Origin of the sequence: Shewanella sp. 10N.286.52.E4 (assembly GCF_041468785.1) — a bacterium.
In the GTDB taxonomy this organism is placed as follows: domain Bacteria; phylum Pseudomonadota; class Gammaproteobacteria; order Enterobacterales; family Shewanellaceae; genus Shewanella; species Shewanella electrodiphila.
The window spans coordinates 22,757-80,427 of the sequence record NZ_JBFRJJ010000028.1; the positions used below are offsets into that span (position 1 = coordinate 22,757).

General features: G+C 39.9%; 49 protein-coding genes (1 of these 49 cut by a window edge). 19 read left to right on the forward strand and 30 right to left on the reverse strand.

Annotated elements, in window-relative coordinates:
- Positions 1-82: 82 nt before the first annotated feature.
- From AB4153_RS16210 to AB4153_RS16235, 6 genes are all read right to left on the reverse strand, one after another.
- The gene (locus tag AB4153_RS16210) at positions 83-1,810 is read right to left on the reverse strand and encodes a M1 family metallopeptidase (RefSeq protein WP_371998190.1); all 1,728 of its coding nucleotides are present in this window, start codon (positions 1,808-1,810) and stop codon (positions 83-85) included.
- A gap of 223 nt (positions 1,811-2,033) precedes the next feature.
- Positions 2,034-3,005: a PstS family phosphate ABC transporter substrate-binding protein gene (locus AB4153_RS16215; protein ID WP_102529075.1), complete on the reverse strand. Its 972-nt coding sequence runs from the start codon at positions 3,003-3,005 to the stop codon at positions 2,034-2,036.
- 256 nt (positions 3,006-3,261) lie between these two features.
- Positions 3,262-4,206 (reverse strand): hypothetical protein, encoded by a 945-nt coding sequence (locus tag AB4153_RS16220; protein ID WP_229369199.1) that lies wholly within the window; start codon positions 4,204-4,206, stop codon positions 3,262-3,264.
- 352 nt (positions 4,207-4,558) lie between these two features.
- Positions 4,559-5,851 carry a phosphate regulon sensor histidine kinase PhoR gene (gene phoR, locus AB4153_RS16225; RefSeq protein WP_371998141.1) on the reverse strand — a complete coding sequence of 431 codons (1,293 nt, stop codon included), beginning with the start codon at positions 5,849-5,851 and terminating at the stop codon, positions 4,559-4,561.
- Positions 5,852-6,070: 219 nt separating this feature from the next.
- Entirely contained in the window at positions 6,071-6,760 is a 690-nt protein-coding gene (phoB, locus tag AB4153_RS16230) for a phosphate regulon transcriptional regulator PhoB (protein WP_102529072.1), read from the reverse strand.
- Between the two features lie 234 nt (positions 6,761-6,994).
- Positions 6,995-7,954, reverse strand: a complete 960-nt coding sequence (locus tag AB4153_RS16235) for a porin (RefSeq protein ID WP_371998142.1) — start codon at positions 7,952-7,954, stop codon at positions 6,995-6,997.
- Positions 7,955-8,299: 345 nt separating this feature from the next.
- Between AB4153_RS16235 and rdgC the strand changes: the two genes are divergently transcribed.
- Positions 8,300-9,211: a recombination-associated protein RdgC gene (rdgC, locus tag AB4153_RS16240; RefSeq protein ID WP_102529070.1), complete on the forward strand. Its 912-nt coding sequence runs from the start codon at positions 8,300-8,302 to the stop codon at positions 9,209-9,211.
- Positions 9,212-9,298: 87 nt separating this feature from the next.
- On the opposite strand, the gene AB4153_RS16245 is transcribed toward rdgC, so the two are convergent.
- Positions 9,299-11,104, reverse strand: coding sequence for a M61 family metallopeptidase (locus tag AB4153_RS16245; RefSeq protein ID WP_371998143.1), 1,806 nt, complete (start codon positions 11,102-11,104; stop codon positions 9,299-9,301).
- 185 nt (positions 11,105-11,289) lie between these two features.
- Between AB4153_RS16245 and AB4153_RS16250 the strand changes: the two genes are divergently transcribed.
- From AB4153_RS16250 to AB4153_RS16270, 5 genes are all read left to right on the forward strand, one after another.
- Positions 11,290-13,449, forward strand: a complete 2,160-nt coding sequence (locus AB4153_RS16250; protein WP_371998144.1) for a hypothetical protein — start codon at positions 11,290-11,292, stop codon at positions 13,447-13,449.
- Between the two features lie 168 nt (positions 13,450-13,617).
- On the forward strand, positions 13,618-15,174 hold the full coding sequence (locus AB4153_RS16255; protein WP_102529067.1) for a GGDEF domain-containing protein: 1,557 nt from the start codon (positions 13,618-13,620) through the stop codon (positions 15,172-15,174).
- A gap of 35 nt (positions 15,175-15,209) precedes the next feature.
- A complete protein-coding gene (gene ppnN, locus AB4153_RS16260) occupies positions 15,210-16,574 on the forward strand; it encodes a nucleotide 5'-monophosphate nucleosidase PpnN (RefSeq protein WP_371998145.1) in 1,365 nt (454 codons plus the stop codon).
- Between the two features lie 175 nt (positions 16,575-16,749).
- On the forward strand, positions 16,750-17,526 hold the full coding sequence (xni, locus tag AB4153_RS16265) for a flap endonuclease Xni (protein WP_102529065.1): 777 nt from the start codon (positions 16,750-16,752) through the stop codon (positions 17,524-17,526).
- 3 nt (positions 17,527-17,529) lie between these two features.
- A complete protein-coding gene (locus tag AB4153_RS16270) occupies positions 17,530-17,994 on the forward strand; it encodes a DUF3192 domain-containing protein (protein ID WP_371998146.1) in 465 nt (154 codons plus the stop codon).
- 160 nt (positions 17,995-18,154) lie between these two features.
- On the opposite strand, the gene AB4153_RS16275 is transcribed toward AB4153_RS16270, so the two are convergent.
- Positions 18,155-20,911, reverse strand: a complete 2,757-nt coding sequence (locus AB4153_RS16275; protein WP_371998147.1) for a prolyl oligopeptidase family serine peptidase — start codon at positions 20,909-20,911, stop codon at positions 18,155-18,157.
- Between the two features lie 496 nt (positions 20,912-21,407).
- Here AB4153_RS16275 and AB4153_RS16280 point away from each other — a divergent pair, with 496 nt between their 5' ends.
- Positions 21,408-22,418, forward strand: coding sequence for an isocitrate dehydrogenase (locus AB4153_RS16280; protein WP_102529062.1), 1,011 nt, complete (start codon positions 21,408-21,410; stop codon positions 22,416-22,418).
- Positions 22,419-22,529: 111 nt separating this feature from the next.
- Here the strand turns inward: AB4153_RS16280 and rlmM are convergent, their stop codons facing one another.
- The 4 genes from rlmM to AB4153_RS16300 all read right to left on the reverse strand — a co-directional run bounded on the left by rlmM (position 22,530) and on the right by AB4153_RS16300 (position 25,978).
- Complete coding sequence (gene rlmM / locus AB4153_RS16285; protein ID WP_102529061.1) at positions 22,530-23,624, reverse strand: 23S rRNA (cytidine(2498)-2'-O)-methyltransferase RlmM; 1,095 nt, start codon at positions 23,622-23,624, stop codon at positions 22,530-22,532.
- Between the two features lie 224 nt (positions 23,625-23,848).
- A complete protein-coding gene (locus tag AB4153_RS16290) occupies positions 23,849-24,229 on the reverse strand; it encodes a DUF423 domain-containing protein (protein ID WP_102529060.1) in 381 nt (126 codons plus the stop codon).
- Between the two features lie 38 nt (positions 24,230-24,267).
- Positions 24,268-25,002, reverse strand: coding sequence for an alpha/beta family hydrolase (locus AB4153_RS16295; RefSeq protein WP_371998148.1), 735 nt, complete (start codon positions 25,000-25,002; stop codon positions 24,268-24,270).
- 64 nt (positions 25,003-25,066) lie between these two features.
- Positions 25,067-25,978 carry a transcriptional regulator GcvA gene (locus AB4153_RS16300; RefSeq protein WP_102529058.1) on the reverse strand — a complete coding sequence of 304 codons (912 nt, stop codon included), beginning with the start codon at positions 25,976-25,978 and terminating at the stop codon, positions 25,067-25,069.
- A gap of 181 nt (positions 25,979-26,159) precedes the next feature.
- Here AB4153_RS16300 and AB4153_RS16305 point away from each other — a divergent pair, with 181 nt between their 5' ends.
- Positions 26,160-26,396 carry a hypothetical protein gene (locus AB4153_RS16305; protein ID WP_102529057.1) on the forward strand — a complete coding sequence of 79 codons (237 nt, stop codon included), beginning with the start codon at positions 26,160-26,162 and terminating at the stop codon, positions 26,394-26,396.
- Between the two features lie 285 nt (positions 26,397-26,681).
- Here the strand turns inward: AB4153_RS16305 and thiI are convergent, their stop codons facing one another.
- The 3 genes from thiI to pomA all read right to left on the reverse strand — a co-directional run bounded on the left by thiI (position 26,682) and on the right by pomA (position 30,225).
- A complete protein-coding gene (gene thiI / locus AB4153_RS16310; RefSeq protein WP_229369211.1) occupies positions 26,682-28,136 on the reverse strand; it encodes a tRNA uracil 4-sulfurtransferase ThiI in 1,455 nt (484 codons plus the stop codon).
- Between the two features lie 382 nt (positions 28,137-28,518).
- Entirely contained in the window at positions 28,519-29,454 is a 936-nt protein-coding gene (locus tag AB4153_RS16315; RefSeq protein WP_303516985.1) for a flagellar motor protein MotB, read from the reverse strand.
- A gap of 3 nt (positions 29,455-29,457) precedes the next feature.
- Positions 29,458-30,225, reverse strand: a complete 768-nt coding sequence (gene pomA, locus AB4153_RS16320) for a flagellar motor protein PomA (protein ID WP_102529054.1) — start codon at positions 30,223-30,225, stop codon at positions 29,458-29,460.
- Positions 30,226-30,641: 416 nt separating this feature from the next.
- Here pomA and xseB point away from each other — a divergent pair, with 416 nt between their 5' ends.
- Genes xseB through dxs form a run of 3 tightly spaced genes read left to right on the forward strand, consistent with a single transcriptional unit; the run spans position 30,642 to position 33,673 of the window.
- Positions 30,642-30,878, forward strand: a complete 237-nt coding sequence (gene xseB / locus AB4153_RS16325; RefSeq protein ID WP_102529053.1) for an exodeoxyribonuclease VII small subunit — start codon at positions 30,642-30,644, stop codon at positions 30,876-30,878.
- Positions 30,879-31,760, forward strand: coding sequence for a (2E,6E)-farnesyl diphosphate synthase (ispA, locus tag AB4153_RS16330; protein WP_303516983.1), 882 nt, complete (start codon positions 30,879-30,881; stop codon positions 31,758-31,760).
- Positions 31,761-31,780: 20 nt separating this feature from the next.
- The gene (gene dxs, locus AB4153_RS16335) at positions 31,781-33,673 is read left to right on the forward strand and encodes a 1-deoxy-D-xylulose-5-phosphate synthase (protein ID WP_102529051.1); all 1,893 of its coding nucleotides are present in this window, start codon (positions 31,781-31,783) and stop codon (positions 33,671-33,673) included.
- 243 nt (positions 33,674-33,916) lie between these two features.
- Here the strand turns inward: dxs and grpE are convergent, their stop codons facing one another.
- Entirely contained in the window at positions 33,917-34,534 is a 618-nt protein-coding gene (grpE, locus tag AB4153_RS16340) for a nucleotide exchange factor GrpE (protein WP_303516981.1), read from the reverse strand.
- A 98-nt stretch (positions 34,535-34,632) separates the two neighbouring features.
- Here grpE and nadK point away from each other — a divergent pair, with 98 nt between their 5' ends.
- Entirely contained in the window at positions 34,633-35,511 is an 879-nt protein-coding gene (nadK, locus tag AB4153_RS16345) for an NAD(+) kinase (protein WP_102529049.1), read from the forward strand.
- A 149-nt stretch (positions 35,512-35,660) separates the two neighbouring features.
- On the opposite strand, the gene AB4153_RS16350 is transcribed toward nadK, so the two are convergent.
- Together AB4153_RS16350 and AB4153_RS16355 are read right to left on the reverse strand one after the other, a co-directional pair.
- Positions 35,661-36,773 (reverse strand): CobW family GTP-binding protein, encoded by a 1,113-nt coding sequence (locus AB4153_RS16350; RefSeq protein WP_248955077.1) that lies wholly within the window; start codon positions 36,771-36,773, stop codon positions 35,661-35,663.
- 50 nt (positions 36,774-36,823) lie between these two features.
- Positions 36,824-38,107 carry a DEAD/DEAH box helicase gene (locus tag AB4153_RS16355; protein ID WP_371998149.1) on the reverse strand — a complete coding sequence of 428 codons (1,284 nt, stop codon included), beginning with the start codon at positions 38,105-38,107 and terminating at the stop codon, positions 36,824-36,826.
- A gap of 265 nt (positions 38,108-38,372) precedes the next feature.
- Here AB4153_RS16355 and AB4153_RS16360 point away from each other — a divergent pair, with 265 nt between their 5' ends.
- From AB4153_RS16360 to AB4153_RS16375, 4 genes are all read left to right on the forward strand, one after another.
- Positions 38,373-38,990 (forward strand): peptidylprolyl isomerase, encoded by a 618-nt coding sequence (locus AB4153_RS16360; protein WP_102529046.1) that lies wholly within the window; start codon positions 38,373-38,375, stop codon positions 38,988-38,990.
- Positions 38,991-39,266: 276 nt separating this feature from the next.
- Positions 39,267-40,415: an L-threonine dehydrogenase gene (yiaY, locus tag AB4153_RS16365; protein WP_102529045.1), complete on the forward strand. Its 1,149-nt coding sequence runs from the start codon at positions 39,267-39,269 to the stop codon at positions 40,413-40,415.
- A 550-nt stretch (positions 40,416-40,965) separates the two neighbouring features.
- A complete protein-coding gene (locus tag AB4153_RS16370; RefSeq protein WP_102529044.1) occupies positions 40,966-41,334 on the forward strand; it encodes a cytoplasmic protein in 369 nt (122 codons plus the stop codon).
- A gap of 523 nt (positions 41,335-41,857) precedes the next feature.
- A complete protein-coding gene (locus tag AB4153_RS16375; protein WP_102529043.1) occupies positions 41,858-43,159 on the forward strand; it encodes an NAD(P)/FAD-dependent oxidoreductase in 1,302 nt (433 codons plus the stop codon).
- Positions 43,160-43,275: 116 nt separating this feature from the next.
- Here the strand turns inward: AB4153_RS16375 and AB4153_RS16380 are convergent, their stop codons facing one another.
- From AB4153_RS16380 to AB4153_RS16395, 4 genes are all read right to left on the reverse strand, one after another.
- Complete coding sequence (locus AB4153_RS16380) at positions 43,276-43,644, reverse strand: hotdog domain-containing protein (RefSeq protein WP_102529042.1); 369 nt, start codon at positions 43,642-43,644, stop codon at positions 43,276-43,278.
- 224 nt (positions 43,645-43,868) lie between these two features.
- Positions 43,869-44,894 carry a low-specificity L-threonine aldolase gene (gene ltaE, locus AB4153_RS16385; protein WP_371998150.1) on the reverse strand — a complete coding sequence of 342 codons (1,026 nt, stop codon included), beginning with the start codon at positions 44,892-44,894 and terminating at the stop codon, positions 43,869-43,871.
- Between the two features lie 150 nt (positions 44,895-45,044).
- Positions 45,045-45,869, reverse strand: coding sequence for a mechanosensitive ion channel family protein (locus AB4153_RS16390; RefSeq protein WP_102529040.1), 825 nt, complete (start codon positions 45,867-45,869; stop codon positions 45,045-45,047).
- Positions 45,870-45,891: 22 nt separating this feature from the next.
- Positions 45,892-46,425 carry an OmpA family protein gene (locus tag AB4153_RS16395; protein WP_371998151.1) on the reverse strand — a complete coding sequence of 178 codons (534 nt, stop codon included), beginning with the start codon at positions 46,423-46,425 and terminating at the stop codon, positions 45,892-45,894.
- Positions 46,426-47,034: 609 nt separating this feature from the next.
- On the opposite strand from AB4153_RS16395, the gene AB4153_RS16400 reads away from it, so the two are divergent.
- On the forward strand, positions 47,035-48,543 hold the full coding sequence (locus AB4153_RS16400) for a peptide MFS transporter (protein WP_371998152.1): 1,509 nt from the start codon (positions 47,035-47,037) through the stop codon (positions 48,541-48,543).
- Between the two features lie 166 nt (positions 48,544-48,709).
- Here AB4153_RS16400 and AB4153_RS16405 read toward each other — a convergent pair whose 3' ends face one another.
- Both AB4153_RS16405 and AB4153_RS16410 read right to left on the reverse strand, forming a co-directional pair.
- Positions 48,710-49,855, reverse strand: coding sequence for a response regulator (locus AB4153_RS16405; protein WP_102529037.1), 1,146 nt, complete (start codon positions 49,853-49,855; stop codon positions 48,710-48,712).
- 51 nt (positions 49,856-49,906) lie between these two features.
- Complete coding sequence (locus tag AB4153_RS16410) at positions 49,907-50,686, reverse strand: VacJ family lipoprotein (protein WP_102529036.1); 780 nt, start codon at positions 50,684-50,686, stop codon at positions 49,907-49,909.
- A 329-nt stretch (positions 50,687-51,015) separates the two neighbouring features.
- On the opposite strand from AB4153_RS16410, the gene AB4153_RS16415 reads away from it, so the two are divergent.
- Entirely contained in the window at positions 51,016-53,100 is a 2,085-nt protein-coding gene (locus tag AB4153_RS16415; protein WP_371998153.1) for a hypothetical protein, read from the forward strand.
- A gap of 26 nt (positions 53,101-53,126) precedes the next feature.
- A complete protein-coding gene (locus AB4153_RS16420) occupies positions 53,127-53,426 on the forward strand; it encodes an EscU/YscU/HrcU family type III secretion system export apparatus switch protein (protein ID WP_102529034.1) in 300 nt (99 codons plus the stop codon).
- Between the two features lie 30 nt (positions 53,427-53,456).
- On the opposite strand, the gene AB4153_RS16425 is transcribed toward AB4153_RS16420, so the two are convergent.
- The 6 genes from AB4153_RS16425 to AB4153_RS16450 form a co-directional block, all read right to left on the reverse strand.
- The gene (locus AB4153_RS16425; protein WP_229369224.1) at positions 53,457-53,855 is read right to left on the reverse strand and encodes a DUF2802 domain-containing protein; all 399 of its coding nucleotides are present in this window, start codon (positions 53,853-53,855) and stop codon (positions 53,457-53,459) included.
- A 107-nt stretch (positions 53,856-53,962) separates the two neighbouring features.
- Positions 53,963-54,457, reverse strand: coding sequence for a chemotaxis protein CheW (locus AB4153_RS16430; RefSeq protein WP_102529032.1), 495 nt, complete (start codon positions 54,455-54,457; stop codon positions 53,963-53,965).
- 8 nt (positions 54,458-54,465) lie between these two features.
- Positions 54,466-55,539 (reverse strand): chemotaxis protein CheW, encoded by a 1,074-nt coding sequence (locus AB4153_RS16435; protein ID WP_371998154.1) that lies wholly within the window; start codon positions 55,537-55,539, stop codon positions 54,466-54,468.
- On the reverse strand, positions 55,523-56,314 hold the full coding sequence (locus AB4153_RS16440) for a ParA family protein (RefSeq protein ID WP_102529030.1): 792 nt from the start codon (positions 56,312-56,314) through the stop codon (positions 55,523-55,525). The genes AB4153_RS16435 and AB4153_RS16440 overlap by 17 nt, the downstream gene beginning before the upstream one ends.
- 30 nt (positions 56,315-56,344) lie before the next feature.
- Positions 56,345-56,809 (reverse strand): membrane anchored protein in chemotaxis locus, encoded by a 465-nt coding sequence (locus AB4153_RS16445; RefSeq protein ID WP_241906459.1) that lies wholly within the window; start codon positions 56,807-56,809, stop codon positions 56,345-56,347.
- Positions 56,802-57,671 carry the 3' portion of a chemotaxis response regulator protein-glutamate methylesterase gene (locus tag AB4153_RS16450; protein WP_303516973.1) on the reverse strand. The gene runs 309 nt beyond the window's last position, so the window shows 870 of its 1,179 coding nt (coding positions 310-1,179); its start codon lies beyond the right edge, outside the window; its stop codon occupies positions 56,802-56,804. Before AB4153_RS16450 ends, AB4153_RS16445 begins: the two co-directional genes overlap by 8 nt.

Genomic DNA, 57,671 nt, shown 5'->3' on the forward strand with positions numbered 1-57,671 from the left:
TGGGTTGCCATTTTTTTTGCCTCAAGGTTTTCGATTAAAAATCTAAAAAAACCAATAAAGTACATATAATCAGTAATGATACTTATGTGTTTTTAAACATCGCATCTAACTGCACTTGCAATGAAGGGTGGTAACCCTCTCTCGCTTTCTGATATATCTCTATGGCTTGGGTTTGATAACCTGCAATGAGCATTTCGCTATAAAGCGGCTTTACAAATTTAGCTCGGCCAATATGGGCTAAAAACAACCCAACTTTGGGCATTACAATTTCATAGTGGTTTCTGATAGCGACTCTAAACCAATCACAAGCAAGTTCTGCATTTTGACTATCTGTAAAACTAAATGTCATATCCAGATCTTTTAATTGCACTTGAGTTAACTGAAAAGGTAACTGAGTGATAAAAAATTGCCAATGATGCACTCGCCAAGCTTCAACTTGCAATTTGGCTGCATTGACCCCTTCAGTGAACTGCTTTAACGCTAACTTCACCTTATCCAAACTGGTAGATGTAGGCGCTATAAACCATTCAGGTAAACCCTCACCATAAACCCAGGTCATCAATTCCGATTCGGAAATCACATCCACATGATCCACCAGCAAGGTTTGTTTGGCATAGTCGATAAAGGTTTCTGTGGTAATGGCTTCGAATTTAAAATGCTGAACATACTGATAAAGAAATTTATCAAAAGCCTCTCGTCCTAATCGTGCCTCTAACTCATGTACAAACATCGACGCTTTATCATAGGTGAAACGATTGAAAGCATCGTTGGCATCCTGATGTTGAACATTGGCAGGTAGTGTTTGTGACGTCATTGGCAATGACTGCATTTCTTCTTGTAAGCGGCCATACTCAATAACCCACTCCAAGTCAGCTTGTTCTTTGCCGTAAATGTTCTCCACTAAGCGATTAGTAAAATAAGTCGTAAAGCCTTCGTTAAGCCATAAATCTCGCCAGGTCGCATTACTCACCAAGTTGCCTGTCCAAGAATGCGCTAACTCGTGCGCCACTGTAGACACTAAACTTTTATCACCCGCGATCAATGTGGGTGTGATAAAGGCCAATCTTGGATTTTCCATCCCGCCAAATGGAAAGCTTGGCGGCAGTACTATCATGTCGTAACGCCCCCATGGATACGGACCGAGTAATGACTCGGCAGCTACAATCATTGATTCGGTGTCTTCAAATTCTATAAGGGCTTTTTCGAGCATGGCAGGCTCTGTGTAAATTGCGCAGCGCTCGCTTACCTCACCATAGGCGAGATCGCCCACAGCTAATGCTAATAAATGCGTCGGTATCGGCTTTTCCATCTCAAAAGTGAATAAGCCATCTGCTGGCATTTCGGCAGAGTTAGCCGCGCTCATCACAGCTCTTAAGCCGTTATTAACTTGAATTGAAGCGCTAAAAGTAATTCTAGCCTTAGGGCTATCTTGCAGCGGGATCCAACTACGTGCATTGACTGGCTGTGATTGGCTGAATAAATAAGGAGACTGTTTTCCTAGGGTTTGTACTGGCGTTAGCCACTGTAACCCCTGTGCATCCTTTGAAGTGCAATAATGAAGCACGACTTGTGTTATTTCACCGCCCACTTCAATGACAATTCTCTCACCTTGCAGTGCACTAACATGTTGCTGAGTGAATTCAAGTTGATTCCCATGAATATCTGATACTTCATCAATACTAATATCCCGTCCATCGAGTACCAATTGTGTCGAATCCGAAAGGCGTTTAAATAACAATTTGACTGAGCCTTGAAGCTGCTGCTTGTCAAAATCCACATTTAACGCCAACACCATATGATGCACTTTCATGTCATCTGTATTAGCAACCGAGTGGTAATCATTATTAAAATCAAATTGTTCAGCCACATCACATCCTTATCTATATTATTCTGCAGCTATGTTAACTCAATACCATCAATTCATCGAGGTTATCAGTGCTTCACATTAAATAAGGGAGGTTATGATTCGATTAATTTCAGACACAAAAAAGCCTCATGAATGAGGCTTTTTTGTGTCGAGGTAAATTAAGCTATTACAGCTTGATACCCGCTTTTTCTAGGTCTTTAGCAACAACACTACGTGGTAGTGGTACATAACCGTCTTTTTCTACGATTTGTTGACCTTGTTTAGATAACACGTAACGGATGAACTCGCGATCCATTGGTGATAAATCTTTGTTAGGGTGCTTGTTGATGTAAACGTATAGGTAACGTGATAATGGGTAAGTACCACTTGCAGCGTTAGCAGCAGTTGCATCAATGTATTTAGTGCCTTTCTTAGAAATAGCTACAGCTTTAACACCAGCAGTCTTATAACCAATACCAGAATAACCGATAGCGTTAAGACCTTGAGAAACTGATTGAACTACAGATGCAGAACCTGGTTGCTCATTTACGTTTGCTTTGAAGTCACCTTTACACAGTGCTTTCTTTTTGAAGTAACCGTATGTACCAGACACTGAGTTACGACCGTATAATTGGATATCTTTCTTAGACCAGTTACCATCAAGACCAACATCACCCCAACGATTTACATCATTTCCGCCACATTTTTTAGTAGAAGAAAAGATTGAGTCGATTTGGTCAATGCTTAACCCTTCAATTGGGTTATCTTTATGTACAAATACTGCGAGTGCATCAATTGCAACACGAATAGCAGTTGGTTTGTAGCCGTAATGCTTTTCAAAAGCTTCAACTTCGTTAGGCTTCATTTGACGACTCATTGGGCCGAATTGTGAAGTACCTTCAGTCAAAGCTGGTGGCGCAGTAGAAGAACCTGCAGCTTGAATTTGGATATTTACGTTAGGGTAAATGTGTTTGAAGTCTTCAGCCCATAACGTCATCATGTTTGCTAACGTGTCTGAACCAACTGATGACAAGTTACCTGAAACACCACTTGTCTTTTCATATACAGGTAATGTTTTATCAATTGCTGCCATCGATGTTGCTGAAAAAACACCAGCTGCTGCAAAGGCGATAGTGCCAACTAGCTGTTTAAGTTTCATTGTAATGCTCCGGTATTATAAGCGTTGTTATTTAAGACACGCTCAGTATCAATTGCTTCGATGACAAGTCTATGACTAATATATGACAGTTATATGACAATCAACATTTGAAACATTTACGCCACAATCTTTCCAGAATACTTAACCAACTAAAAAGCCTCACAAAAACAATAAATTAAACCGTAAAAAATAACTAAGGCAATAAAAACGCATACATTACCAATAACTTAATTATGACAAAAACTGTTCAATTCGATTAAAAACGACGCCCAACACCAATAATCAAATGCTGCCAATTTAAAAAACCGTATTCTGTATATAGGTTCCATTCGTTCCTTGGACCAAAATCATAATTAATACTCACGGACATATTCTTGGTCTCTTTCTTAGCAAGATCAATATCAAATTTGACCTCTTCCATCAGCGGGGCTAAATCAGTGCCTACAAAAGAATAGTCTCCAGTCACATTCTGATTCACACTTTGATGGCTAAATCCTAAAAACCAAGCAAGCTTATCACTGCCGATATCATATCGCTGACCGACTCTTATCGAGGCAAGCTTGGTTTTAATCACGCTATCCGTTGTATCAGTATTCGCATTCACTATGGCACCCACTGCCATGACTATTACCGGGGTATCGCCGATAATAGGATCTATCTGCCCAGCTAGCACAGTTCCAATACCGTAATTTTTAGCGGTATACTCAATTGGGATAGGCAATACAATGCCATTACACGCATCATCACAAGGTAAGCCTTCAACATTATCCAGCTTTGCTCTAATGTCTTTACGCCCTTCGGTGTAGCCCAGTAACGCATAAACATTCCAAAAAGGTAATATCCAAGCATCAATTTTTAACTGCACACTTCTGTCGCTTCCTGTAATACTGACATCTTCAGCAGGCACTACATAATCATTAGGCCCACGAAAACCTAACAGGCCTCCATCCACTTGAACTTGAAAATCATTATCAGCAACATAATCTGCATCGATATTGTTATAAAACAAGCTCACACCAATTGGCAAAGGTAAGTCATGCCCTCTCTTAGTTGCTTCATCTGCCAATAAAGGTAAACCGCTCCAATGGGCTGGTTTAGTTAGCTGGTTAACAGCAGCCTGCACATCAGGCTCTGCCGCATGACTTGAGAGGCTGTAAGTGAGGAAAAAGCACAGGGGTAAACTTAATAGGCTTTTAGTCATGGAACATCTTGTCTTTGATATGTTATTTAAGTCGTTAATCATAGTTCTGAAATTGTATTTAGGGGAAAGTACACAAGATTTAATTCAATGAATTAGTGCCTGATAAGCATTAGAACTCAAAGAAAAGTGTTAAATTAAACAATATGAGCTCTGATACATATTGTAAAACACATGCAGAAATTGAATACACTCATTCTGGTCATCAAAGTTAAAGCTTGTTAACTCCATCACAGCATTAAGGGGTTGAAAGGCGGGTATATTTCATTATAAAAAATGCCTGTCTATGTTGAAATAAACAGGCACTTAACAATACGAATATTAAATACAAAGGTAAATTAAACGATAACTAACTTCACTTTACCACCAAGTGAATAGGGATAATAAAGCTAAAACAACTCCCCTTATCAGGTTCACTGGTAATAGTTAGTTCACTGTAGTGATGATTCAACGCATGTTTTACAATAGCTAAGCCTAATCCGCTACCACCGGTTTTACTCGAGCGAGCATTATCAACCCGATAAAAGCGCTCTGTTAATCGATTAATATGTTGCGGCGCAATACCTAAACCTGTATCGGTCACACTGAATCTTGCGCCAGTAGGTACCAATTCCCATCTAACGCTTATCTTACCGCCAGGCTCTGTGTATCGAATAGCATTAGAGATTAAGTTTGTGCAAGCACTGCGTAATTGCACTTCGTTTCCGTGACAATCTAGATTATCTTCGGCAAAAAAAGTTAACTCATACTGATCTAATGCTAATGCAGACGCTTCGTCTTTTAATATATCGAGCATGGCTGTCATATTAATTGTTTGCTCTAAATCGATATCAGCACCATCTTCAATGCGCGATAAAGCTAAAAGCTGCTCGACCATTGATTGCATTCGCCTTGTTTGCTGCTGCATTAGATTTAAAGGCTTGTGATTCATGCTGTCAGGCTCTTCCATACTTTGCATGATTTCTAAATAGCCCTGTATTACTGTGAGCGGCGTTTTGAGCTCATGGGATACATTGGCAACAAACTCTTTACGCATCCCTTCTAACTGATTGATTCGAGTAATGTCACGGGCAATGAGAAGCAGTTGGCGATCACCATAGCTCATTAAGCGAACTTCTAATAAACGCTGGTCAGATATCGGTGAAGCTAACTCTAATGGCTCTTTAAACTCACCCTTTTTAAGGTACTCAGAAAAGTCAGGGTGCCTGATAAGATTATCTATTCGTTGGCCATTATCTTGAGGCCATACAAAGCCTAATATTAGTTGTGCAAGCTTATTACACCATAAGATATTATGTTCAGAGTCTAATACAACTGCAGCATCGGGCAGTGCTTCTGCGCCTTGCCTGAAACGACTCAGTAATGAAGCCAACTGGCCTACTCTGCGGCGATTTTTACCCTGCAAACGATAGATACCATTAAAGATACCTTCCCAAGAACCAGTGCCTTGAGGCGGGGTTAATTTACGGTCTTTCCATAACCAAAAATTAAGTCGGCTAATTTGACGGTAATGCCATCCTAATAAGGCAACACAACCTATGATAATAGCGAGGGTGATTTGATCAATGATGATGCCAACAAGGGCAAAAGCGAACAGTATTCCAACGAGGCGTAATAGCAATCTGGAACCTGAATAAGATCGAAACATAGGCAGCCTAAAAAATTAATGTAAATAAACCTTTAGCAGGTTATTACCTAATTATTGGTAGGAAATAATGGCTCACAAGATAGCTTAAAATGATATCACTGACTATAGCCTTTTGTTAAAAAAATGCCGAATAATTGTGAATTTAAAGCAACACCCATCGTGGGTCTAAATTCAAACGCATATTACTCGGCGGTTTTCTTAGCGCGGCGATGTCTGTGATTACATTCTCGTCGAGAAGCGGTATCCAGCACCACGTACAGTCTGAATCAACTTATCATGGCCTGAGTCTTCAACCGCTTTGCGTAAGCGACGAATATGCACATCAACGGTTCTATCTTCTACATACACGTTAGTACCCCAAACGTTATCTAGTAACTGTTCGCGACTATAGACTCGCTCAGGGTGAGTCATAAAAAAGTGTAATAATCTAAATTCTGTCGGCCCCATATCAAGCACTGACTCGCCCACTGAGACACGATGGCTGACAGGGTCAAGTAACAAACCCTGAACATCAATAGTCTCTTCTAGACGCGTAGGTGCACTACGACGTAAGACAGCTTTAATACGAGCAACAAGTTCTTTAGGAGAAAAAGGTTTGGTAATGTAATCATCAGCCCCGACTTCTAAACCCTTCACCTTATCTTCTTCTTCACCACGTGCTGTGAGCATGATAATAGGGATTTGGCGAGTAAACTCATCTTGCTTTAAACGCTTAGCTAATTGTATACCGCTTCCACCTGGAAACATCCAATCCAATAGGATTAAATCCGGGTAAGGCTCCTGCAGTAGATCGATGGCAGAATCGAAATCTTCGGCCGCCGATGTGGTAAAACCGTGTTGTTCCATAACAAAGGTCAGCATCTCACGGATGGCTGATTCATCTTCTACAATTAAAATCTTCGCTGTCATAATATTTTCTGTGATTAATTTGCCGCATGAGTATTATTGGTCAGTTTTATTACAGAAATATGATCTCAGTGCCAATAACGGCTACAAAATCATATTATTGTCATAAATCTATCATTCTTTACATTAATAGCTTAATGATTCTTGCTTAAAACGCTTAACTCATCAAAAAATAAAGGAGACTCACGCCTCCTTCAATTATTCGCTATCTAAGTTAACCTTTGATGAAACGATTAATTAGAACTTGTGTTCGATACCCACAGCGAAGTAACTTTCGTCGATTGAGATATCCATATCATTACCATCTAAATCTTCAACTGTACCCATTGAAGTACGGTCAGTGTAGAAAGCAAATAATTTAGTTGGCTTACCTAATGCGTAATCAGCACCAATAGACCATGAATCACCTTTGTCTTCCATGTCTTGGTATTGTGCTTTTAACGTCACTTGTTGAATTTTGTATGCTGCACTTAGTAAGTAACCATCGATGCTGTTTCCACTATCAACTGCTTCTTCTTGCTGGTACATACCACCTAGTACAAAACCAGCAATTTTACCTTGAACAGTACCACGAACGATGTCGTAGCCTGCTACTTCAGAATCATAAGCAAGAGCTGCGTAAACAGGGCTTTTCTTAAGGCCTGAGTCACCGTACATAGCTGCGATGCTGAAACCATCTTTTTCTTCTTGCTTGCTATCGCCTTCTGCTGCGTAAGTTACACCAACTTGGAAGTCACCAAACTTTGGCGTTAAGTAAGTTGCTGTTTGTGCTAAACGGTTCTCACCTTTAAAAAGACTTTTTAAGTCACCTGAGTAGTCGTTAAATAAGTCTACTTTACCTTGTGACTTCTTAAGCATTGTGTCGTTACGACCCACAGCAAAAGAACCAAAGTTGCCTTTTAAACCAACGAACTGGTTACGAGCAGTGAAGTTATCAGAGCTTGAGTTACCAGTATCAACTTGGTACTCGATTGTGTAAAACGCTTCTAAAGAGTCGCTTAATTCAAATCCGCCTTTAACACCGAAACGAGACGCATTACTTTGAATTTCTGTAACTGAACCATCACCTTCATCGTTAGATTGAACAGTAACATTTAACTTACCATATACTTCAAGTGGTTCTGCAGCGTGAGCAGTTGAAAGCGTAGCAGTAGCAATAGCTGAAGCAACTAGAGTTTTATAAAAAGCGTTCATCATTTCATCCTTTAGACATTATTTGTTGGTGTTTCACACCTAATTTTTGCTGCTATTTGGTTGGAACTAACAGGTTACTGTTAACCAATAGCTTGGGAACGAGGCGAATTCTGCACGCCTTTTGTTGCAGAAATATTTCAATCCGTGAATTTTATTTAGCTCTCGCTAAATTAACTACCAAAAAGAACAAATAAGATGTTGATAATAAATGTAATTAACCTAAAAAGCACAAATATGACAGTTTAATGAATTCTGTTTTAGCGACAATCAACACTGATGAACCTGATGGTTTACCCCAGCCCCGTGATACCGTAAACTGCATTTTTAATTTTTGATGAGCGCCTTTTTATGTGGTTTAAAAATCTCACCCTTTATCGTTTCAATAAGCCTTTCACTACCGATACCGAGGCACTCGAAACAGCGTTAGAAGACTTCACCTTCTCACCATGCTCAAGCCAAGATATTAGTAAGTTTGGTTTTTCAAATGCGTTAGGAAAAAAAGGCCAAGCCTTAGTTCATACTGCAGAAAACCGTCATTTGATTTGTGTGACTAAAGAAGAAAAGATTCTGCCTGGTCAAGTCATCAAAGAAGCCATCGATGAAAAAGTGGCGATGATTGAAGATCAAGAAAGTCGCAAAGTGACCAAGAAAGAAAAAGATGCGATGAAAGAAGAGATAACCATGACGCTACTGCCACGAGCATTTTCTCGCCGTAGTCAAACTCATGCGCTTATCATGCCTGAACTTGAAATGATCTTAGTCGACAGCTCTAGTGCAGCAAAAGCAGAAGAATTATTAGCATTATTACGTAAAGCATTAGGCAGTTTGCCAGTGGTGCCTTTGCACTTTACTACACCGATTGAAACCACGCTGACTGAGTGGCTTAGAAATGGCGCTTCTCCGCAGCCATTTGAAATGCAAGATGAAGCTGAGCTTAAGTCTGATTCTGATGAAGGTGGCATTGTACGCTTTAAGCAACAAGTACTTCAGGAAGATGAGGTTCTTGCTCACTTAGCGACAGGTAAACAAGTTCATAAATTAGCACTTCACTTTGGCCAATCAATCGCTTTTTTAATGCAATCAGATGCAAGCGTGAAACGCTTAAAATTCTCTGAAGAATTTAGAGCTGCAACTGATGATGTTGGCACTGAAGATCCATTAGCGAAACTCGATGCTGATTTTGCGTTAATGGGCGGCGAGCTTGTTGCCTTTATTAACTCGCTTAAACAAGCACTTGGTCCAATCGAAGAAAATATTTAATCGATTTAATTAAAAAGCCCCAATAACTTTCGGTTATCGGGGCTTTTTATTACCACTTAACAAATGCTTATAAACTAAGTTAGAAAATTAGTTAATAAACTTTCCTGCTTCATCAAATGGCCAATCAATCCCAAGCCACGCTTTTAAGAAGGCCTTTTGTTTAGCACTTGGCGTTTCAACACCTTGGATCGTTAAGTCACCTTTAGGCTGCTTTGCTAACGTGAGTGGCACTTTAATGAGTTGGTCGTTTTTAAACAATGACACTGTAATTTTGTCACCAGGTGTAAAATCCTCTAGGCGTTTTTTAAATCCTGCCGCTGTCACTTTAAGACCGTTAATAGCAACAATTTCATCACCAGCTGCTATGCCAGCAGTCCAAGCTGGGCTGTTACGACTGACATGGGCTAGTGTTAAGTCTTTATGACCCCCGCTTAACCTTAAACCGCTATAAATTGTCGACTCATCTTTCTTCCCATAAGTTATCACTAAGCCCGCTTGCGCTAGCAGTGAATCAAAATCTAAGCTAAAAGGTGAGGTAATATGCTGCTGCCACCAAGATTGATAATCTTTTCCTGATAAGCTTTTTAAAATCCCTTTTACATCATCAACGTTATAGCCTTTCGGTAACTTAAAATCACGATATAACTGACGATGAACATCGCGATAAGAATGTGCTAACTCAGTATCTTTTAATAAATTAAAATCTAATGATAAAGAGGCCAAATAACCTTCTGAGTAGATATTCACCCCGTGGTTTATCGCGTAATCCCCACCTGTATTGGTCCACTCATTTAAACTGGCTTCTGAAACAGATTGAATTTCACGACCTGGTTTATGCATATTGTTATTCACCCGTTTTGCTAAGTCAGCAAAAAATTCTTTCGGGGTAATCACATCAGCACGAAGCAACAATTGATTTTGGAAATAACTGGTAGACCCTTCAGCCATCCAAAGTAACTGCGTCATACTGGCTTGTTGATAATCGTAAGGAACCAAACCCTGTGGACGGTATGCTTTAACATTCCAAGTGTGAATGAACTCATGTGATGCTGTACTGATAAAACGAAGGTAATCTTTGCGCTCTCTGAAATTAAAGCGTGGCAGCTGAATAATGGTAGAATTTAAATGCTCTGTAGCACCGCGTGCACCGCTCGTAGCATGTACCATATAAACATAACGCTCAAATGGATAGTCATCCCAAATGACACTTGCTGTACTACTGATTTTTGTTAAATCTTTGACCACTTGTTCAGCGTCGTAATTACCCTCTCCCCAAAATACTAGCTCATAATCTCTGCCATCGGCTTCAAAGGCATAGTGAGTATTAATTCCAGTTTCAATCGGTGAATCGATTAATACATCATAGTTATCCGCAACAAATGAATGCGATTTCCGTCCTTGTTCCATACCCGAATGGCTCTGCCAGCCCTTAGGTACCTTCATTGAAACCTTGACTTCATCGCCCCTAAATTCAGGACTATACATAAACACGCCACTGGCGTCTAAATAAGCATGGGAGTTGTCAATATGGCGCACACGAGTGCCTAAATCATTAGCATAAAGTTGGTAAGATACGTTAACTTCAGTGGGTTGCGTCAGATTAATCTGCCATTCGCCTGTAGCACTTCTTTGCCAGGTTAACGGTTTTCCTTTGCTGTCTGTCGCTTCAAAGAGTCGTATTCCATCAGCTAGTGGCAGTACCGCATACTTGCCTGTACGCCATACAGGTAAATTGACCGTTAATATCTCTGCTGAAGATTTAGGAAAGCTCACTTGTACTTTTGCTAAGTGGTGTTGTGGTTGAGTTAAATCGATTTGGTAATTTACTTCAGCTAAGCTATTAGCCGAAAAAAATACTCCTGCAGTAAAAATAGCCAGTTTTGAGACTTTCACTCTACATTCCTTCTGTTATTATTCTTGTTATAATTTTTGTTTATTGTAGTTATTTGTTTTCAACATCATACAAATTCTTTGAAAAAAGTTTACCTCAATGGAAATGATAATATAACAAGCGGCATTATTCGCCCACCGACTTCCAACAAAAGCTTACAAAATAATAATAAGGCCGTTAATCATTCATGCAAAAAATCATTCTAAGCAGTTACGTTCTATTGCTATCAATAATCGCCTTTCCTGCTCATGCAGACCGTTATCAGCAGCGAGAAATTGAATTTAATGAAACGCCCAATGTATTGTTTGAGCAATTATCAACTCGTACTCAATTCCCTCTGTCATTTAATGACCGCGCTGAATTTGAGGCCATTGCGGACTCTTTAAAATATCATCCGGATGAATTACATGCTGATTTAGAGATTTTGGCGCGACTTTTTCTAGAAACAGCGCTGAAAGCTGAGGACAAAATTAATAAAGCCCGATTACTGACACAACAACTTGAAACTCTTGCTGAAACGCCAATGCATGAAGCAATTATTTTACTACTCGAGGGGAGAATTAGAGGCCTTGAAGATCAACAGTACAAACAGTCCATCATTTTATTCAAAGAAGCCCTTAATAAAATAAGCAATATCAACGATAACCAAAGTTTAAATTTGCAATTTATACTGCATCAAAATTTAAGCTCCTTACACACTTTAGTGAAACAAGACACGCAAGCTTTATATCATTACAAACGCTACCGAGAAATTGCTTATCGACTGCGTAATGATTACTTCATTGCTCAATCTGAAACAGCAATAGGCATTTATTACACTGGGCGTAATCAATTAGCTAAAGCACTGCAGCATCATAGTGAAGCCTATAGAATTTCGAATCGTTTAAGCTACCCAGTCATTCAAGCGCAAACGCAGTTTCAGTTATCTCGTGCTTACCGCGACTTAGGTCAATGGGATGAAGCCCTCAAGAATGCCAATGAAGCCGCAATCAGTTATCAAAAACTGGGGCGAGATGCATCTCAATCTAAAACGATGACTGTCATTGCGATGATCTATGCAAATCAAGAACAGTGGAATAAAGCCATTGACTATTACCTTAATGCACAGCAATTAGATGAAAAGCATAATCGAAGAATAAGCCAAGGGCTTAATTTCCATAATATTGGCGAAGCGTATCTTCATTTAAGTAATTACCCGTCTGCTATGAATTACTTACAAATGGCTAATGATATATTTAAAGAAAAAGGCATCATGCATTATCTTGTTTATAATGAGTTGCTATTTGCCCAAGCATTGTCAGAGCAGTCATTATGGAAAGAAACAATAACTCATGGGGTTGCCGCATTAATCATAGCCGATTCAAAGCAATTACCTGATGCACAAAAGGAAGCTCTTGAATATTTAGCCAAAGCATACAGAGAAGAACGTAATTACCCAGCGGCATTAGATATGATGGAAAGATTAGTCCAAATGCAACAAAGCATCGAAGAAAAGCCTGTTGAAGAAACACTTACATCAAACTTAACTGAAGAAAAATTAAAGTTTGAAATCAATATCTTTCAACATAAATTGGGGAAATATATTGAAAGCAGCAAAGATCAGCAAATGGCTATTATCATCCTACTTGCGACGATTTTCATATTATCTTTTGTATGGCTTTATAGCTTAAAACGCCTCAATAGTGTGAAACAACAAAAAGCTTTACTGGCTAAACAAGTATTACAAGAGCCTCAAACACAGCTTAAGGGTTATCAGGGATTACTTTGCTGTATGTCTAATGATGAATCCCCTAAAACCATTGCCTTGGTGAGTATTAGCTTACTAAGTGAGTTAGACATTGAATTTGGATTAACAGAATCGAATGCCATCACTGAGAACTTAATCAGGCAATTTGAAGAACAATTAAACAGTAAAGTATACCTAATGAAACCTGGCGAGCTTGCTTTTTGCTTTAAAGAAGTATTAACCCCAGAACAAACCTTGGCTCAAATCTCCGATGCTTTGTCTCATCAAGCATTAGCAATTAATGACAATGTCCCTCACTTCTCGGCGCTAAACAGGCTTGAGCTTGAGTGTGTACTTGGCCATATAAACTTGCCGCTTTTGGCGAATCCTGACATAAGGCTCACTACAGAATTACAGTTTGAAACAGTGCAGTACGCTTTAGCTGCAGCAAAAAGTATTAATGTAGGCCATACTTACGTCAGTATTAGAACCCTAAACTTTGCTCCAGCAGCCATTTTCTTCAAGCCATTATATTTAAATTTAACTCATGCGCTGCAAAGGGGCATTATTCGGGCCGAAAGTAATCGAGCCATTTCCGATATCAAATGGCCTAAAAATTAATCACTAAAGCCCGATTGGCTAAGCTTTCATTCATATTGGCCGATATAGGTGTATAGTTAATTGATAGCATTATTAAATATACTTTTTTTAAAGTATAATTATGGACTATTCAATCGGCTAGATTATTGATGTTATTAGTTATTTGTTTATCTTAGGAAACCTATAAGCATGAAAGATTCTTCAACTGCAGTCTCACAAGTTTCATTATTAAAACAGAAGCTTAATTCGGCTAAGTTGGCGCTCGAAGAAATCCATGAAGATCGTAATGAAAAATTACGTACTTTAATTCAATTCTTAGGGCATTTGAGTCTAGCCTGCAAAGGACAAAATCTTGAGCTCGATAACCGTTTAGCCAAATTGCGTCACCACCTTCAAGGTTACGATCAAATCGATGAAGCGCTACCTGAATTAGTAGAAATTGAACGGTTATTAAAAGGCCAATACAACCATACTATGACGCGCCTTGAAGAAAGTCGCACTAGCCTTTCTCGGGTCATCAGTCAGATACAAAGAGTTGATTCTGCGCCTGATGAAATCAAAAAAGAAATCAATTACTTTAAAAAAGATCTTAATAAGCCCATCCATACCATATGGGAATACATTCCAAAAGTAGAGCAAGTGATTAGCTTCTACGAGCATATTTTACAAAAAGAGTTTGCTGGCACTGATGACCATGTCATTTTGCCGCAACACCTCATTTTAGCGAAAGAGCTTGCCCATAAAATTTCAGAAATAGAATTTAGAAAAGAACAGCGTGATCAAATCTTAGTGATGAAAGAAGTCTTGATGGGTGACATCAAACTGAATACATTACTTGAGTCGTATCAAACTATTCTAAGCTTATTACTCAATAATATCGCACGTGAGAAAACGGCATCACAAGACTTTTTATATGCACTCAATGATGCGATTAGTGTTGTACGTGATGTAGTCACAAATACGGCCAATAACAATGACCGTTCACAGCAAATTAAGACTCAACTTAATAAAGAAATTAACTTACGAGTGGATAATGCTGACGGCATTCTAATTGAGTCTGATGATTTAATGGCATTAAAGACAGCGCTTACCGTGCAGCTTTCATCATTAAAAGATGCCTTAAGTCGTAAGGAAGCATTAGAAAGTCGTGAACAAGCACTATTGCGTAAATCCATTGAGTCAATGCGCAAAGAACTCACCAGCATCACTAAAGAAGCTAATAGTTATAAAGAAAAGCTGTTTGAACACCAAAAACTGAATTTACTTGATCCACTGACACAACTGCCAAATCGTGCAGCGCTTGAAGACAGAATGGAGCAAGAATTTAGAAATCATAAACGTTTTGATACGCCGCTATGGGTTGCAGTAACAGACATTGACTATTTTAAATCTGTTAATGATAACTTTGGCCATAGCACCGGTGATAAAACCTTGCAAGTGATTGCTATGGCATTAAAAAACTCTTTACGAGAAAGTGAATTTGTTGCCCGTTATGGCGGTGAAGAGTTTGTTTTATTGCTTCCAGAAATCAATCAAGACAATATTGGTTTATTATTAAACCGTGTACGGGAAAAAATTAAGAACATCCCATTTAAATTTAAGAATCAGCGTATTACCGTCACATTATCCATTGGTGCAGCGCAAGTTATGAACAACGAGCGTATTGAGGAAACCTTCGAGCGTGCCGATGCTGCCCTATACAAAGCCAAAAATAATGGCAGAGATAGAGTCGTGATTGATATCTAATATCATCGGCAACTCATCTCTAAGAGGAGTTGCATATGATTGTAAAAATTAGCCCTAGAGGCAGTTTAGATCAACTGTCTCAAATGGAAGTTAATCGTTTAAAGCAAAGCGCTAAAAGTGAACTTTACCAACTGCTAAGAAACTGCTCCCTTGCTGTCCTCGCCTCCGGTTTGCAAAGTGATAACTCAGAAACCCTATTTGACACTTACGCCAATTTTGATATCAATGTACTACAGCGTGAGCGGGGCCTATTAATTGAATTAATCAACCCTCCAGAGCAGGCCTTTGTCGACGGAGAAATTATTGCGGGCATTCAAGAGCATCTATTTGCAGTCTTACGAGACATTGTCTATATCGACAATAAATATGATAATTTAAAGCATATCAACCTGACCAATGCCAGCCACATCACCAATGTGGTGTTCGATATTCTGCGTAATGCCAGAGTCATTTCTCCGATGAAAGATCCCAATGTGGTTGTTTGTTGGGGCGGTCATAGTATTAACCCCATTGAATATCAATACACCCGTGAAGTCGGCTACGAGTTGGGATTAAGAGGCTTAGATATCTGTACCGGTTGTGGCCCTGGCGCGATGGAAGGCCCGATGAAAGGCGCTGCGATTGGACACGCAAAACAGCGAGTCAGTAATGCACGTTATATCGGCTTAACAGAACCCAGTATTATAGCCGCTGAGCCTCCAAATCAAATCGTCAATGAATTAGTCATATTGCCTGATATCGAAAAACGTTTAGAAGCCTTTGTTCGCTTAGGGCACGGTATCGTTATCTTTCCTGGCGGCGCCGGGACAGCTGAGGAATTACTGTATATTCTGGGGATTTTACTCAATCAGGCAAACCAAGATTTACCCTTCCCGCTCATTCTAACTGGTCCCAAAGAGAGCGCTGACTATTTCATAGAAATTGATGCCTTTATTGGCGCAACGCTAGGTCAAGAAGCACAGGACAAGTATCAAATCGTTATTGATGATCCCGTCGCTGTCGGCCGCATAATGAAACAAGGTATGCTGAAGGTAAAAGAGATGCGTAAAAGTTTAGGCGATGCCTATCAATTTCAGTGGTCATTAAAAATAGAGCCTGAATTTCAACTACCTTTTGAGCCTACTCATGATGTGATGGGGAACTTGCATTTATACTTTCAACCAAACAAAGCAGAGCTTGCCGCAACACTTAGGCGCGCATTTTCAGGTATTGTGGCTGGTAATGTAAAAAGCGATACCATCAAATTAATCGACGAGTTTGGCCCGTTTGAAATCCGTGGTGATAAACAACTAATGACGATGATGGATAAACTGCTAAACGCTTTTGTTAAGCAACAAAGAATGAAGCTACCAGGTAGCGCTTATGTCCCTTGCTATCAAATTGTGACCCCTGATGACTAGAAGCCATTTTGGCCAAGTAAAATGCAGGGTGTTGTTTAATATCACGTTAAATAGCTATATGATTAGTCATCACAATTTGCGTCACATGAAATAGACTTTCTCTGTGATATTAATAATAAAATATTCCCTGCAACGACTCACCTGAGTCGTGCCACCAGCAACGAAAAGATAAAACATGAATAAACTATTGATCATTGATGGTCTCAATCTTGTTAGACGTATTCATGCTGTATTACCAGATGAAAATGATATTGCCAGTGTCAAAGAGCGCACAATATCTGCGTCAAAAAAGCTCCTAAACCACCATAAACCCACTCATGCGATTGTAGTGTGGGACGGCGATGAAGAATCCTGGCGAAAGCGCTTATACCCAGATTATAAAAAAGGCCGCAAGCCCATGCCTGCAGCGTTAAAATCTGGATTAGCTGATATTAAAGTTGCTTTAGCAGAAGCCAACATACATTCACATGATGCTGCCTCAGAAGCTGATGATGTCATTGCAACCTTAGCCACAAAAATCGCCGAAAATAATGGCAAAGCAATCATAGTGTCGACGGACAAAGGTTTTGGTCAAATTAGCCAATCGAATATCGATATCTGGGACCACTTCAAACAACAGTATTTTGAGATAAAAGAATACGAAAAGAAGTTAGCCGTTCAGCAAAATCAAATATTAGACTTTATCGCTCTAGCAGGTGACTCTGGCAATAAAGTGCCAGGGATTGCTGGCATTGGCCCCAAATCAGCTGCAGACTTATTAAATAAATTTCGTAGCCTCGCCAACTTATATAAATCAATCGATAACCTTGGGGCAAAGCAAGCTCAAAAATTATTAGATGGCAAAGATATGGCACGGGTAAGTTATAAACTGGCCCAGCTACAATGCCATATGCCACTTAATATCAATCTGAAACAATTTAGAGTCCCAGCCCAAAACGAAAGGAATGCTTAAGCAATGAAACCTTCCCTCTCCATGCTTATTGCATCAATGTTTATCGCTTATGTCGTATTCGCAATCACCGTTGTCATCATTTATGAGCCTCGTCCTGAAGATCGAAGCTGGCAAGAAAGACAAGAGTTTAACCATAGGATGCTGAGCGAAATAACCATTGGGCAAAGTATTCAAAGCATTCGTCAACAAATGGGCCGCGCTGACTTTACCGAAGCCAAAGCTACCGATAGCGCAAACTTTCAAATTATGTTTTATCGAACGCACCACGTAAAATCTGATGGCAAAACCACCAAAGATGAGTGTACACCTTTGTTGTTTAAAGATGAGCAGCTGATTGCATGGGGGCAAGAAACTTACGACCAGTTCTTGCAGATCCCAATTTTAAATAACATTGTAGAGCCTGTGACCACTTCTACAGCTGTGTTACCAGCTGTAGAAGTGGAAGCCACAAGCGATACCCAGAAGTAACGCTAAAAGGCTCATTGCCTAATCACTGAATTGATTTTGCTAAACCTGTTGTATTATTCAATGAACCCAGCGTCATGCAAACATAAAAAATGCCACTTAATGTGGCATTTTTATTGGACTTAACTGAGTCAGTTTAGCTCGATTAAATGAATATAGGTAGCTACTTATATTCTTTATAAGCTTCGCCTTTTTCCAACCACGCTGGCGCAGCAGCACCTTTTAGGTAATGGTCAAAATACTGCTTCATTCTAATCGTGTAATCCAATTTATTTGGGTACTTTTTCAAGTGATGTGGTTCGTCTTCATATTGTAAGAACACCACATCTTTTCCCGTACGGCGCATCGCCAGATATAACTCAACACCTTGTTCCCAAGGCACCGCATCATCTTTATCACCAAACATAATCATCATCGGAGTTTGAATACGTTCAGCATAAAACACTGGTGAGTTTTCTATATATTTCTGTGGTGATTGAAACAAGCTTTCAGCAATACGGCTTTGGCCTGTTTCGTATTGGAACTGACGCGCTAAACCTGAAGCATGACGAATGCCACTATATGCACTGGTCATGTTCGATACGGGCGCGCCTGTTACTGCAGCTTTAAATATATTTGTCTGGGTCACCGCAAAAGCAGTTTGATAGCCGCCCCACGAATGCCCTTGAATCCCCACAGCGTCAGGATCGGCGATACCCATATCGATAAGCTTTTGGACGCCAGAAGTTAACCCTTTAACTGCTGATGCCCCAGGATAACCTACTTCAAAACGGATATCAGGTAAGAAAATAGCGTAGCCATTGTCAGCATACCAAGCAAAGTTAGGACGATGGTTTATCGCCATATGCGGGAATGAATGTAAACGGTCGCTCATAAAGCGGTAAAAATACACCATGACAGGGTATTGCTTACCTTCTTGATAATGAGTGGGTTTAATCAATACGCCATCAGTTTTACGACCATCAGCATCGCTCCACTGAACCAACTCAGCACTTGCCCAATCAAAGCCATCACGTTGCTTGTCTAAATCAGTTTGTTTTACAGCATCATTTGGTGAGTTCACGCTAGCGGTATAAAGATCTGGAAACAAATCATAACGCTCTTTCGAATACACGATAGTGTCTGCATTTTTACTGCGCGCTAAGATTTTCAGTTTAGCGTTACTATCAACTAATTCGCTCAAACTAGAAACGCCAACTGTAGCACTATAAAGACTGTCGGCTTTAGTGGTTTCGTTATAACCATGAATCAGCAATGATTGATCTTGTGTGACAACCGCTGGCACATCGCCGTCTTCGTATTGCCCTTCTATACGCAGTTGCGTTTTAGTCTTACGCCCTTCCCCTTTTGACAACATAAAGCCGTCAAAAGATGACGAGTTGAACTGCCAAATGTCATATTTGTCATAGGCAATAATGCCTGAGCCATCCGCTAACCAAGAACCGAAACCATAGCTCGGTGCATTACCTGGATAATCATGATCTTCATTGGCAAAACTAACACTAATATCTTTTGAGATGGTGTGTCTTCTCACGCCTGCAATATCGTACATAAATAGCTGGCCTTGTTGATAATAAGCAACAAAGCGTGCATTTGGCGATAATGTTGGCATTTCATTAGATGGATGCTGAGTCAGTAACTGCAACTTTCTACCAGTATTTAAATCAACCAGATAAACGTCTTGGTAAAAACCCGCCCAAGTGATCATTTTCTGATATGGCACATCTGAGGTCGCCAGTAGATAACGTTGCTGCTCTCCATATTGCACATCTGGAATCGCTTCATCAGCAAGTTGAACGATGCGATTTGCTTTTACATGCAGTACAGATAAATAAGTGCGTTGTTGCTCTTTTGAATATTGCTTAACTTCATGAGGCTTTATCTTTGGGTCATCGCCATGCCATACTTTCAAATTACGAAGACCTGTAACCACACTGGTATCATATAAGTCAGCTTCAGACTCGATCTCTGCTAACGAAACCACTTTATCAACCTGAGGTACGCGGCCAATAAAGAGTCGTAAACTGTCTTCAGAGAAAAACACTTTAGAATATTGGTTTAATGTCCAGTCATCATCCAGTGGCGTTTCTTTCAATTTAAATGTGGTTAAGTTTAATAGTGAAAGCTGATATTCACGCTCATCACGTTCGACTTTAGCGTCACCTTGAGTGAAAGCGAGCCATTGACCATCATCAGATAAACTTAGCTCTCCAACCTGGCTATCAATGTTTTTAAACACTTGCTTAAGGGTATTATTGGTTAAGTTAACTTTTTTAATGAGGTGTTGATTTGTTTTGATATCATTAATAGCAACAACAAAGTTTTTACCGACGCGATCAAAACTAAATTGAGTCACATTATCAAAGTCGTGGCTTGAGTTGTCAGCTAATTGAATCAGTTTTATTGCACTGCCAATGTCTTTTTCATTGATACTAGGTGCGTCTTTATCTTCATCATCCTCGGCTTCTTCAACTTCAAACCAAATCGCTAAAAAGAGCCCATCCTGGCTAAACTCTGCATGTTTCACTTTCTCGAAGTTTTGTTGTTCAGCCGTTTCGGTGTTGAATAATGCAAGCCCTGAATGCAGTTCCGATTTTTTTAATGTCTTCTTTTCTAATAACGTCGGATTAAGCGTCGCAATGGCAAAACTGCCTTGGCTGTTAAGCTTAACATCTGAGCCGCCAGCAATAACAAACTGCTTCTTAGATTCAACAATATTGATCAGTGCCCGGCTATCACCTCTATCAGGCATTGCTTCAACAGCGATGGTCTTTCCATTATCAGAAATCACTGGCTGCTTAAGCGTTTCAAAATGCATAATGTCATTTAGCGATAATGAAGTGGGTTGTTCAGCCGCAGCAAGCGACATTGACGCTGTGAGTAACGTCAAGGGAATAAGTTTATGTAACTTCAAAGTCATCCTCGTTATATTTATTATTTTAAAACGGCTAAGTCTTGAAGACTCATCCTAACGCTTAAGCATAAGAAACGACATATTTTACATGAGTGGAAATAGATCGTTTACCATCAATGTATAATTCTGTTCTCTTTTTAGCAAAAACAATAATTAAGTTTATTTTTTAAACTGTTAGACCAAAGTCGTCTGTTCAAAAAATCTAATCTCAATAAGCTATCTTGGTAAATTAACCGAACCAATTAACGAATCAGCAACAATCACGGTCTAAATATGACGCATATTGAAGCTTTAATTTAAGCTGTTGTGAATATCTTAAAGCAATCAGCTGAGGATTAACTTAAAAAACTTAAAAAATATGTGATTTATCTCACTAAATCCTGTAAAAAAATTTCAAAATTCGTTAAAATGCGCCGCAACAGAACCGTTAGTTAATCGTCCCGTAACAGTGTTATTAACACTGACAGGAAAATGCAGTAACCACTAAGTGGAAGGACTATCCATGCCAAAACGTACTATAACCGTAATCCCAGGTGACGGGATTGGACCAAGCATTATCGATTCCGCTTTAAAGATTCTCGACAAAGCTGGTTGCGACTTTGAATATGAATTTGCAGACGCCGGTTTAGCCGCACTAGAAAAGCAAGGTGAATTAGTACCACAGCGTACCTTAGACCTAATCGAAAAAAACCGTATTACATTGAAAGGACCTTTAACAACACCTGTTGGAGAAGGCTTCACTTCAATTAACGTGAGCTTACGTAAAAAATTCAGCCTATATGCAAACGTACGCCCAGTACTTTCATTTAACGGTACTCAAGCACGTTACGACAACATTGATATCATTACCGTTCGTGAGAACACGGAAGGTATGTACTCAGGTTTAGGTCAAAAAGTATCTGATGACGGCGCGACAGCAGAAGCCACCAGTATCATTACACGCCAAGGCGCTGAGCAAATCACAACATTTGCCTACGAACTAGCACGTAAAGAAAACCGTAAAAAAGTGACTATCGTTCATAAAGCTAACATCATGAAATCAACTTCAGGTTTATTCTTGAAAGTGGCACGTGAAGTAAGTGAACGTTACCCAGATATCGAAACAGAAGAAATGATTGTTGACGCAACTTGTATGAAGTTGGTTATGAATCCAGAAAATTTCGACGTTTTGGTCACCACTAACTTATTCGGCGATATCTTATCTGACTTATGTGCAGGTCTAGTCGGCGGTTTAGGCATGGCACCTGGTGCTAACATCGGTAAAGATGCTGCTATTTTCGAAGCTGTTCATGGTAGCGCACCTGATATCGCGGGTAAAAACTTAGCTAACCCAACGTCTGTAATTCTTGCTTCTATCCAGATGCTTGAATACTTAGGTATGGCTGACAAAGCTGAAATGATCCGCGCAGCAGTATCTGCAGTGATCGAAGAAGGCGACCGTACTACTCGTGATTTAGGCGGTACTCATGGTACTACTGACTTCACCCAAGCTGTTATTGACCGTTTAGGTTAATTTACCTGACAATCAGTCGGTAAATAATAAAAAAGCTTTAACAAAAAGCCCTTAGTGATTCACTAAGGGCTTTTTAATATCTATTTTTTACTCGCTATGCCTGTTTGCTACTTAATCGTGAAAATTCCAGGCTGTATTAGGCTTAACCCATAAATGTACCGTCACTTCATCACGGTCATGGTAAAGATGTTTACATTGGATTTTAAAGTCATCAATTTCATTTTCTTTTAAAATCACAGCCATGGTATCAAGAATTTGTTTAACTTCTTTATAGCGACTCTTCATTGGGAGTTTAAGGTTAAAGATAGCTTCTTTAAACCAACCATTAATGGCCCAAGCTTCCATTAACTCAGCAACACGTGATGGCTTTTCTACCATGTCACACACTAGCCAATAAATGTTCTTTCTTGGTGGCTCAAAACGAAAACCGTCAGCACGATAATGACGAACTTGTCCTGTATCCATTAGCTTTTGATCCATAGGTCCATTATCAACAGCTGCCACAAACATACCACGGCGAACTAGCTGATAAGTCCAGCCTCCTGGACAAGCGCCTAAATCAACAGAATGCAGGCCTGAACGACAACGTTGCTCTTGCTCTTCCTTTGTTAAGAAATGCCCAAAAGCTTCATCCAACTTTAAACTTGAACGACTTGGCGCATCTGCAGCCATTTTGAGGCGTGGAATACCCATAAAATGAGGCGAGCTGTTGTTCGTTAATGAATAACCCACATAAGCCTGACCTGGCGCCACAAAGCAAACATGAATAATCGGTCTTCTGTCATTTTCTTGAGCAAGTAATGAACCTGACTTTTTTAGCCCCTGGCGCAATGGCACTGTGAACTTACGACAGAATCCAGATAATTCTTTAGCTTCATTGGTATCAGGCGTTTCGACTCTTAATTCACCTGCTTTAGTGACACCTGACAATGCCGCCACAACGGGTGAAACACGGTCAGTTTCAGGCAAGCCCTTTAATAAGTCATTAGCTGCAAACATTTGTCTGGCAAAGACTAACGAGTTCAGTTCGATTTTCTTGGCTAGCTGCTCACCACCATCTTCTTCAAAGCATTGGTAAATAACATAGGCATCGTTGGTATTGGTTTTAACAAAACCACCAATATTCAAGTCAGCTGCTCGCTGTTGAATTTCTGCAGCACAATCTTTTTCATAACCTGCACGGCAGAACAAAAATAGGTTTTTCATGGTGAACCTTAAGCTTCAAAACGAGACTCAAGATTGAGTGTCGTTAGTCAGTACAATTAAAAATACAATATTGAGCTGCATTATACGCAACTTTATAGACACTGTGTGAATTGAAGATATAAAAAGCGAAAACAACAAAGCCGCAAAAAGTTGCCTTTGTGCGGCTCTGTAGCAATATTAATCATCAAACGATATTAAGCTGACGCTATTAATCCAAAGTGATTCTAGACTTTATCTTCATGCTTAAAGATAGCAAGCGCAAACAGTAACCAACCTAATAACATACAAAGGCCGCCCATTGGCGTTATCGGGCCAATCCATTTAGCCCCTGTGAATGCATAAACATATAACGAGCCAGAGAACAGTAATATCCCAACAAAGAATAGGCCTGCTGCCCAATTAAGTAATTTTGAAGATATCCAATGCCCAGCAAAAGCGACCGCAATAATCGCAAAGGTATGGTAGAAATGATAATCCACTCCCAGCTTAAAAATAGCCACAAGTTCAGGAGGAGCAATATTTTTAAGTCCATGAGCACCAAATGCGCCTAAACCAACCGCAAGAAAACCACTCAATGCAGCTAATAGTAACAAGCCTTTTTTCATTTCATTGCCTTTAAAAATTCAACTATCATCAAAAATTATTAAACGTGTAAATCGATAAACTGCTTACATTGCTCAACACAATCTTGCAGATTAGCCTCTAAAGTGGCACCTGACGACTTTCTTGGCTTAAAACTATGATCGCCATCAGTAATCCAGCCTAACTTAATGGCATCGCTTAGCGGCCAAAGTGGTATTTCAGTTTTGCCACCAAACTTATCACGCTCTCCCTGTAACACCATCACAGGCACTGAGGCATCATTTATCGGCGATAAACGGGGCTCTCCCCCTTTTAGCGGCACAAATGGATAACCTAAACACATTACTGCCTTGATTCGCTTTTTTACTTGCTTAAACTCAGGGTGGATTTCAACTTTGGCGATATCACTTAATTCAGGCGTTGTAATAATAGCTGACATTCTTCCCCCCATGGATTTCCCCATGAGGATAATATTTTCCGTAATTAAGTTGCCCTGTTTGATTTGATGTTCAATATCAACAAGCACTTGTTGATAGTAATTAAGTAACTTAGGCGCTCTATCGGGTGGTCTACGCTTACCGTCTTGCATGTTGGCTTGCATATATAAGAAGTTAAACCGTAAAACTTGCACGCCAGTTTGTGCAAGATCGTTTGCCACTTGCTCCATAAAATCGGAATGCATATTAGCGCCGGCGCCGTGGGCAAAAACCACCAAAGTTTTACTGGGCTTGCCCAATAAAATCGATTCAATGTCTATTTCAGGCGCTGGTGTTAGTCTATTTTCAAGTTTTTTCATTATTGGGCTTATCAGTAATCATGTAGACATAATATTAGGCGAAGCAAATTGCACCGCGCCGAGCTTAACCAGCAAGTAACTCACTACGTGATTCTTCGGCAAACATGTCAACCATCCACTCTCTAAACGCGGCAACTTTACCGAGTTCGGAATGATTTTGCTGACAAACCAAGTAGTAAGCATCTTTGCTCACTAATACTTCTGAGAAAGGACACACTAATCGCCCCGCCTTAATATCAGGTCGAGCAAGCACGCTATAACCTAATGCCACACCTTGCCCATGAGCTGCTGCTTGTAAAACCAATGACGAATGACTGAATATCGGCCCCGAGTTAACATTAATTTCACTAATCCCGCATTGTCTAAACCAAGCTTGCCAATCATGGCGACTTGAGTCATGCAATAAGGTGTGATTTTTTAAATCACTGGGTTTCTCTAATGGTTTAGGGCCATTGAGTAACAAGGGCGAACAAACTGGAATAAGCACTTCATTGCGTAACTTATCAGCGCGAAGTCCTGGCCAATTTCCTTGACCATAATAGATAGCAACATCGACGTCATCAGTTAATGAATCAGCTTCACTGTCTACGGCTTTAATCCGTACATCAATGTCTGGATTTTTTTCACTGAACTTTGCTAATCGAGGCACAAGCCATTGAATTGCAAAGCTTGGAGACATACTTACCGTTAATGAACCTATCGCACTTCTTGCTAAAAGGCGGTCCGTAGATTCCCCAAGTTGGATAAAGATATCTTTGATATCGAGAAAATAACTCTGGCCTTCTTCCGTTAATAATAACGAGCGGTTTTTACGGCGAAATAGTTTTAAACCTAAAAAATCTTCTAATGCTTTAATTTGATGACTCACCGCCGCTTGAGTCACAAAAAGTTCTTCTGCCGCACGAGTAAAACTCAAGTGTCTGGCAGCGGCTTCGAAAGCTTTGACCGCGTTCAAAGGTGGCAATCTTCTCGACATAGTGATCAATCTCTCGTTTTTTAATTAGTTTTTCTAATGATTATCGTTATTTTTTGTCGTTTGTAAAGAACACTGTATTCGTTTAAATTATAACCATTGAAATTTAGTGAGTTGGACAATCTCAATATGGAAAAGAGGGAGTGTCCGACAGTATGATTTGTCAGCCCGGAGGCGACCCTTTATGTTTAACTTAAAAAACCTAGCAACTGTAACTTTACTTTCTACTTTCGCTTTTGCAGCTAACGCTACTGATTCAACAATTGATATCAGCGACCTGCAAGCGTCAATGAACGCTGAATTTGAGCAAAGTATGACAGAAATGCAGAACAACGTTGATGTCGATGTTAAAAGCTCATTAGTTGCTGAGAAAGAAGATCAAACAACAGTGACCACAGCAGAAGTTCGCATTGCTGAATAATCTACTGTAAAAACAGATTCAAAAAAACCGCATTAGCCAAATTAATGGTGATGCGGTTTTTTTATGGCCATTTTTTATAGAAAACCACAATATGGGTTCAACTTAAAGTAGCTAACGGCAAACCTTGAGAATAGAAGATAAAAAAATAGCTAGCGGAATACACCACTAGCTATTATTTAATAAGTTTTAAACCGTTATTACTGCAATTTCAAGCCTCAACAATATCAAACCTCAGTAATATCAACGCGCCACAATATCTGTATCGCTTACCAAGATGTGTACTGCTTATGGGCGGTACACTTTCACGTTGCTATAACCTTGCTCTGTTAAGTAAAGCGCTTGCAGTTTACTCATTACACCGCGGTCACAATATAAAAGGTAAGTTTTCTCTTTATCTAAATCAGCAAACTGAGTCGCTAACTTAAAGAAAGGAATTTTTAAAATTTCAGTACCTTCGATACTCAGCGGGTTTTGCTCTTCTTCGTCTTGAGCACGGATATCAATAACGATATCACCATTATCAATTGCTTCAACGGTTTCTGTTTCACTGACCGTAGTCTCTACTTTTTCAGCGATTTGCTTAATATCGATAACCACGGCATCATTTACGACGCGATCAATTAAGTCTTCAGTAAATTTAAGCTCTTCTGCTTCAATCTTAGCTAGCACAGCTTTAACTGTTGGCTTTTGCGAAATAACGCCACAATATTCAGGTATTGCCTTAGCAAAATCTTCGGTACCAATTTTGCGGCTTTCGTTAATAATGTCTTGCTTATCCATTGTAATAAGCGGGCGCAAGATTAACAGATCAGTACAACGGTCAATTACGTTAAGATTAGTGAGAGTTTGGCTAGATACTTGACCTAAACTTTCGCCAGTCACTAATGCTTGGATACCATACTTGTCAGCAATTTTAGTTGCGGCGCGCATCATGACACGCTTTAAGATAACCCCCATTTGACCGTTATCGATTCTTTCTAAAATTTCTTCAACAACAGGTTCAAAAGGCACAGTGATAAAACGGACTTTGTGAGACTCACCGTATTTCTGCCATAGATGATAAGCAACCTGCTTCACACCGATTTCGTGTTGAGCGCCGCCCAAGTTAAAGAAGCAGTAATGGGTACGTGCACCTTTCTTAATAAATTGGTAGCTAGAAACACCTGAATCAAAACCACCAGAGATAAGTGATAACACGTCTTCTTGAGTGGCCATTGGGAATCCACCCAAACCTTCAATACGACGAACAACCATATACAGTTTCTCGTGATCAATTTCTAAATTGACTGTCATATCAGGATTTTTAAGCTTAACGCCTGCGGCTTCGGTGTGCTGATTTAATCCACCACCCACATAACGCTCAACCTCAATCGAATTAAAGTCATGCTTACCAGTACGTTTAACACGAACACAGAACGTTTTACCTGCCAACTCGTCTTTATAAACAGGTAGCACTTGCTGATAAATATCATCAATAGAATCGAAGCTGTATTCATCTACTTGAATAACATGGGCAATACCAGGAATACACTCTAGACGTGCAGAAATTGCATCAACTCTGGCTTGTTCATCGCTAGCTACGTGGATCATAATGCGATCCCATTGGCGCTGTACTCTTACGTCTTCATCAACTTTTTTAAGTACATTGCGAATGTTAGTTTCAAGGATTTTAGTAAAACGCATTCTAACGGTTTTACTTTTCATCATGATTTCTGGGTATAGCTTTACGATAAACTTCATTGGATTTCCGCGGGCATCTGATTCGGTATAAGCCTTATTAAGCAGTAATATTATCTCGGCAAAAAGACGCTTATGGCATTCATATTACTGACTAAAAAGGCATAAAAAACGATGACTGGACAGTGACCAGCCATTTAAGGGCGGGATTATAGCAAAAATTGACTATTAACCAAACACATTAAATAGCAATACCTAGACTAGAGCGCATTTGGGTTTATAAACTAGAAAACATAAAAAAAGCCGCGTTAATAAAAGTGAATCACAATTATTAAAACGGCCTTTTATAGTCTGCGTAAAACTCGTTTAAAATCATTTAAATCAACAAAAACGAACTCGAAAAATATCCGATTGTAAACTGATATAATTGATTAATCCGCGCCCTTTATTGCTGCGGGATAGCTTCAATTTCTCTCGACTCTTTTGCTTTACCTTGCTCAATAGAAATCTCAACGCGGCGATTTCTACTGCGATTTTGATTTGAGTCATTAGGGACTAGTGGCGAGTTTGATGCCATGCCAACCACTCTCATTCTCGCCTCATCAAAACCATTCACTTTAGCAAGTTCGTGAGCCACTGCAACTGCACGCTTACTCGATAAATCCCAGTTAGAACTATAAAGCTCATTACTGATATGCATGCCATCGGTATGTCCTGAGACAGTAATGATCCCCGGAACATCTTTGAGCAAGTCACCAATAGAGCGGACAACAGGTTTAAATCGCGGCTGTAAGAAACCAGAGCCTGAGGCAAATGAACCTTTCTCTCGAATTCGAATTATGATTTGTTGACCTAATGATTCGATTTCAATTGCACCATCAACAATCTCTTCGTTGAGTTTCTCGGCCATCTTTTTAACTTGATCGTTAATGTTTTCTTGCTCTGATGATGACTGAGATTCTTGTGCTTGAGCTTGCTGTTGTGCTGTAGCAGCTGCATTACCGCCTCTGTTTTCACCTTGTTGTTTTTGCACACCGCCCGCACTGGCATCATCACCCGCTTGATACTCAATGGTTTGTTGGGTCATTTCATTGGTTTGCTGATTAATAATTTCAATCGGTGTCGGATCAGGTTTACCAGGTCGAAATTCCAATGCGATGACTGACGTTCCTTTAGGAATATCTTTTACTTCCACTTTATTTTGTACGCCAAATGCGTACTTCATCGAGCCAGCGATTTGCTTGAACTTCATCACATCCATTTCAGAGAATGCTAGCAGTAGAACGAAGAAACACATCAACAACGACATTAGGTCAGCAAATGTCGCTAACCACAATGGCGCTCCGGGCGGTGGACAATCACACTTGGCCTTCTTAGCCATGAGTTATTCTCCGTCCGTTGTATCAATTTGACGTGATTTTTCAGATAAGTAGTTTTTAAGGAAACCTTCGATTACACGCGGGTTTTGGCCATCTTGAATCGCTAATACGGCATCCATAATCAAATTACGGTTGAGCAATTCTTCACTCATTCTTAATTGAAGTTTATCGGCAATCGGGATCGCAATCATGTTCGCAATTATCGCGCCATAAAGCGTTGTTAACAAAGCAACGGCCATTGATGGACCAATCGATTTAGGATCATCCATATTAGATAACATGGCAACGAGGCCAATCAAGGTACCGATCATCCCCATTGCTGGCGCAACATCACCTAGAGACTTAAATATACCAACACCGGTTTTATGACGTTCCTCAGTAAGTGCAATATCTTTTTCTAAGGCTTCACGAACCACATCGCCATCATGGCCATCGACCAACATATCAACGGCTTTCTGCATAAAGCTATTAGTGATTTGAGCCTCTTCTAATGCCAAAAATCCACCTTTACGGGCAGCATCAGCCATATTAACCGATTGTTCAATTAAATCTTCTGGCTTATCGATTTTAAACATAAAAGCTTTAGCGCCAATTTTAACAGCACCCAGAAACTGCTTTAAATTGTACTTCATCATTACAACGAACAATGAACCAATAAATACAATCATCACTGATGGCACATCAACAAATATTGAAATACCGCCACTGCTGACCATAGACCCAATAATAAAAGCAAAGGCTCCGATTAAACCTATTAGGGTTGCTAAATCCACAATGTCTCCTTGATTGCAGTCTTATAATGCTGCCTACTGATTAAAACCGTAAAATGGTTAACCGTCTTATCGATATTAATGTAACACCCTGAGTGTCAGTGATAATAGTTCAATTACTAAAAAAACACTCGATAGCCAGCATTCTTTAAAAAAATAGCCAGTGGTGTAAAAAAATCAATCAATTCCACGGTATAAAAAGCATTTTCAATATAACTTATGAATAATACTTGTCGATGAAGGAAACTGGCATTCGTTATAGTTATCGGTCAAACTTAGCCCAAGTTTAGAGTTATTTTACTCATTGTATAATTTTTCAGTCACAAAGCGTGCTATTGAGCAAATAAACTACGACTCAATTTGACCCTTAGCTCGCCCTGATATACTTTGTTCTGCGCACAACATAAGGAAACATTATTGTGGCAAAAAAACCTGAGAATCTTAGTTTTGAAGAGTCCTTATCGGAGCTTGAAAACATTGTTGCAGATCTTGAGCAAGGTGAAGTCACATTAGACAGTGCCCTCAAACAATTTGAGCGTGGAATAAAGTTGGTTCGCCAAAGCCAATCCAAGCTTGAACAAGCACAACAGAAAGTATCCATCTTATTAGATGAAGATGATACTAACCTGAGCCCATTTACCGTTGAAGGCGAATAAGTGTTAGCCCAAGCAATTGAAAAGTATCAACAACGCGTCGATAACGTTCTGAGAAATAAACTTGCAGAACTCGACGATAGTGCCCCTGAATTAAAAGCAGCGATGAGCCATGGGGCTTTATTAGGCGGCAAACGAATTCGCCCTTTTATGGTTTACAGCATTGGCGAAATGTTAGGCGCAGATTTAGCTTTACTAGATAATGCAGCTGCAGCCATCGAATGTATCCATGCTTACTCATTAATTCATGATGACTTACCAGCGATGGATGATGATGCCCTTCGCCGAGGCAAACCCACTGTTCATATCGCTTTTGATGAAGCCACAGCTATTCTTGCTGGTGATGCATTACAAACATTGGCTTTTGAGCTGATATGCCAGCCAAATGACAACATATCGGCGCAGCAACAATTAGCAATGGTCACCGCGTTAGCAAAAGCATCAGGTTATAGTGGTATGTGTGGCGGTCAAGCAATTGATCTCAGCTCAACAGACAAACGTATCAATCTTGAACAGTTAACCCAATTACATAATAAAAAAACCGGTGCGCTGATCAGCTGTGCTGCAGAGTTGGCTTTAATTGCTGCTAATGCAAGTCAAAAAGAACAACAGATTATTAGAGAGTTCGCCGCGAATATCGGCTTAGCTTTTCAAGTTCAAGATGACATTTTAGACATCACATCTAGCACAGAAGAGTTAGGTAAGCCCCAAGGCAGTGATGAAGAAGCGAACAAGAGTACTTTTCCTCGCTTACTTGGACTGCAAGGTGCAAATGAATGTGCCGAGCAACTAATTAACGATGCACTATCAGCGCTGGCAAATTTAACCTACAATAGCCAGTTAATTGCAGACTTCGCCCGCTATATCATTGCGCGAAGATTATAAAAGAGACAGTTTATCTCCTTATGAGTTTCGATAATTCTCAATTTCCGGTATTGGCACAAGCTAATACGCCTGAAGATTTAAAAAAGCTGCCTCAAGGCATGCTGCCACAACTGTCTGATGAGCTAAGACAATTCTTGCTAAAATCAGTCAGCAACTCGAGTGGCCATTTTGCTTCAGGCTTGGGTACTGTTGAATTAACAGTAGCGCTTCACTATGTCTACAACACGCCATTTGATCGCGTGGTTTGGGATGTAGGACATCAAGCTTACCCACATAAAATCTTAACGGGTCGTCGAGACCAGATGCACACTATTCGTCAAAAAAATGGATTGCATCCTTTCCCTTGGCGCGAAGAAAGTGAATATGACACATTCAGTGTTGGTCACTCTGGCACTTCTGTCAGTGCGGCATTAGCCATGGCTGTTGCTGCTGAAAAAGAGCAGAAAGATCGTAAAGTCGTTGCTGTTATCGGTGACGGTGCAATGACTGGCGGCATGGTATTTGAAGCCATGAACCACGCAGGTGACTTACACAATGACATGTTAGTTGTGTTAAATGACAACGAGATGTCAATCTCTGAAAACGTCGGTGCATTAAACAACCATTTAGCCCAATTGATGTCAGGCCGTTTTTACACCACCATTCGTGAAGGTAGTAAAAAAGTGCTTAAGGGCATGCCTGTCATCAAAGAAATGGCAAAGCGCACTGAAGAACACCTTAAAGGCATGGTTGTACCAGGGACTTTATTTGAAGAACTTGGCTTCAACTATATTGGCCCAATTGACGGTCATGATGTTGATTCTTTAGTTGAAACCTTACGCAATATGCGTGATCTTAAAGGACCACAAATATTACATATCATGACCAAGAAAGGTCGTGGTTATGAGCCAGCAGAGAAAGATCCTATTGGCTGGCACGCAGTACCCAAATTTGACCACACTCAGTTTAGAAAACCTAAAGCGAAACCTAGCTCACCGACCTTCTCACAAGTGTTTGGTAAGTGGCTTTGTGACGTAGCTAAGGAAGATGAAAAGCTGTTAGCCATTACACCTGCCATGCGTGAAGGTTCAGGAATGGTTGAGTTTTCTCAAAAATTCCCTAAACAATACTTTGATGCCGCGATTGCTGAGCAACATGCTGTTACCTTAGGTGCGGGATTTGCTTGTGAAGGCTTTAATGCTGTTGTGGCCATTTATTCTACCTTCTTGCAACGTGGTTATGACCAAATCATTCATGATGTGGCCTTACAACGTTTACCGGTATTATTCGCCATAGACCGTGGCGGTATCGTTGGCGCTGATGGCCCAACCCACCAAGGCGCATTTGATTTAAGTTTCTTACGCTGCGTACCTAACATGGTGATAATGGCACCGTCTGATGAAGATGAATGTCGTCAGATGCTATATACAGGTTATCGTTATAAAGCAGGTCCTACAGCTGTTCGTTACCCTCGCGGTAGTGCCACAGGTATCGAGCAAACTGAAGTGATGACTGAAATACCCATCGGTAAAGGTGTCATTAAACGACAAGGCGCTGATATTCAAAGCACAAGCAAGAAAAGCAGTATTGCCATTGTGAACTTCGGAACCACTTTAGCTGCTGCTCTTGAAGCTGCAGAAGCCTTAGATGCTACCGTTGCAGATATGCGCTTTGTTAAGCCTCTAGATGAAGCACTACTGGCTGAACTTGCCAATAGTCATGATATTATCGTCACGCTTGAAGAAAACGCCATTATGGGCGGTGCAGGTAGTGGTGTGATTGAAGCATTACAGAAAATGAAAATCATTAAGCCTGTGCTGCAAATCGGCCTGCCAGATGAGTTCATCAAACATGGTGCGCCTGATGAAATTATTCAAGAATTAAAGCTTGATGGCGCAGGCGTGCTAGAGCAGATTAAGCAATATATTGGCTAAGCTTCAATATTATTAGCAAAACACAAAAAAAGGACTGCCATTGCAGTCCTTTTTTATACTTGAGGTTTGATTAATATCTATTAACCACCATCAATTATTCAGCCTCAAGTTTAGGCATTATGATAATGCGTAAACTTGGGAGCCTAAGCGCTAAATCTAAGTGCTAAATCTAAGTACTAAATCTAAGTACTAAATCCAAGTACTAAATCTAAGTGCTAAACCTAAACGCTCAGTCTTAATGGCTTATGCTTGAGTATCTACGCTTGGTCCGCCTTGCGAAACCATAACCATAGCTGGACGCAATAAACGTGCGTTCAAGGTATAACCTTTTTGCATCACTAGCATCACTGTGTCTTTCGGGTATTCAGCACTTGGTTGCATACCAATAGCCTGATGATGCTCAGGATTAAATGCATCACCTAGTGGATTAACTTGTACCACGCCAAATTTCTCAACAGAACTTAAGAAACCTTTCATGGTTAAATCAACACCTTCAACAATCGCTTTCGTTGCTTCATCTTCAGGATTAACACCCGTTAACGCGCGCTCCATGTTGTCTAACACAGGTAAAAGCTCGTTAACAAACTTCTCTAAAGCGAAAGCACGTGCTTTTTCAACGTCTTTAGCTGCGCGAGTACGGATATTCGCCGTCTCTGCTGCTGCGCGAATTTCAACATCTTTACGCTCAGCTAAAGCTGCTTGTGACTCTGCAAGTTGTTGTTCTAATGCTTCAATTTTAAGATTAGCTTGAGTTAACTCATCAACTTCTTGTGCTGCTTCAGCTTCAACTTCTGTTTCAATTTCAGTGGTTGCTTCTGCATCAATTACTTCTTGATCTACTTTATTCGACTCGTTGCTCATTTTCACTCCAGCTAAAAATGCTTTGTTTCTGATTACTATGGGCATATTATGGGGATCAATTTCGTTGTTTCAAGCCTTTGAGCAAATCAAATACTAATATGACCAAAAAGTTTCAAACAATTGGCCTTATCGGCAAACCACATCATCAAGGAACAAACCTCACTTTGAAGCGTTTGCATCATTGGTTGTCTATGCAAGGCTTCGAGATATTAGCCGAAGAACGTGTCGCTTCTGAACTCAAAGTTGATATTGAATCCGTTGATTTAACTGAATTAGGTGAGCGCTGCGACTTGGCAATTGTTGTCGGTGGTGACGGTAATATGTTAGGTGCTGCAAGAGTACTAGCAAGATTTGATATTGCAGTTATTGGAGTTAACCGTGGCAATCTAGGTTTTTTGACTGATTTACCCCCAGATAATTTTGAAGAATCCTTATCTAAAGTGTTAGATGGTCAATACGATACTGAATACCGTTTTTTACTCGAAGCTGAAGTACATCGTCATGGCATGCTTAAAGCCAGCAATACCGCTGTCAATGAAGCCGTATTGCATCCAGGTAAAGTGGCGCACATGATCCAGTTTGAGGTCTATATTGACGACCAGTTCATGTATAGCCAACGTGCTGACGGAATGATTGTTTCAACCCCTACAGGTTCGACAGCTTACTCATTGTCAGCTGGCGGCTCTATTTTAACGCCAAACCTTCAAGCTCTTATTTTAGTGCCAATGTTTCCACATACACTGTCTTGTAGGCCTATTGTTGTCGATGCGAGTAGTACGATCAAGCTAGTGGTATCACCTGATAACGGTGAAAACTTAGAAGTCAGTTGTGACGGCCATGTGCACTTATCTGTACTGCCAGGTGATGAAATACTGATTAGTCGAAGTGAAGACAGATTAAGAATGATCCACCCGAAAGGCCATAATTACTTTAACGTGTTACGTGCAAAGTTGGGCTGGGGCAGCAAACTGTTTTAATCGATAGCGAGAAGTCACTGTTAGAAAGTGAGGTATCGATAATGGCCATGAGATTAACCTATATGGTTTATCTCATGGTTAATAGCCTTAAGGTGAATAGCCTTAAGCTTAAGGTCTGTAGCATCATCGGCATTAGCCTAATGACTTAACTACTCATCAAATAAGCAAGCCAGCAACGGCTCACTGAGCTTTGTGCCAGCTAATGGTTCCAATGCTATGATTTCTATTCGCGAATCCATAGCTTCATCCAACTCCATCACAGACAGTTTGCCATCAACCATATTAAAACCCGCGATACCCTCTTCAGTTATCATCACGGCTTTCAGTCGAACAATATCTTCAGCAATGAGTTGGTTAATCCAATCAATTAATTTATCAAAATCAAAACACAATCTAGGCTCAAATATCCAGCCCACACTATAAGCACCCTCACCTTGATTCTCTCTCATCCAATAGCCTTGCTGATTAAACTCAACAGCCTGAGCTTCGTTCTCTTTACCCGTTTCTGGAGCGAAGCCTTGGCTCAAGCTTTGACTGGCACCAAGACCAAAGCCTGTTGAAAAAATAGAACTTGTTTGGCTAGTCAAAGCAGGTTTTATCGAACGAGCGAAACTAGCACTTTGTTGCACCTTTTGTAACAGAGCTCGAGGCTGATTAAGTGACTCAAAGACTCGCGCAACCGCATTGTCATTCGTTGAATGAATCACTGATTTGGTATGGTTGAACTGCGATAAGAAATGCTCAAGGTTTACAAGCTCTTGTTGCTGATATAAATCCACTTTACTGGCATACACAAGATCAGCAATTTGGATTTGCTGGTTAAAGTTGTCATTTTCACTGTAGCGCTCATCTTGTATTTTACGTGCATCAACCACACATACTGTCTGGTTCACGTTCAGTACTTGTTGATTAAACTCATTAGTGAGCACTTTTAAAATTTCAGCTGGATGCCCCAACCCCGTTGGCTCAATGAATAAACGGTCTGGTTTAGCTTTTTGAATAAGCTGGTTAATCGCAACTTGAGTCGGAATACCCGCAGCACAGCATAAGCAACCACCAGCAACTTCTTTAATGACAATTTGCTTTGATGCATTTTTGCCACCAATTAAACCTGCATCAATACCAATTTCTCCAAACTCATTCACCAATACAGCCCAAGTTTCATTTTCAGGCTTCAACTTAAGCAGTGACAAAATAAGGCTGGTTTTACCGGCGCCTAAAAAGCCGGTAATAATATTAGTATTAATGGGTTTAAGGATCACTCTGATTCTTCCTTGTCAGCTTGTAATGAGGTGCTGTGGTGAGTTAAACGTTACTTCGCTTTTTTGGCGTATTTACCTTGCCTAGTTGGCTTTGATTTATCATTACCACGCGGGCCATTAGCTCTTTTATGTTTGAAGGACTTTTTAGGTTTTTCCGCTTCCACCTCACGATACCTTGCAGGTAATGGCGCGCCCGCTTCATAACCAGGATGTATCTGAACATCTATTTGAGTATTAATTAAAGACTCAATGTCACTTAATAAATCCATTTCATTTGGGGCAACTAATGATATCGCTTGACCCGTTAAGCCTGCACGGCCTGTTCGACCAATACGATGCACATAATCTTCAGGCTCTGGTGGCAACTCAAAATTAATCACTAATGGCAGTGCTTCGATATCCAAGCCTCTTGCTGCTAAATCGGTAGCAATCATGACCCTAAGTTTGCCCGACTTAAACTCTTCTAGTGCTCTGTTACGCGCCCCCTGAGTTTTGTCACCATGAAAAACCGCTGCTTTTATGCCATCTAACTTTAATTCTTTTAATAAGTGCTCAGCCGTTTCTTTCATGCTGGTAAATACCATCACTTGCTGCCAGTTATTACGGCCAATCAGCTCTGATAACAACTCAGCTTTACGTCTTTTGTCCACCTGAAATACAGATTGTGACACCGTTTCAGCCGTTGTTTGATTTGATACATGAACAAACTCAGGTTCATTAAGCATTTTTGCAGCTAAGCTTTTCACCGCTTCTGAATAGGTAGCCGAAAACATCATTGTTTGATGCTGGCGATTCACTAATCGCTTCACCTTTTCGATATCTTTAACAAACCCCAAATCCAACATGCGATCTGCTTCATCAATGACTAAATGTGTGACAAACGATAAATCCAAATCATGTTGACCAATGACGTCAAAAAGTCGACCTGGTGTCGCCACTAAAATATCAACACCTTTAGCTAACGCTTTACGTTGAGGATTGATACTTGCCCCGCCATAAACAGCCACGCTTTCAAAAGGTAAGAACTGCGCATAATTAACAATATTCTGTTCTATTTGAATCGCAAGTTCGCGTGTTGGGGTCATGATTAATACCCTAAGACGTTGCCAAGCAGTTTTATTGTCTTGGTCATCAAGCTGTTGCTCTAACAGTGATAAGAGCGGTAATGAGAAAGCTGCCGTCTTACCTGTACCTGTTTGGGCACTGGCTAAGATGTCTTTTCCATCAATGGCCAACGGCATCACAACTTGCTGTACAGGTGTCATGCTGTCATAACCACAAGCCTTTACTGCATCTAAAATAGGCTGTGAAAAGCCAATTGAATCAAAAGTCATATTTTTCTCTAATTTACACTACCAATAATGGCGTCATTGTAACGGCTATGGCCTAATTTGGCGATTTATTCACAGGCTTTATATTGTGATAAAGCTAATAACGCCATCGCAGAATTACACTTCATGGTTTGTTTATGTTGGGGGCTCATACTTTAAAAATCAGATATCAAAGTAACAGTTTGTATCTTTGGCTTTTTTCTGTTGCTTTCGATAAACCATTTAAGCAACATAAGCGCTACAAAAACAAAACAAACAAAGGCCAAAAATGAAGTTGTTGTACCCTCTAGCATTCGCACTCACGTTATCCGCTTGTGGCGGCAGTTCTGATTCAAGCTCTCCAGAACCAGTAGATCCTGTCCCGCCAGTTGAAGAGGCTGAATTACAAGCTGACATTTGCTATCTAATGTCAACGACATTAGGCGATATCACCTTAGCGATTGATACCACTAATACACCAATTACTGGGGAAAACTTCAAAAGTTATGTTGATGAGGAATATTACAGCGGCACCATTTTTCACCGCGTAATATACAACTTTGTATCCCAAGCTGGTGGATTTACCTCTGGGCTTGTTGCCAAGCCAGGCAATGATCCTATTGAGCTTGAAAGTAACACTGGATTAACCAATGCTCGCGGCACAATTGCGATGGCGAGAACGAATGTAGCCAATTCAGCGACCTCACAGTTTTACATCAACGCTTTAGACAATCCTCAACTTGATTACAGCAGCAGTAGCGCACCAGGGTATGCAGTATTTGGTCAAGTCGTCGCGGGAATGGAAGTAGTTGATCAAATCAATATTACTGATACAAGTGGAAATGACGTTCCCGATACCGAAATCATCATTAATAGCGTCACCGAATCGACTTGCCCTCAAGTGTAAACGTATTTTTTCTATAAAAATTTAGCGTTCAAACAGTCTTTAATGCCTATAACTAATTTAGTTATAGGCATTTTTATTTTCAGCTCAAATATGCTCTAGATCAAACCTAAACAGTAAAATCTGCGCCAAATCCCTCTTTGGTATTAAAACTACAAAACCGAACAAAACAAGTATGAATATATGATTTTCATCACAAACTGCAGCGCATTTGGTTGTTACTTTAACAACAGAAAAGAATTTTATATTTATTAATTTTAAGTACTAACGAGGTTTATCATGGCTACAAAATTTTTTATTCCAAGTGTCAATGTTATCGGTCAAGGTGGTGTAGATGAGGCCATTAATGACATTAAAACCTTAGGTTTTAAACGTGCATTAATCGTAACAGATACGCCTTTAGTCAAGATTGGCTTAGTCGAAAAAGTCACTAGTAAGTTAATTGAAAATGACATTGCTGTATTTGTATTTGATGGGGTACAACCTAACCCAACAACGGCCAATGTTGAAGCAGGCTTAAGTCTGTTAAAAGCACACGAATGTGACTTCGTTATTTCATTAGGCGGAGGCTCTCCTCATGACTGCGCCAAAGGCATCGCGTTAGTAGCCACCAATGGCGGTAATATCTGCGACTATGAAGGTTTAGACATGTCAGCTAAGCCACAAATGCCACTTGTTGCAATAAATACCACTGCCGGTACAGCAAGTGAGATGACGCGTTTTTGTATCATCACAGATGAAAAACGTCATATTAAAATGGCGATCGTCGATAAAAATACCACACCAATTTTATCAGTAAACGATCCTGAGTTAATGATTGAAAAGCCTGCTGCATTGACTGCTGCAACGGGAATGGATGCACTAACCCATGCGATTGAAGCCTACGTATCTATCGCTGCAACCCCAATCACCGATGCTTGCGCGATAAAGGCCATTGAATTAATTCAAGCAAACCTTATCAACGCTGTTGAACAAGGTGACAATATTGATGCCCGCGAACAAATGGCTTATGCACAATTTTTAGCTGGTATGGCATTTAATAATGCAAGTCTAGGCTATGTTCACGCCATGGCGCATCAGTTAGGCGGTTTTTACGATTTACCACATGGCGTTTGTAATGCGCTGTTACTGCCGCATGTACAAGCCTATAACGCTAAAATTGTGCCAGCTAAACTTAAAGATATTGGTAAAGCAATGGGAGTCGATGTTGCCCAGTTAACTGATGAGCAAGGCGCTGAAGCCGCAATTGATGCCATTCGAACCTTGTCTGTCGCTGTAAATATTCCAGCTAACTTGACTGAACTTGGCGTTAACCCAGAAGATATTCCAGTCCTTGCTGACAATGCGTTAAAAGATGCTTGTGGCTTTACCAATCCTAAACAAGCTACCCATGCTGAAATTTGCGAAATATTTACCAACGCACTATAAATAAGCAATAAGAGTCGCTTTCAAAAATGTTGTGAAATAGACAAATGTAAAAGTGACTAAATGTGAAAGTGACTAAAATTGTAAGTATTGCGTAATTGCATGAATTGGAAATGGCTATGCACATTTTATTCTACATGTGCATAGTGACCATTGTCTGTCTGTGATTTCGCGAATATTGAAATGCTTGTTTTGCTCTTATGTTTATAGCTCTTCTATGAATCACTCTTATGAGAATGACACTTACGTGAATGGCTCTCAAATGCTTGTCATTTTTAAAATGAGATATTATTGATTTTGTCATTATTACGGCTTGAAGCAAGCTAGGATAATCGAGAAATATTCATTTTGAGCATTATTTAGACAATAAAATACCCAACTATTTACAATACAAGCAGCCTTCACAAAAACAAATTAAGTCACTGATATAATTGAACAAAAAAAGTTAACAACATAACATTTGTTAACTAGATCTAACTTCTACAAATAACCATTGACCAAAGTTAAATTAGCGGTCTATGATGAATTACATTCTTAAAAAAGTAGGTAAGCTATGACAGCAATCACTCACGTGTATAACTACACGGTAAGATGTCCTCATTACAAAGAAAATGAACAACCAGCAAGCTGGTTGAATCATGTCGAAGTCAATCAATCTAGTGAAATCGCATTAAACAGAATCACAAAGTGGCATGATGAGCCAGGCACCAAAGCTTTTAAAAATGGCGAATTCATTGTAAGAAAATCTAATACTGATGATACTTACTACGCTATGCAAAGCGATCGAATGTTCAATAATGCTCACTCCTTAGTTACGTTTAAAGTATTCTTAGATAAATGTTGTCAGGATGCTGATCCTGAAAAAATTATTGCTCATCTAGTTGAAGACTATAATGGTCGCCTTGCTAAAGCACAGGCATAACATCTTCCATATACTGAATGACTAGAGCATAAAGCCTAAATCGATGCTGTAGTATCCATACCGACAAGTTTTTACTTGTCGGTTTGTTTTTGTAACATCCAATCCTGAATCATGTAAAAAGTGATCAATTTCGCATTTCTAAATTCTATTTTAATATTCGGTCACACTTTAACAATCTCAAAATGACATATTGTGACTGTTTAATATATAAACATCTCCATATAACTCTGAATCGCCACATAACATCAAATCCAGCTTCAGCTGAGTCAACTTACTGATGTATTTTTTAGTACTAACACTTTAATTACTTTTAGTGCAAACAGAATGGTTTCCTTTAGTGCAAGCACTATGGTTGTTGATTTTTTCGAGCGCATTAGCCACTTAAATCAAAACCACACTCAACGATGTATCCAGCCAATAATAGTTGACCATTTCAATAGAGGCCGAGTCAGAACTCGGTTTTAGTTCTTGGTATCAGAGTTTGCCCATTTTATTTTTAACCTTAAGTAAGGAGCATCAAGCGATGCAAGCAGTTCCAAATATCGTCATTATTGGCGGCGGCGCAGGTGGCATGGAAATCGCCACTAAGTTAGGCCGTAAAGTAGGTAAAAAAGGCAAAGCAAAAGTCACTTTAGTTGATTGCGCAGAAAGCCATGTTTGGAAACCATTGCTCCATGAAGTGGCAACTGGCGCGCTGGATATTGGTTTAGATGCGATAAGCTATCGCGGTCACGCATCTGATCACGGTTATCATTTTCAGCAAGGCGCAATGATTGATATTGACCGTGAAAACAAGCATATCATTCTTGCACCGATTAATGATGAAGACGGTCAAGAGCTACTGCCTGCGCGTAAAATCCCTTACGATTACGCTGTCATCGCCATTGGTAGTGTCGCAAATGACTTTAAAATCCCAGGTGTTAAAGAGCATAGTTTGTTCTTAGATAACACCGAGCAAGCGATGTCTATTCGTAAGATTCTCCTGAATAAATTCATGCGCTATGCCAGTCATCACCAATTGGATGAAAAGATTAAAATTGCAGTCGTGGGTGCGGGCGCAACTGGCGTAGAAATGTCAGCTGAAATGCACCACGCTGTAGAACAGCTCAGTGGCTTTGGCTATAAAATTGATACTAGTTTACTCGAAGTCACGTTAATTGAAGCTGATGAACGTATTCTGCCTAAAGTTGATAAAGTAGAAATTTCAAACTCTGTCACCCGTGAGCTTAAGCAACTGGGTGTTAATGTGATGACAAATACCCGTATCACAGAAGTTAGCCCTGAAGGACTTACCACCACAAGCGGTAATCTAATACCGTCTGACATGGTTATTTGGTCAACAGGGGTAAAAGCACCTGACTTTTTAAATAATATTGGTGGCCTTGAAAGCAACCAAATCAATCAAGTCATGGTTAAGCAAAATATGCAAACGACCCTTGATGATAATATTTTCTCCATTGGCGACTGCGCTGCATGTCCACAAGCTGACGGAAGCTGGGTGCCACCTCGTGGTCAATCAGCAAGACAAATGGCATTGATGACAGCAGATAATATTATCTTGATGCTTGAAGGCAAAGCACCAGCCAATGAGTACGTTTATAAAGATTTGGGCTCTTTAGTTAATTTATCTAAATTCCATACTGTAGGTAACTTAATGTCATTCATGGGAGGCGGTGTACTAGTAGAAGGTAAGATTGCGCGCTTTGTATATACTTCACTTTACCGTCGTCATTTGATTGAATTACATGGCGTAGTCAAAGGCACATTAATGATGCTAGCAAAAGGAATTGGACGCATTATTCATCCACATTTAAAACTACATTAAGCGTCAATGTGCATCTAAAATGAAAAAGCCAGCTTCAAACTTGTTGAAGCTGGCTTTTTATTTAGCTATACCAGTGTTTAGCAATGCTCAAGCGTTAATACTTTTTACATCCTTGATTAAGCAGCATTCGCTCTAACACCATGAGGTACAGGTAACCCTCTTTCGTTAATATTAACAAACACCACCTTATCAACAAAAGCCACTGGTGCATTATTAAAGCTATTTCGCACTTTACAACGTAACGTGATAGAACTTTGCCCTAGGCTTATCACTTCCATTCCAAATTCAATTACATCGCCAAGCTTTGCTGGACTCATAAAATTAATCTCAGAAACTAGTTTGGCCATTAGCAATTTACTGTGCATTTCACAGCGTGCAAAAAGAGATGTTTCTTCATTTAGCCAATTCAATAACTGGCCACAACAAAGATTTTTTTCAGAATTTAAATCAATAGGTTTTACAATATGACGGCTTGAATATTCCATTATATTGATCCTTACATTATGAATACCTCGAAAGAGGTAGCAAAAACAAAGCCAACATAGAAAGTCATTGAAAAATAAGCACAAATTAATTTACGGAGAGAAATGTAGAAGAATGACCTAACCAGAATACGGCAACAACTCAACTGAATGCACCAATTAAAAGCACGATGCAGCTTTCCTGCTAACATCGCACAAATAAGATACAAGGCTCTTTTAACGTGACATTACTGAACTGTTACTTGAGGAAGACATTTTTTTAGCACATCAACAAATGTCAGTACTTCCTGTCGACTGATATCTTTATGAGTGACAAAACGAAGTGAATAGGTCGCGCTAATTAATATGCCCTGCTGAGATAGTAATAAACTTAAATGATTAACATCAAAACGCTTATCTAATTCAGCAAACACCATATTTGTTTGAACTTGGCTAACATCAACACTAAACTCGGGCATTGCCATTAAGTGTTGAGCAAGCAGCGCTGCATTATCATGATCTTCAGCCAATCTTTCAACTTGATCAGTAATGGCCAGTTCTGCTGCAGCAGCGATAATGCCAGCTTGACGCATACCACCACCCAACATTTTACGCCAACGAACCGCTTTGTTAATTAAACGCTCATCACCCAATAAAATTGAACCAATAGGCGCAGCTAAGCCTTTTGATAAACAAATCGACACTGAATCAAAATATTGGGTAATTTCACTGATCTGCACATTTTGAGCTACGGCAGCATTTGCCACTCGAGCTCCGTCTAAATGTATTTTCAAACCGCGATTAAAGGCTAATGCCTGAGCATCTGCTAAGTATTGCTGCGGTAACACTTTACCACCAATAGTATTTTCAATGCTTAATAAACGCGTATGGGCAAAATGAACATCATCTGGTTTAATCGCAGCTTCGATATCTGCCAGTAAAATGCTGCCGTCAGCCTGATTATTAAGTGGCTGAGGTTGAATACTTCCAAGCACGGCTGCCCCACCACCTTCAAACTTATAATTATGGGCTTGCTGGCCACACAAGTACTCGTCTCCGCGCTCACAATGACTCATCAAGGCCAATAAGTTTGCTTGAGTACCCGAGCTGACAAATAAGGCGCTATCGAAACCAAATCGTTCTGCGGCCATATCCTGTAAACGATTAACGGTAGGATCGTCGCCATAAACATCATCACCGACTTCAGCTTGAGCCATGGCTTTTCGCATCGCATCAGTTGGTTTTGTCACAGTATCACTTCGAAAATCTATCATGTTTATACTCAACTACATCAAGCTCGTTTAAAAGCAGTTTAAATTTATAAGAAAGCCATTCTACCTTAAAAAATATTACCCGCGTTGAGTTAAATTTCGCAAACAAAAAAGCCAGCATTTAATGCTGGCTTTTCTTCCGCTCATTCAATATTACTGAGCTGGCATATTTTTAATTTGTAGATCCATTTGCGGGAATGGAATCTCAATGTTAGCAGCATCTAGAGCATTCTTAATCTGCTCTAGTAACTCAAAATGAGCTGGCCAGTAATCGGCAGTGTTAACCCATGGACGAACCACAAAGTTAATAGAACAATCTGCTAGTTCACCTAGTGCAACAGTGTATGCAGGATCTTTAAGAACATATTGATTATTGTCTAATACAGAAGAGATAACTTTCTTGGTTGCTGCGATATCTGAGGTGTAACCCACACCGATCACTAAATCAACTCGACGTGTTTCTTTAGTCGAGTAATTAGTAATAGTGCCATCCATCATCGCTGAGTTTGGAGCAATAATGGTCTTGTTATCGCCTGTGCGAAGTTTAGTAGAGAAAATAGTAATTTCTTCAATCACTCCTGCTACACCAGCGGCTTCAACAAAATCACCTACACGACAAGGGCGGAAGATAACCATCAACACACCAGCGGCAAAATTTGACAATGAACCTTGAAGCGCCAAACCAACAGCAAGACCAGCAGCACCAATAACAGCGACCAGAGATGCAGTTTGAACGCCTATCTGCCCTAAAGTTGCAATGATGGTAAATACAAACACCAATCCCCAAACTAAATTGCCGACAAAAGATGCCACTGTTTCATCAATCTTACGACCGACCATCACTTTCGTGGTTAATTTTTTAGCCACGTTTGATAAATATTTACCAATAATAAATATCACAATTGCCATGACGACTTTCAAGCCGTACGTCACGATAAACTCAGGGGCTTGAGCCATCAAACCTTCAATATTTTCCATTGTCTTACTCCCTTAATAAAAATTATTTTTCTACTTTAAATTCTACACGTCTATTTAATTGTCTTTGTTGAGCCGTTTTATTGTCAGCCACTGGTTCGAGGCTGCCCTTTCCCTGCACTGCTAGCGAGCTAGGCTCAAAAGCAAATTCATCCACTAACACTTTTTTTACTGACTCAGCTCTTTGTAATGACAGGTTCAAATTAGTTTGCTCAGATCCAACATCATCCGTATGACCAACTAATAGAAGCCCTTTACCTTTTTGTAAAATAGGTATCATTTGCTTTATCGCTGCCAACTGAGTTGGTAGAACATTTGCCTGAGCAAAGTCAAAATACACTTTAAGTGAGCTATTTTGCGCCGAATTTTGTTCAATTGGATTATTGGCAATTGCTAGTTCAGTGACGTCTTGGCACCCATTAGCTAACACCAATATCCCAAGAGGTGTATCCGGACAAGCATCTTTTTTATCTGGCACACCATCTCTATCAGTATCTACCCATGCGTAACTGGAGCTAATAAAACTTAAACAAACGAACAAGACTAATATTTTTCGCATGATTCAGCCCCTAATTCATTAGTTTTTAACCAACATACGGTTACACAAAAGTTAATTATCTTAACCTTGATAGCTTTTAGCAGTATAAATCCAATGGGTTACATTTTATAGATTTGTTAACACTTTTGAAAGCGTTTACCAACAACTTACATGAGTATAGGTTCAATACTGAAACGCGCGAATTGATGAAGTGTGTAGAAGTCACCTATTCTCAATCGTTTATGAAAAAATCTAACCCCGACTTTACCTTGAAGGTTAACACTCACAATAAAACCCAAACCTCAACATACGTATCAACAACTTTGCGAACAAAGGTGATTTAGAGCAAGTATTTAGTTCGCCGAATACCCCACTACCATTGACTTATAAGGGCTTTAAAGGGTATATAAGGTGAGCTTTTTATGGTTTTAATGATTAAAACTGTAAAAAGACGATATTTAATATAATAAATAAACAACAAAGTGATTAATTTTATAGCAACTAAATTGAAACAATAACAGGCCACAGCCTGAAAATATCAATACGTTTAAATTAATTACCATTGCAGACAACAATTTCTGTGGCGACCTTTGTCCCGCAGGCAATCACAAGCTTAAGGTGGAAGACTAAATGAGCAATGCAAAACCACAGGGGACCATGCTTGGTCATCCCAAGGGGCTTTTCCTGCTGTTTACAACAGAACTCTGGGAAAGATTCAGTTATTACGCAATGCGCGCCATTCTGGTGCTATATCTAGTCGATAAAGTGCAAGGTGAGGGAGGACATGGTTTAGGATGGACAAGTGCCGATGCACTCTCTCTTTACGGTACCTTTACTGGTTTAGTCTATTTAACCCCTCTAATGGGTGGTTGGTTAGCTGATAACATACTTGGACAACGTAAAGCAATTTATATCGGTGGCGCTTTGATGGCCATTGGCCAATTTACGCTCGCTTTTCCACATAGCTGGATACCTGGCTCAGAAACAATAGCTTTCTACATAGGTCTGTTTACTCTCATCATTGGTAACGGTTTATTCAAGCCAAATATCTCAACTATGGTTGGTGACTTATATGAAGAAGGCGATCATCGTCGTGATGGTGCATTCACTATCTTCTATATGGGTATTAACGTAGGTGCAGCGCTTGCAGGTTTTGTAGTTGCATGGGCTTATACAACATTTGGTCAAACAGTTTTATTCGAAGGACAAGAAGTTTTCATTAATAACTGGCAAGCAGGTTTCTTCTGTGCTGGTGTTGGCATGGTGTTATCTTTAATCACTCAGTTCATTTTTGCACAAAAGCTTCTTGGCGATATCGGTCGATATCCTTCAGCTAAAATGGAAAAAGACAGAAATGAAGCCGCTGGTGAAATACGTAAAGAGCCACTAACAAAAATCGAGCGTGACCGTATTAAAGTTATTATGATAATGGGTCTATTTACCATTATTTTTTGGGCTGGTTTCGAACAAGCTGGTGGTTTGTTAAATTTATTCACCAACGACTTTACAGACCGCTCAATCGGCGGCTGGGAAGTTCCAACGACTTGGTTCCAGTCTCTTAACGCTATCTTCATTGTCGTTTTTGCTCCCGTATTGGCGTCTATATGGATTCGTCTTGGTAAAAATGAACCTAACTCGCCAGTTAAGTTCGCACTCGGTTTAGTGCTACTTGGCATTGGTTTCTTATTCATGATTGGTGCTGTACTAGAAATGGACGGTGATGCTAGTGCTAAATCAAGTATGTGGTGGCTAGTAGGTGCATACTTCTTCCATACAATGGGTGAGTTATGTTTATCTCCAATCGGCCTTTCAATGGTGACTAAATTGGCTCCACTGCGTATTGCATCATTAATGATGGGCGCATGGTTCCTATTCGTTGCAATTGCTAATAAAATTGGTGGTATTGTCGGTTCATTTATCGGACATGATGGAACTAAAGAAGAACAGTTAGCCAATGCTATGGGGATCTTCGCAGGTATTGCTATCACCTCTGCGGTATCAGGTATCATTCTTTACTTCATGGCAGACAAGCTTGTTGACTGGATGCATGGCGCAGAAGGGCACAATGAAACTGAAGAAGAAGCATTAGCTGAAGAAATTGCAGTTACTGCTGAGCACGAAGCGATTAAACCTAGCTAATTTGTTAGATTAACGCTGACTAAAAAAACCTCGCAATTGCGAGGTTTTTTTTGAATTATTGTTTGTGATTTTATCCAATACCCTATTAACGTTATCTTTGATAAGCGAATAAACCTATCAAGTACAGGCGTTTAGCCTTCAAACGAAGATAATTAAACGAAGATAATTAAACGAATTCTAATTCAATAAAACCACCAGCAGGTAATTCTTCATCATAAAACAAACCATCAAATTGGTTATTCATTAAGCGGTTGCGATGATGAGATATATTACTGGCGATACAAATTTTCTCATTTGGCATTAAGGTTCTAAACTGCATGCTAGGTTTATTCCACTCAACTGTACCGAGCTGTAGAGACTCTGAAATAGCAAGCGGAGCCAACCCTGTGCCATTTCTCAAATAACATCGTAAACCTCCACCAGCCTGCCCTATCGCAGCTCTGTAGTGAGTTAACTCGACAGCCACATACACAATATCTACATAGAGGTTTAAGCCAGAGTTAACCATCCTGTCATTGAGATAGCTCAACATACTAAATGGTTCGACTAACGTGGTGCTCAAACCATTACGAAACAGTTTCAACTTCTGATTAACGAAGCTTCTGAGTAATACACATCCAAATGCGGCGCGATTATCTTCAGGATGAAAATGTGCCATATACATAATTAAATGGTTATCACCCACCATGGTTGAATCAATAAAATAAGCGCTGACGTCACTGTTTTTACACAAGCTATAATGGATCTGAGCGGTAGGATAACTCACATTAGACGCTGGAAATAATTGCTGCTGAACACTTTTAGCCGCTTCTGCGTTGTGTTCAAGTAGGGTAAAGTTATCTGCTAACTCTTGATAGGATAAATCTTGGCTCATATTGGCAGCGGAGTTAATTACAGCGTGACTATCACTAAAATCGATAGCGCCTAAGTCGGTATTAGCTGGAGAGATAGCTTGTTCTATTGCTTGTTCAATAATCTTTAAATCTGCAACAGGTTTAACCAGATAATCACTCGCACCGTATCTCAGCGCTTCAACAACATCAGCCATAACATTATTGCCAGAAATAACAATCGAAGGAATTGCGGGGTTTATTTTAAGAATTTGTTTTAACATGCCAAGTCCACCAAGCCTTGGCATACTCAAATCGGCAATAACAACATCTACGGTATGTGATTGAAACTCACTCACCCCTTCGTCGCCATCACAAGCTTCGAATACAACCGCACCTTGTTGGATTAAAAAGTCAGCCAATAATTGTCTAAATACTGAATCATCTTCAACTAAAAGCACTGAGACATCTGTTAATGCCATACCACTCCTTAGGCAGCTAACTGCCGAAGACGTTGTCAGGCTTCGGCAGTGTTACTCAAGTTCTGATAGATATTCTTCGAGTAACTCATCGTCATCTTGTTTAGTTGGCACATTGCCATCATAAACTTTGTAATCCATATGTTGAAAATAAGCTTCTTTGACAAAGGTATATGGATCAAGCGCATTATCTAATAAGCGTTCTTGATCAATAGCGGAAGCACGGGAATCAAGATTCTTTAATCCCCATTTTAAAATAGATTGCCACAACAAGAACTCTGATAACGGAAAGTATAGACCATCAACCCAATCTGTCGCGAGTTCTCTTGTCACATATGGTCCAAAAAATGGTGCCATAAAATAAGGCCCGTTAGGCACGCCGTAATAGCCTAAGACTTCATTGAAATCATCCTGTTTTCTGACCATGCCCATCATGTCAGCGACATCAACAACCCCTAATAGTCCTAGTGTAGTGTTAACAGTAAAGCGTCCACCAGCATTGGCAGCCCACCCCCACTTACCTTGTAAAGCGTTATTAACTAATGAGCTAGGTTCTTCAAAATTACGTACAAAATTATTAACGCCAGACTTAACAGGTGATGGGAGATAATCATTATATCCATGAGCAATAGGGCGGAATAAATGCTTATCTAAAATAAGATAATTGAAGTCCCACATTGCACGGTTAAACCCTTCAATCGGATCCCGTGGGTCATTATAGACCATCTCTACTGCAGGCTTTTGGCTCGCTTCACTGGCAGCGATTTCTTCGGCTTGAATTGATGCAGAAAAGCAACCCAACAACAAAGAAAGTAACATCCATTTATACTTCATACATCTCTCTTTACGGGAACAATTTATGTAAACGTTTTACAATAAATATAGTACTAATACGTTTAACCCACTTTACTGAATCACTATCTAATACAGAAAATTGATTCAATGATTAACCCAAGAGCAAACCTATAAACCATAAGTTGCAAATAATAGTAATTAACCCAAAACGTTAAAGCTTGATTACTGCAAGTCGATAAAGGTTGGTATTAAGCGAATTACACTCAGGAAGTCTTGTTAAGTAATTATCGCTAAGAATACTGCTGAAGCTTGATAGATCAACAATTAATTTGTAATAGAACATATTTAAAGGTGATAGTAGATTTAAAATGACATCAATGAAACTGCCAGCATCGACAGACAAACCGGCGTCTAAAACCTCAAAGTTAGACTCGCAAGCTTCTCATGTCTTAAAATCGACAGTGAATACAAATAGCAAAACTGCGCAGCTCAACTATCAAGGGACTAATTCAAATGTATCTAGCCCCGCTGAACAAACATCTGTAGCTCAATCGCCTGTTAAAGATAACTCCAGTACATTGCCAGCCAATGCAGTATTATTACCCGTTAAAATGCTTATTAATACGCCAAGCACTTCGGCCAACTTATCTAAAACGGATGATAGCTTTAACCAAAAACCTGCAATCGTCACTATCACTATTGAAGGCAATAATTTTCAATTTAAAGCCAATGAACAAATAATCAAACTGATCCAAGCGGGTGCTAAGGGGCTGTTGAGTACTGACAGTATTAGTCAGCTTCAAAACATCGTTTCTCACAAAATTAACACTTCTAGCCAGCAGCTTTCAGCTCAATTGGTATTAGTGTCTCAAGCCATCAAGTTAAATCTACCCACAGAGATTGTTAACTTAGCACAATCAAACGGGGTAACATCGCAACAACTGTTAGCATTAGCCACACGCCCTCAAGGGTACCCTTTACCTTTAGTTGAGTTAAATGCAAACCGGCTAATGTTTGAAAATGGCACGAATGTGATAGTGTCGCCTTTAACTAAACTGCCATCAGGGCTTAACCTTGCTACAGTGACTCAATTAGCTGGTCAACTTCAACTAAGCTTGAGCCCAATAAAGTTAATCGACAATGTGTCACTAAGCCCTACAAACAATGTTCCTGTTACACAAGTTAAACCACAATTGAGTAATATGGTGTTCAGTAAACACGAGCCTGTTCAATTATTAACGCAATATTTAAAAAACCTTGAACGCATACCCTTGGTTAATGAAAAAAGCCCGTATTTAGTAGAAAATAAGCCTATTGCCAGCGAGTTGAATCGTCAATTACCACAAAATTTCAATGCGCTTGTACAACAGCCTTTTACTGCTCAACGTCTTGAAAAGTTAAGCCAGCAACTTAATCAACAATTGGCTAATCAAATCAATGGCCATAACAGCTTAACTAAAAGTCAGTTTAAACAATTACAAACACTGGTTAATCAAAACTTACTAAAACCCGAAAGTGTATTGGCAGAGAAACAAGTAAACGAAGTTAAGTTACTCATCTCAAAACTCAACCCAAGCCCCCTTACGTCTGAGTTACGTAAGCCTGGGGGAACAGTTAAATCACCTTTTGAGGTATTGAATCAAAACTTATCTAAAGCTGGAGCGATGCCAATACAAAAGGCAACTAGTGAAGTTCAACAAAACCTAGCATCTCAACTTATAAAACTGATCCCAAGTTTGGATCTATCGCCGTTAACTGAACTTGCCAATCCTTCATTACTTAAAGCTGAACTCAAAAGTCTGACGAGTTTAAATCTGGCTCAAACCACGCCAGCTAATATCAACCTTTCTGGTGGTGCTATTACCACATTATTTCAGCTTTTACTCGGTTTTAAACTAACAGCAAACAATACATCCATAAGCCCGCGTTTACAGTCATACATGGCAAAACTGCAACAAAAGATAGCCAAGACTGCATCACTTGCGCCGCAGCTATTATCGGCTTTAGATAAAGCAGGCAGCCTTGAATCAATGGGAAAACTGGCTAGTAGCATTTCGCTTTATCAACAAAGCAGTGATGCTAACCAAAACTTAACTTGGTATTTTGCTTTACCCTATTCAATAGGGCAAAGAGACGAGCAGCTAGAAGGGAAGTTCGAAAAACAACCAGGTGAAGATAATGAAGACAAACAACAAAACTGGCGCCTGCAGCTTAAGTTTAATTTAGCCCAAGGACCTATTCTAGTTATGGCGCATAAACAAGGGGAATACTTAGACCTCACATTCACAGGCAATGACACCCAAGTATTATCTAAGGTTGAGCAATTCCAAGCCTCTTTAATGGATAAAATCCAACAAGCAGGGTTACAAGCAAGAGAAATATCGACCTTGGTTGACCATGTCCCACCCACTCTTTTACCAGGCGATCATTACTTGGTCAAAACCAATGCTTAACCAAATTGATATTTAAGGTATTTAAGATGACTGACGTAAAAAAGGCTGTAGCACTAAGTTTTGATGGTAATAGTGCACCAACGATCACAGCAACAGGCAAAGATTTGGTGGCTGAAGAAATTATCTCATTAGCTAAAGAAGCCGGGGTATATATTCATCAAGATGAGCATCTCAGTCACTTCTTACAGTTACTCGAACTCGGTGATGAAGTCCCAGAAGAACTCTACACGTTAATTGCAGAGCTTATTGCATTTGTTTATATGCTCGATGGTAAATTCCCTGAGCAATGGAACAACTTACACCACAAAATTATCGACAAAGCCTAAACTCACCAATGTATAAGTTGCTTAAAGGCATTATTTTTTATGTAAACGAATAATTAATTCAGCTTCGGCTTTAGGTAGCTCACACTCTTGCATTAATTCTTCTATTCCAGCACCTAACCCAACCATCTTAAGCGCTCTAGAGTACATTTTTGACTGAGGGTCTTGCTGGCTTGCCTCTTCAATTAACTCTGACTGTTTACCTATTTTCTGTTCAAGCTCTACCACTCGTCGGCCTACACCAATTGTGCCACTGCGCAATTCTTGTAGTTCCTTTTTGACGGTTTCACGTTGTCGATCGTTTTCTTTAACTAATACAGTTAACGCATCAACTTTGCTCTGAAGTTTTGTTGTCTTTTTACTAAAGAACATCCAAATGACTGCACAACTAACAACATAAACAGCGATAACAATGAGCAACTCTTGCGACATTTATTTTCCTTAGTAATACCAATTCCATCAAACGGATTTAATTTAAGGTATTAAAACACAAAAGCCAGCAAAAAATAATGCTGGCTTTCATCGACAATCAAAAATCATTATAACTGGGTAATTTCAGCCCATTCATCATCTGATAATAACTTGTCTAAATCGACCAAAATCAATAGTTCGTTATCTCGATTGCTTACACCTTGGATAAACTTAGCGCTTTCTTCAGTACCGACATTTGGCGCATTATCAATCTCTGAACGGCGTAGATAAACCACTTCAGCAACACTATCGACTAAAATACCGATAACTTGTTTTTCAGCTTCAATGATCACAATTCTTGAGGAATCATCAACCTCTGCTGCATCCAATCCAAATCGTGAACGAGTATCAATGACGGTAACGACATTACCACGAAGATTAATAATACCTAGTACATATAAAGGTGCACCTGGCACTGGCGCTATTTCGGTATAACGTAACACTTCTTGAACTTGCATTACGTTAATACCATAGGTTTCATTATCTAGCTTAAATGTCACCCATTGTAGTACTACATCTTCTTTACCTGCAGCAACTGCTGCAACATTTCTTGAGTCTGTCATAAATAACCTCAGTCAATCGAATCTTGACAACCTAATCCTGCATCTAGCATTTCGATAAGCGCTTGCACGTTCAAAATACCACACATTTGTTCTTTTACTACACCAGCAAGCCAAGGGCGCTTACCAGGTTTTTCACGCCAATTTACGTGTGATTTATCTATTCTTACTGCATTCACCAAGGATTCGCATGCGAGCCCCCAGTTACTGTCTTCAAGCATCACTAGATATTGATAATCTATACTGTCAGCCAATTCTTGAGTATATTTTTCAGGCATTACCCAGCGGCAACTATCAACAACATTCACTTTCTGTTCACGTCGAGTTTGCACACCTAAAAACCAATTAGGGCGGCCAATCAAATGATTTATATGTTCTATTTTAACAATACCACCCAAACTTACCAATGGTACAGCTAGGGTTAACCCCGCAACATTGAAAAATAAAACTTGAAACTCATCATCCAGGACATCTTGTAAATTTCCCGTAATACTGGGTGGTACTGATGATTTCTGTTGTTCTTCAACATTAAGCTCAACTTCACTGACATTAACTTCAGCTTTATCAAAGCTTATATCGGCTGATATTTCAGGTTCTTTATTGTTTTGCGAAGATATAATTTTAACGTCATCAACCGCTGACTCTTGAACAACGGCTTTCTCAAGTTGCAATCTAACCTGCTGAGCTTTTAATTTAATCTCATCTTGAACTTGTTGCGCCGACTTATCAGACGCCGCAGAATCGATTTCGCCGATGTGTATAGACTTGCTTTCAGGTTGCTTAACTTCTGGCTTTGACACAGCCGACAACAATTTGGAAAGTGCAGCTTTATCGACTTGAGGCTCAGCAAACGCTTTTGTGACTTCTTGCTGCTGAGGAGCTACTTTTTTAACCACCGCACCCAAGCTATTATTTATATGCGGTTTTTTGAATGTTTTACTGTGTTGTTTTTTTAAACTAACCGAATTACTGTTCGACGCTATTGGTGCTGGCTTATCTTCAGCCGGCGTTTGAACCTCTTTAGTGGGCTCTTGTAGTAGAACAGAGAAAAAATCAAAAACAGTCTCGTCAACCGATTTTGACATGCTTAAACTCCTTCGCGAGCAAGAAATCCAATAAACGGTTGTACGCCTTCATACCACGTGAGCTTGGGAAAAAGTGAGATACGGGCACATGAGCTAAACTGGCATCCCTAAACTTAGTATCCACAGGAATAACATCAGGCCATAAGGTATCAGGATAAGTTTCTTCTAAGGACTTAAGGGCTGTAGGTGAAGCTTTTGTGCGTCGGTCAAACATCGTTGGCAAAATAGTAAAACTATAAGAGGTTTTTTTAGAACGCCCCATTAACCCCATTGTTTTTACCATACGCTCTAAGCCTTTAATCGCTAAAAACTCTGTTTGCACAGGAATGATAATATGCTGACTAGCCGCAAGTGCATTAACCATTAATACGCCTAATATCGGCGGGCAATCAATAATGGCAACATCATATTTATCTTCAAGCAATGAGGTGACATTGCGAAGTACCAGTCCCATTCCTTCTTGATGTCCCAATGCTCTATCAAGTGTAGCTAAAGCCATGGTAGCAGGAATTAAATCTAGCCCATCAATTGATGTAGGCACGATGTGTTTCTCAACACCTTCTAGTGTAAGGTTTTTATGAGCCAGAAATATGTCATAAAGTGAGCTTGGAACTTGCTCTGAATCAATACCGAGATAATAACCCAGTGAAGCATGAGGGTCAGTATCAATCATCAATACCCTCTTCCCACGCTTAACTAATGCACCAGCAAGACTGGCCACTGTCGTGGTTTTTCCCACACCACCTTTTTGATTAGCTATTGTCCAAACTTTCAAATCACGCCTCGCCACTCAATATTAATCGCACTATTTATTTTTATTAGCGGTGTCAGTTTCTCGGGTGGTTACCCTAATGCCACCATGTGGCAATGTAATAACTTTTACACCTTGTGCATTTTCAGTGACAGCTTGACTTGAAAGTGCAGGATTTAATGCTTGTTGACTCGTTGAAGAGTTTTCAACAGTATCAGAACTCATTAACTCGGTGCCAGGGCCAAATGCCATAGTGATATCTTCACCTTTTGCGGCTCTGGCGGCCATCGCTTTGGTTTGTCCAGGATATTTAGCTAACCAATTCGCGATTTGTTCTGCTTGTTCATCCGGTACCATTAACAATACTTGGGATGCTTTTAATTCAATAACTTCTGCATTAAGTTCGCGGTTTTTTTTCGCTAAATCAAAATATAAACTCGCTAAGCACACCACTGCAATAACCAATAAAAACACCAGCAACATTTGCTGTGTCGTCATTGATTGTTTTACTCTAGCCACGAGCAGTCTCTTTTATAATCGCTTCTGCCATATTTTCTAATGCAATTGAATGACTAGAAATACCCGCTGATGCGACGGCTTGAGGCATGCCATATACAACACAACTGGCTTCATCTTGAGCCCAAATAGTTGCCCCTGCAGTTTTTAACATTCTAGCACCTTCGCGTCCATCTGCACCCATGCCAGTTAGCACAACCGCCATAACACCACTACCAAAAGCTTTTGATGCTGATGCAAAAGTAATGTCTACACTGGGTTTATAGTTCATATCAGCATTGCCGGCGATGACTTTTAAGCGACCTAAGCTAGCGCTTTTTTCAACCATTAACTGCATTCCACCTGGCGCTAAATAGGCACAACCAGGCTTAAGCATATCCCCTGTTTGGGCTTCTTTTACATTAATTTTGCATAAGCTGTTCAGTCGACTCGCAAAGGCTGGTGTAAATGCAGCAGGCATATGTTGAATCAATAATATGGGGTGTGGGTAATTTGCAGGAAAAGCTGTCAGAATTTTTTGTAACGCTACAGGGCCACCCGTTGATGTGCCAATCAATAAAGCTTTGTATTTCTTGCCGCTCGCCCGAATCGAAGCTACTGAAGCAGTATTTCCCTGATTCGTCGTCGAATTAGCAGTAGATAACTTGGGAGTGATTGATGATTTAAGTGTCGAATTCGCACCACTCAGATTCGAATTAGTCAGTCTTGACGCTGATGAGCTTGTCGTTGAAGTTCCTAGCGAAGATGGGGTAGTTCTCGCCACTGGTTTAAATAGACGACGACGACCTAGTGCTTTAACCCTTTGCTGTAAAAGCTTAATCGCATCATCTTTATTTGATGCGATATCTTCAAAACGTTTCGGTAA

Coding starts and splice junctions, on each gene's coding strand:
- ppnN (WP_371998145.1), top strand. CDS start 15,210: ATGATTGTAAAAATTAGCCCTAGAGGCAGTTTAGATCAACTGTCTCAA.
- ltaE (WP_371998150.1), bottom strand. CDS start 44,894: ATGATAGATTTTCGAAGTGATACTGTGACAAAACCAACTGATGCGATG.
- thiI (WP_229369211.1), bottom strand. CDS start 28,136: ATGAAGTTTATCGTAAAGCTATACCCAGAAATCATGATGAAAAGTAAA.
- AB4153_RS16355 (WP_371998149.1), bottom strand. CDS start 38,107: ATGACTTTTGATTCAATTGGCTTTTCACAGCCTATTTTAGATGCAGTA.
- phoB (WP_102529072.1), bottom strand. CDS start 6,760: ATGACAGCGAAGATTTTAATTGTAGAAGATGAATCAGCCATCCGTGAG.
- AB4153_RS16220 (WP_229369199.1), bottom strand. CDS start 4,206: ATGACTAAAAGCCTATTAAGTTTACCCCTGTGCTTTTTCCTCACTTAC.
- AB4153_RS16420 (WP_102529034.1), top strand. CDS start 53,127: ATGACTGACGTAAAAAAGGCTGTAGCACTAAGTTTTGATGGTAATAGT.
- AB4153_RS16370 (WP_102529044.1), top strand. CDS start 40,966: ATGACAGCAATCACTCACGTGTATAACTACACGGTAAGATGTCCTCAT.
- AB4153_RS16400 (WP_371998152.1), top strand. CDS start 47,035: ATGAGCAATGCAAAACCACAGGGGACCATGCTTGGTCATCCCAAGGGG.
- AB4153_RS16270 (WP_371998146.1), top strand. CDS start 17,530: ATGAAACCTTCCCTCTCCATGCTTATTGCATCAATGTTTATCGCTTAT.
- AB4153_RS16235 (WP_371998142.1), bottom strand. CDS start 7,954: ATGATGAACGCTTTTTATAAAACTCTAGTTGCTTCAGCTATTGCTACT.
- AB4153_RS16395 (WP_371998151.1), bottom strand. CDS start 46,425: ATGCGAAAAATATTAGTCTTGTTCGTTTGTTTAAGTTTTATTAGCTCC.
- rdgC (WP_102529070.1), top strand. CDS start 8,300: ATGTGGTTTAAAAATCTCACCCTTTATCGTTTCAATAAGCCTTTCACT.
- AB4153_RS16210 (WP_371998190.1), bottom strand. CDS start 1,810: ATGAAAGTGCATCATATGGTGTTGGCGTTAAATGTGGATTTTGACAAG.
- AB4153_RS16280 (WP_102529062.1), top strand. CDS start 21,408: ATGCCAAAACGTACTATAACCGTAATCCCAGGTGACGGGATTGGACCA.
- grpE (WP_303516981.1), bottom strand. CDS start 34,534: ATGAGCAACGAGTCGAATAAAGTAGATCAAGAAGTAATTGATGCAGAA.
- AB4153_RS16430 (WP_102529032.1), bottom strand. CDS start 54,457: ATGACAGACTCAAGAAATGTTGCAGCAGTTGCTGCAGGTAAAGAAGAT.
- AB4153_RS16405 (WP_102529037.1), bottom strand. CDS start 49,855: ATGGCATTAACAGATGTCTCAGTGCTTTTAGTTGAAGATGATTCAGTA.
- AB4153_RS16250 (WP_371998144.1), top strand. CDS start 11,290: ATGCAAAAAATCATTCTAAGCAGTTACGTTCTATTGCTATCAATAATC.
- phoR (WP_371998141.1), bottom strand. CDS start 5,851: ATGTTTCGATCTTATTCAGGTTCCAGATTGCTATTACGCCTCGTTGGA.
- dxs (WP_102529051.1), top strand. CDS start 31,781: ATGAGTTTCGATAATTCTCAATTTCCGGTATTGGCACAAGCTAATACG.
- xni (WP_102529065.1), top strand. CDS start 16,750: ATGAATAAACTATTGATCATTGATGGTCTCAATCTTGTTAGACGTATT.
- AB4153_RS16215 (WP_102529075.1), bottom strand. CDS start 3,005: ATGAAACTTAAACAGCTAGTTGGCACTATCGCCTTTGCAGCAGCTGGT.
- AB4153_RS16415 (WP_371998153.1), top strand. CDS start 51,016: ATGACATCAATGAAACTGCCAGCATCGACAGACAAACCGGCGTCTAAA.
- AB4153_RS16275 (WP_371998147.1), bottom strand. CDS start 20,911: ATGACTTTGAAGTTACATAAACTTATTCCCTTGACGTTACTCACAGCG.
- AB4153_RS16290 (WP_102529060.1), bottom strand. CDS start 24,229: ATGAAAAAAGGCTTGTTACTATTAGCTGCATTGAGTGGTTTTCTTGCG.
- AB4153_RS16390 (WP_102529040.1), bottom strand. CDS start 45,869: ATGGAAAATATTGAAGGTTTGATGGCTCAAGCCCCTGAGTTTATCGTG.
- AB4153_RS16410 (WP_102529036.1), bottom strand. CDS start 50,686: ATGAAGTATAAATGGATGTTACTTTCTTTGTTGTTGGGTTGCTTTTCT.
- AB4153_RS16305 (WP_102529057.1), top strand. CDS start 26,160: ATGTTTAACTTAAAAAACCTAGCAACTGTAACTTTACTTTCTACTTTC.
- AB4153_RS16300 (WP_102529058.1), bottom strand. CDS start 25,978: ATGTCGAGAAGATTGCCACCTTTGAACGCGGTCAAAGCTTTCGAAGCC.
- AB4153_RS16255 (WP_102529067.1), top strand. CDS start 13,618: ATGAAAGATTCTTCAACTGCAGTCTCACAAGTTTCATTATTAAAACAG.
- yiaY (WP_102529045.1), top strand. CDS start 39,267: ATGGCTACAAAATTTTTTATTCCAAGTGTCAATGTTATCGGTCAAGGT.
- nadK (WP_102529049.1), top strand. CDS start 34,633: ATGACCAAAAAGTTTCAAACAATTGGCCTTATCGGCAAACCACATCAT.
- AB4153_RS16375 (WP_102529043.1), top strand. CDS start 41,858: ATGCAAGCAGTTCCAAATATCGTCATTATTGGCGGCGGCGCAGGTGGC.
- rlmM (WP_102529061.1), bottom strand. CDS start 23,624: ATGAAAAACCTATTTTTGTTCTGCCGTGCAGGTTATGAAAAAGATTGT.
- AB4153_RS16435 (WP_371998154.1), bottom strand. CDS start 55,539: ATGTCAAAATCGGTTGACGAGACTGTTTTTGATTTTTTCTCTGTTCTA.
- AB4153_RS16315 (WP_303516985.1), bottom strand. CDS start 29,454: ATGGCTAAGAAGGCCAAGTGTGATTGTCCACCGCCCGGAGCGCCATTG.
- AB4153_RS16360 (WP_102529046.1), top strand. CDS start 38,373: ATGAAGTTGTTGTACCCTCTAGCATTCGCACTCACGTTATCCGCTTGT.
- AB4153_RS16425 (WP_229369224.1), bottom strand. CDS start 53,855: ATGTCGCAAGAGTTGCTCATTGTTATCGCTGTTTATGTTGTTAGTTGT.
- AB4153_RS16380 (WP_102529042.1), bottom strand. CDS start 43,644: ATGGAATATTCAAGCCGTCATATTGTAAAACCTATTGATTTAAATTCT.
- AB4153_RS16295 (WP_371998148.1), bottom strand. CDS start 25,002: ATGAAAAAACTTGAAAATAGACTAACACCAGCGCCTGAAATAGACATT.